The following is a 44,084-nucleotide window of genomic DNA, read 5'->3' as shown; positions in this document are numbered from 1 at the left end:
TTTCTGTCCTTTTTTAGCCATACAAATATCCCCTTCAAGTTCACTCAATCCTCATGATACCATGCGGACTTTTTTGAGTGTCTACTTGAAGGGGATAATACCAATAATAAGTAACGGGTTAACCTTTTTCATTTTAAGTATAAGCCTCCAATTAAATTATATATATAGATTTGTAGATATGTTATGTAAAAAAAAACCTCCTTTCTGTTCATAGTTCCTTTTGGATGTACTCGGCAAATTTCTGGATTGTTTTTTCATTCCGACGATAGTACGTCCACTTCCCAATACGCTCAGACTCTAACAAACCGGATTTTTGCATCGTTAATAAATAACTTGAAATCACAGACTGAGCAAGTCCCGCTTTAGCCTGAATATCTCCCACACATACGCCAATTTGAAAATTAAGCCCTTGTTTTAGATAAGCCTGTTCATCAAAAAACTCTTCTGGTTTTTTCAACCACAGCATAATTAGACGACGAGTTTCGTTTGACAATGCTTTATAAATCAATGACGGTTCCATAAGCCACATTATATCTACTTTATTAGATTTGTAAATATAAAATTCAGATGATTACATAGAAAATAAATAATAAAGGCTGCTTCCCCACGGAAAATCCGCTTGGAAACAGCCTGTTCATGTACATCTTCCATTACACTGACTTACTCTTATTGGAGCGATACATCAAGTACAGGAAATAAGGCGCACCGATCAGAGCGATCAGCAATCCGGAAGGAATTTCGGTCGGCGCAAGCACTGTCCGCCCAATCGTATCAGCCAGCACCAGCATTACCGCTCCCAAGATGCTCGACAGAACAATGGAACGGCGTACATGGTGCCCGATCAATGTACGCACGATATGCGGAGCAATCAGCCCGATGAAGCCAATTGTACCCACACAGGCTACCGCTCCGCCCGCCAACAGTACGCCTACTGCCATTGCCAGCAGCCGGGTGCGGCGCACCGGAAGTCCCAGTCCCATGGCGCTGCTATCGTCAAATACCAAAAGATCGAAGCGGCGAGCCAGCCACCAGGCTATTGGCAACAACACAAGCAGAAAGGCCAGAATCGTCGTCACCTGCCCCCAGTTTCGAGCGTAGGTACTACCCGTCAGCCAAATATAGCCTGTACTGCCCCAAAGCGAACCTTGGATAATCAGTACCTGAATGCCAGCTGATCCAATCGCTGATACGGCAATGCCAAGTAATATCACAACAGACGGGTTCAGTTGCTTGTTCCAGGACAGAAAGAAAATCACCGCCGCCGAGACTGCCGCTCCGGCGATTGCCGCGATTGGCAGCATATAAATGGGCAAACCGGGCCAAACGATAATCACTGCAAGTGCGCCGAATCCGGCTCCTGAAGAAACTCCAATGATCGAGGCATCGGCTAAGGGATTACGGACAGCCAGTTGAATCAAGACGCCACTAACCGCAATCGCGATGCCAGCCCCAGCCGCCACCAGTGTGCGTGGAATCCGGAACTGTAGCAAGGCCGAATTGGCATTCTCCCCGCCAAACAGGCCGGACAGCAGATCACTTACCGGAATACGCATTCCTCCAAACATCAGGCTGAATACGGTCAGCAGCACAGCTCCGCACGCGAACAGCGTGACCAGCCTGCCAAACGGTAATTTCCGTGAACGAACACCTATGTTCATTGAAGACTGTCCACTGATACCAGAAGGCAGCTTCATCTTCCACAGGATCAACCAAATTAACCAAGGGGCCCCGATTAAGGCCATCATTGCTCCAGTCGGCAGATCCATGCTTGATTGGTGGACCATTTTCGCCAGCACATCAGCGCCCGTCAACAGTAATGCCCCCCACAGGAAGGAACCAGGCAGCACCCAACGATGCATTTTCAGACCGCTTAGGCGCACCAAATGCGGAGCCACTAAACCAACAAACCCGATGGGCCCAATGACACTCACTGTAATGGTCGACAGCAGGACAGCCAACACAATTCCCACCGCCCGGGTCATGCTAACCTTTTGTCCGAGGGACGTGGATGTGGACTCATCCAGATCCAGCACATCAAACTGCCTTGACAGCATAACGGCAATGACTGAGAGTCCTACGACCCAGGGCCAAGCGTAAGTCGTCCCGCTCCAGTCGTTTTGCACCAGCGAGCCGGAACCCCAGAGAAATAGTCCCTGCGTTTCAAATGAATAAAAGATATGCAAGGCTCCGGTAAACGAACCGAGAACCATGGATACAATTAAGCCGGCAAGCGCCAACCGAATCGGACTTCCAGCTCGTCCCCCGCCCATGAAGTAAGCTAGTGCCGCTGCCAGCAGGCCACCGACAGCGGCAAATAGAAACGGCGCCTGGTGCAGCAATCCGGGAAACATCACTGCGCCAAGGACGACCACAAAGTAGGCACCAGCGTTAATCCCTAGGGTATCAGAAGCCGCCAGCGGATTTTTTGTGATGGCCTGGAGCAGAGCACCGGCGATGGCCAGCGCACCACCCGCCAGGATTCCGATGACCGTACGCGGCATCCGGAGATCCCAGACCATGTTATGTTCAAGCGTATTCTGACGCTGGGTCAACGCCTCGATTACTGTATGTAGCGGGATCGAAGCCTCTCCATAACACAAGCTTACAAAAAAAAGCACGATGAGGACGACCAATCCGCCCCCAAAGATGCCTCCTACTCGCCAAGTCTTCGATAAACCCGTTGTGCCTGTTCGGGTCATTTCGTTAGAACTCCGACTACCTGATCAACCAGTACTTTGGATGAGATTGGGCCGCCGAACGTCCATGTTGTACCGTCCAGTGGGTAGGTCCGTTTTTCTTTGACAAAATCCAGTCCGTTCCATACCGAGTTGTTCTTCATAGCGGCTCCAAATACATCGTCCGTTTTTTGCGTAATATAGATAAAATTGCTGTCCTGTACAGCTGGAAGAGCTTCAATGCCAACGGTGCTAAAGCCGTATTTCTCGGTCTTGTCCGACTTCCAGTCGTTCACCATGCCGATTTTCGCAAGCGTCCCCGCTACAACCGAATTATCCTTGAACATTCGCAGACTGGCAGCATTTTGAGCCGTAAAGGCCTGTGTCAGCGCATAGTGGAAATCTGCTTTGCCCGCTTTCTCCAATGTAGCTTTTGCATCTGCATAGTGCTTGTCAAGTTCGCTTAGGACCTTATCAGCCTGTTCCGTTTTACCGGTAGCCACGGCGACCTGCTTGAAGATTTCGACCATACGGTCGTAATCATAGCCGTTCCCCTTGTAAGGATCGAATTCTATCGTTGGTGCAATTCCCTTGAGCTGCGCATAGATCGCTGCATTGTTATCGGCGTTAGAGATAATAAGATCCGGCTTGAGCGCCGCAATCGCTTCCAGATTCGGTTCGCCCCGTGTGCCGATATCAGTTACGGTATCAGCCAGCTTCGCCTCTGGCGTCACCCACAGCTTGTAGTTTGCATTATCCGCATTCCCGACCGGCTGTACGCCAAGTGCAATCAGGTCTTCGGTAAACGTCCATTCGAGTACAACGACACGCTCCGCTGGCTTGTCCAGCTTGACTTCCCCGTGATCGTCTTTAACCGTAACCGGACCAGCCGTTTTGGAAGTCTGCTCAGACCCTGCAGTACCTCCCGTCTTCGAGCTTTCCCCAGCTGCACCGCAGCCCGCTAATACAATAGTAAAAACTACAAATAATAATAGGCCATTCAACATCTTCTTCATTTCTCTCAATCACCCCTGTATGTATATTGCATTAGAAAATGATAATCATTATCACTAAAAGAGTATAGGGCTTAGTGATTTTTGTCAATACGGATAAATCTAAAATTGAATCGCAAACAGGTTCCGTATTATGATAGCTTTATCATTGTTTTTTAAGGGAGGCTGCATTGACGTGGCAGTATTAATCAACGAGCAAATTAAGGCTGACGAGGTGGTGCTCACTGGGCTTGGAGGGGAGCAGCTCGGTATAGTCTCCAAGGCAGAAGCCTTGTCTATGGCCCGATCCAAAGGGGCGGACCTGGTCTGTACCTCACTGATGAGCAGTCCGCCGCCCTGCAGCCTGGTTCCGAAGGGCAAAGGGAAAGCACTCGTGCAAAAAGAGTCCGCAGCACGTAAAACGAATGTTGGGCGAGCTGGTGGAAAGAGCGGTAAAGAAAAGGTCAAGGAGCTACGCTTCACTGCTCATATTGAGGAGCATGATTATGATACGAAGCTGCGTCAGGCGGACAAATATCTGCGTTCCGGCAAGCCGGTGCAGTTGGTTGTCAAATCATCGGGCGCGAAGGAAGCTCCTGTCGCCAAAGCGGTGCTGGAGCGCCTGCTGGTCGACCTAAAGGAAGCCGGAGTGAAGGAAACTGGAATCCAGACGGGCGGCAAGGGCTCACAGGTGAAATTAAACCCACGCTGAATGGCGAATCAGTAAATTAGACAAGTCACTTAGACCGTATGAAAAAGAGGACCCATTCGGCCCTCTTTTATAAATTCCTTGGTTACAGGGTATGATTTAGGCTCTTGAATTCATATGACACCACACACAAAAACTTGGAAGCAAATTCTTCAATCATCTAATAATGAACGGTCATCCGCCTCGACAAAAAAGCCGTTTGCGATTTAAGGAACTGTAATCTTCTCTTGCAACTTAATTCCACTTCAAAAGCAGCCTTTTTATAAAAATCTACTGGCGTGTATTCGAAATAATTGATGTGAAATTCGTTTAAATTATCTATCTGCTCCTATAGCGAAAATTGTCCTGCTCCGAGCTTCCTCTCTGGATTGTCTCTTCTTATCGCAGCAAGCGTAGACAGGTCAATTGCATTACTTTGCTTTTCTTTAGTTAAGTGGCAGCCTATGAAAGTATCTTCCGAAAGCAGAGTGAGCTGATTTAATGTGGTTACTTGATTTACCTTGATCAAGCGCTTTACTTCATTCTGTTCTTGTCATAGCTACTTTGCACCAAGGGAGCATACCAAAAACGCTTCTCATCAATCAACCTCGATACATACCCGCTTGCTTATTTCAGGATGACGCCGTTCGTTCCCGTTTGCGGTATGACAAACGACCAATCGGCATCCTTGTACAAATGGTTGACGACCTTTCGTTTTAGCGTGAGCTGTTTCGGCATTTGATTTAGCCCATCGACGAAATATCCGGCATCCTCCTGCAGCTCGATTACACCTGAACGATCTGTGGTGTAGCCTCCGCCAAAAAACATCGAATACTCCTTACCATTCTCGTCAACTGCAACCCAGATGTCTTGCGTGAAGTTAGGACTACTGAACATACCGCCAACCGGAATGGTTGCATACATTTTGCCCGAATTAGAACTGTTGGGACGAAGTTTGAGCCCCTTGAACAGATAAGCATCACCCGAGTCTTCGAATTTAACGGGATGCACAGCTGAAGTTTGAGCCGGGTCGAGCACGACCGACGCCTCGCTTCTCTCTCGAATTATATAACCGTCCAATACGAATCGAATTTGCTGCTTATCATAGGCAAAATCATTAAACTGGTAGAACCAGTGTGTCTTGCCACTCCAACGGTCCAATCCAGATCGACGTCCGAATTCAGGGTCTCTGTTATCCCCAAGCCATTTCCCGTGTGCATCTTCCAGATGATACTTAAGCTCGTGGAATCCGCTTTGTCCGTTCAGCGCTCGGCCTGCGGCTTCTGGGGTCAACTCTGTAGTATATTCCAATGATCCGCCGCTCGGCGTCCGGGTAGCTCCCTGCATGTGAATTCGTAAGCCGCTTGGCGTCTCATACGTTTTATCAATCGGAGTCAGCAACGTTTGCGCTTTGGCTTTGGTCAGATCTGCCTCCACATTAAGTCTCCAATCTCCTTTTACCGTTTTAATAGGAGCTTCCACATTAAGTTTGTCCGCATACAGCCTCAGTTCACGGATATGCGCACTAAGCTGCAGCTTGTCGGTCAGTACCGGCCGCATAAAGTCGAACTCAATCCTGCTAATATTCTCGTTGCCCCCTGTGCTTACTCCAAAAGGAACAGCGCCAACATCACCTCTCTGGTTATCAAAGAGGCTGAAATCGACATCTTGAAGACCAAAATCCCCGGCTACAGCGTTTCCTTTAGCATCGAAAACTTCGATCCCGATAATCATTCTAGTCGAATCGGCGATAAGTTCGTTGACTTTCAGGGTGTAACCCTGATCTTTAGCACTGGCACCCGAAATCTGTACCAGCCCTGCTTCACGGACCTTCTTCATACCACTATCCACATAGCTGTCTTTCGCGAACAGCGATCTCACCATATCTGCGAGGGTCGGCTGCGTATACAGCAGTGTGCTAACCACAAATACAACGACGGCGACCACCAAACTCCATACTTTAAGCTGTGAAGTGCGTCTCGCAGCGCGGTAATGTTTCACCTGAGCGACGATGGACGTGTCATCGTACGCGGCTGCGTTCTGTCGCCGATTCCTGTGTTCGGTCGATCCCGTCAAGATCTGTGCCTTCGTTTCCGCTGGTTGTTCGCTCGGAGAGTATCTGGATACATCATGATCGCTCGCGTCGGCTCTGTCAGCTGGTTCGATCTCGATTCCTTCCAGCGCCAGCATCACCTGGTCGGTAAACTCATTGGGTAGCCTTTCGTGAAACAACAAATTTTCCCAGTTTCTGTCTTCTATCGTCGATTTACCGTCCTCTGTTTCAAGATTGGCTTTTTTCGTTGTTGTACGATCCCAGACTCTCATAACGTTGCCCCTCCTTGGCTTCTACGGTTTTGCGCAGGCTGATTTTAGCACGGTGGACGGCGTTGTTAACCTGCCGAACCGACATGCCAGTAATACCAGCGATCTCCTTGTGACTCAGTTGGTTGGTGTAACGCAGAATCAACACAAGTCGATAATGCTCGGGCAGCGTCTCTAACAAGCGATCCAATTCGAGACGCAGTTCCTTTTGCAGCAACTTCGATTCAGGTGTTTCACGTTCATATGTATCTTCCTGTGCCGGAGACTTTGGATCTTTTCGGCGTCCACGGTCCTTCTGTAAATTGACAGCAATTGTATACATCCAACCGGCAAAACTCTGCGTCGGGTTATGTGCTCCCAGTTTACGATAGGCTTTAAGTAGTGTCTCCTGAGTCAGATCCTGAGCATCCGCTTCGGAAGACCCCATCTTGCGGAACAATCCGTAAAGCTTATTCTGATAGCGCCGGACAATGTCCGCGTACGCTTGTTTCTTGCCTTTTAGTACAGCTTCAATAATGGAATGATCGTCTGTCAGCTCCACGCGTCCCCCTCCTTTTAGGTCTGGCTTTTGTTTGTCTCGCTTCTAAGACTCCTAATCTGCATTTTTTCTCTCACTCGATCCATATAAAAAAGACCTTGAGTTTTTGTTGCCCTCGAGGTCCTAAACATATGACTCATTCCTCTATGCCTAGTTCAGCTATGAGAAGATCAGCCTGTTCCATTTTTCATCTATTTCTTTCTTGGCTGTAGTCCCATCCAAGTGCTATAGCATAGGGCACAAGTATTGGGTTTATGAAGATTGCTTCGCCAATTCCCCCCATGAGAAGTACACTTCAAAAAATGAAGTTTTTGAAGTGTATATTCTAAGACTTACAAAACCCTGCTAAGTATTTCATTGATCACACAATAGAAAAGAAAATTATTGACCATAATTTTTTTAGTTCCCTTAAAAAACAACTTCATCAGATCATCGCTTTACTCATAAAATATATGCATTAAACTTGCCGCTATTTCCCACCGCTCTCCAGCAACAATCTTCAGCCATGGATTCACCCTATAACCGCCCTATCATGGCCGTAAGCAAGATGGAAAAGGCAACATGCTTTCTAAAATAAACCCGTTCGGGTACAATTCCCATAACAAAATCGCCTGGGAGGGATTCGAATGAATCGAAAAAATGTCCCCCGTTAAGCCCGAGTCCCTCCATCCATGTGTTAGTTTCAACTCACCCTAATAAAACAGAGGGGGATCACTAATGAACATGAATGGACCTGTCAACAGTTCTCGAAGTGAGAGACTTCAGACTTGCCACGAAATAGCTGCGAGGTTAGATGAAGTATACAGAGACAAAATCTTGGCTATAGGGGTCTATGGATCTGTTCCCAAAGGTACTGATCGCCCTTTCTCGGACATTGAAATGTTTTGTGTACTAAGCGAATCAAACGCCCCCGTAGAATTTAGCCATGAATGGTTGGCGGGACCCTGGAAAGCTGAAGTGAACGTCTGTAGTTCAGACATTCTTCTTAAAATCGTCTCTACTGTTGAGGGCAAATGGCCCCCTTACCTACTTGCCGTACTTGGCAATGCAGTTTGCCCAATATGGGGCTATGTTAGTTGGGTTGCACAATCAGAAGCTTTTCTCAACGAGCTCAATGGTTCTACCGGAGGCACTGGAACTGCCGAGTCGTCCAGAAGGATTTGATCAGGTAGTTAAGTTGGTTATGTCCGGAGATTTAGCAGAACCAGCGAAGATCATTTCGGCCTGTGAAAATTTCTGGAGTGGTCTTGTGAGTTTGGCAGTCGAACATGACTATCTTATTCGATCACAACGAATCCCATTTTGATCGCAAATAAAATCCGCTTTAATTGAGCTTACTATAATATATCATGTTTCGATATGCCCAATCCCCCTTTCGTTAAGGGGGATTTTACTTTTCTTCTGGACGGATGTGATTCGATGCAGACTTAATCGCCTCGCCCAGCAATCAGTGCTTCGTTATATTTTTATACTGTAAAATATTTAAAATTTAAACTTCTTGATTTCACCCTCCGCCTCATTTATTCTCAATATATGTATACAATGGACTTGGTTGATTTATATCTGGTTGCTTACACATACAGAAGCCTATAATTCGGGGGCATACTCAAGAAATTTTTATGCATAGGGCTTTAAATGATGTATGGAGCTTTATATAGAGTGAATTTTTGTTAATATCCAATAACAGGGCCTAAGGTACTATGACAGATTGCATTTTAATGATATATTGATAGATACTACAAAAGACTATATACCCAGGGCTTGGGCTGGAGGATGTATGAAAAAGGAATCAAATCAAGACGAAACCAGTTATTTATTTAATGTTGATGTATTAGTTAAAGGTCGTTCGAACGTAGAGGCCCTTCAGTTCTTGCTTAACCTCTTAAGCCAACATGATCAAATTGCCGATAGCCGGATTCAATCTGGCATCGAACTTGGTAATTTAATTGAAGCTGCTTTGTATCTAAAAAAACAGTCTGCTCATGAGTCATCGGATCCCGCCGCTAAGCTTGCTGAGAAGTTTTCCAAAAAGAAGTCTGCCGCGGCTATGACTAAGTCAACTACCGTTCAAGAGATCAAACAAACCCATGCACAGCCGAAGCCTGCAACACAACAAGAACTTAGCACTTATGAATGGATCAAACGCTATATACAAGATAATACGCTTGTACGTTTAATTGTGAATCGTTATGGCGGACAGCGTAGCATCCCCTGCCGCATACTCAACCTGGATCATGATAATAGCTTGCTGAGTGTGTATCATGTGGATGAGAAGCAGGTGTACTCCTTTAAAATGAATGAAATTGATGAAATCACAACGTGATTGTACATCCCTTGCAGTAAAAAGTAAGTATAAAAAAAAGAGAACCGGTGGAAAATGTTACGTCTTTCCTACCGATTCTCTTTTTTCGTTTCGTATTCCCGAATCGAGTCGCTAGCCCTCTTTCTTCAGCCCCATCGCAGCCCATGCCAGGAATACCCAGCCTGCAATAAAACAAACACCCCCCAATGGGGTGATAGCGCCTAAAACACGGATTCCTGTCAAACTTAGCATATACAAGCTGCCGGAAAACAAAATAATACCCGTCAACAGCAGACACGCTGCCCATCTTAAACGGGTCGAAGCCCCCCATTGTCCGGCAGCCAATGCAATGATCAGCAAGCCTACAGCATGAATCATATGATATTTTACACCTGTTTCATACACAGCCAAAGCGTCCGCGTCGATTCGCGCTTTCACAATATGTGCTCCAAACGCTCCAATGGCTACTGCCAACAGCATCATTATAGATCCCACAATGATCCATCTACGTTGCATGTTTATGTACTCCTTTTCTTCTCATTCTTTAACCCGAACGTTCTTCTTATTTTATCGAATTGGGTTGAAGTTTACCAGCCAGCCCGTATGGTTAGATTCCCTACAGAATTTGATGTTTAAACCTTGTCTTTTGGAGGGTAATGTGTAATGCGGCTTGCTTTTTTGTTTATTTTGTGGAAAATTAGTACCTGTTCGGACTATGTTCAAGGAGTTGAAAAAATGAATTATCAAGATCCTAATTTGCAAAAGCCTGCTGCGTCTGAGGAGCACCCTGTTTTTTCAGAAGCTCCTGTGTTCCAGCCTCCGGTCAAGCTTAAGCATTCCGGTCCCGGGATTGCTTCTTTTATTATGTCGCTCGTCAGTCTGATCGGATACATTATTATGGGTATTATGGTCATTAATCTGCTTGCTCATTTCAGCCAGTATCAAACGATGAATCCGGAAGTTGTTCTGCAGCAAACCGGAACAGCGCTGCTTCCTTTTATTTTTTTAGGCAGCCTGTTGCTGAATTGTAGCGGACTTGTGGTCGGTATCATTGGAATCGCGTTGAAAAACCGTAAGAAGGCCTTTGCTATTACAGGATTGATCATTAATGCACTCATTATCGTGGGCTTTATTGCACTTCTTGCCATCGGTCTTTCCATTCCGAATAGCACTGCGGATATTTATCCTTCCTCCGTGCAATCTTTATAATTTTTCCGCATCACGCAGAGAGGATTCTATGTATGAACAAAATTAAAATTTTTGCGGACAGTACCAGTGATATTCCTGCCGACTGGCGCGAGCAATACGAGATTAGCATTATACCATTGTATACCGTGTTTGGTGATGAAGCATTACAGGACGGGGTAAACATTCACCCAGAACAATTATTTCAGCGTGTAAGCCGCGAGGGACAATTGCCGCGCACCGCCGCACCTTCTCCAGCGGATTTTATTCAAGCCTTTGCTCCCTACATAGAACAAGGGGACGACATTCTATATATCAGTCTGTCTTCTGAGCTGTCCTCGACGTACCAAAATGCACTGCTCGCTGCCTCCGAATTCCCGGAAGGTCGCATCACAGTCTTTGATTCTCTGAATTTATCATGCGGCTTTGGCCTGCTTGTGATGAAAGCTGCCCGTGCGGCTGCAAATGGCAGTACGATAGAGCAAATTGTAGAGATGCTGACGAAAACACGACCATTAATAGATACGGAATTTGTCATTGATACACTCGAATATCTGTACAAAGGCGGCAGATGCTCAGGCATGCAAAACCTGATCGGCAGTCTGCTCAAAATTCGCCCGGTCATCAAAGTCATTGATGGAAAAATGACGCCTGCTTACAAGGTCCGGGGCAAACGTGAAAAAGCACTGGATCAGATGCTGCAAAATGCCCTGAACCAGCGCGATCAGATGGATAACGACATCATCATTGTCGTACATGCCTTGGCTGAGCAGGATGCGCTCATGCTGCAAGCTCGTTTGAAGGAAGAAACGAAGGCACAAGAGGTGCTGTTGACTACAGCCGGGTGCGTCATATCGAGTCATTGTGGACCTCAGACCATCGGTATTATGTATGCCAAAAAAGCATAGTTTCAAATCTAGCCCCCGCTTACCCTACTGGTAGCGGGTTTTTTGGTGTGTTTCCAGCAATTTAGCAATGAATAACTTTACTATTTTTGATAGTATTATTCGTCGAGTAACGACAAATGCATCTACAATCTATCATAAAAAAGAAGGTTATTTGGTATGAGTTCCAAGCGATCCCGTTGGTTAACCCGGTTCACCCTGGCAGCAACGACAGCCATAACGATATTTACTACATCCACTTCATATTTGGCTGCGCCGGCAGCAGCATCCGGCGCAGCGTTTCAGGATATTTCACACAGCTACGCCTATCAGTCTATCATTTCCCTGCACGCTAAAGGGATTTTGACAGGTACACAACCCGGCTACTTCTCCCCCAAAAAGGCAGTTACGAGAGCCGAGTGGGTTACCGCACTGGATCGTATGCTCGGTCTGGAGCCTGTAAAGGCAGCTGTCGCTTCCTATCGGGATGTATCCAGACAGGCGTGGTATTACGGCTGGATCGAAGCTGCTTCCCAGCTTGATATCGTTCAGGGAGGAACGTCCGCCACATTCCAGCCCAATAGTCCCGTAACCCGGCAGGAAGCGGCCTTGATGATCGCACGTCTTATCCGCTCTTCGGGAGGATCAGGAGAAGCCACTTCCTCTTTCACAGATGCTGATGAGATTGCAGATTGGGCGCTTGAAGCTGTAGCCACCGTGAATCGTTACGGATTTATGAAAGGTGAAAATAACCATTTTCGTCCTGCATCTTCCCTCACCCGGGAAGAAACAGCAGCAATGCTGGAACGTATGCTGACATATTCAACGCAGCATGCTCGCCAAACTACTTCTGCGACCCCGTCCATCCGGCTAGGCTGGCAATATGATCAAACCGTTCAGCAGTTTGAAAGCACCGTACTGCAATCCAACATTAACACCCTGTCACCACGTTGGTTTTTTCTGAACGAAACCGGTAAGATCAGTGACTATACCAATTCGTCGCTGATCACTTGGTCCAAACAGCATCATAAAAAAATATGGGCTATGGTAGGGAACCGTTCTAATTCAACGATGACACACCAAATTCTGTCGAGTGCTGCTTTACGAAGTCAAACCATCACTCAGCTTGCCAATGCTGTATCTATACATGACTTGGACGGACTTGTCATTGATTTTGAAAATGTGGATGGTCAGGATCGCTCCAATCTCACATTATTCATCCAGCAATTAAAGGCCAAGTTAAAAAGTCTGAATGCTGTACTGGCAATTTGCGTATCTCCTGATTACGGCACGGACTGGACGGCCGCCTTTGATTATAAGCAGCTAGGTGCTGCGGCAGACTATATGATCCTTATGGGATATGACGAGCATTGGGGAGGCAGCTCGATCCCCGGCTCCGTGTCCTCATTACCGTGGCTCCGTGAAAGCGTGAGACGCTTTGAGCAAACAACCGATCCCAGTAAGGCCATATTGGCGTTGCCTTTATTTACAAGGAATTGGACGCTCAATGCCAGCGGCCAAACCATTGCTTCCTCTGATATTTCCCTAAATGAGCAAAATCAGTTAGTTTCCCGTTCAACGTCCAAACCGATTTGGAATGAGGATGTTCAGCAGTATACTATATTTTACAAAGCCACGCAGCTGCATAAGGTATGGCTGGAGGAGGGACGATCCTTGACCCTTAAGTATCGTTTGGGGCTGGAGGAAGGATTCGCAGGATTCGCCTACTGGTATCCGGGCGGAGCCAGCTCCGATCTGTGGTCCAGTATGAAAAATGCAGACCGATTCCTGCAGCGCGGCTTGTAATAGCGAAAAACCTTCAACCTCACGTAAAAAGTGAAGTTGAAGGTTTTTGACCTACATTCATATTCTAAGCCTACGACTGATATGCGATTTTCCCGTTCACGACCGTCATTCGTACCTTAACGTCAAGTAAAGCTTGCGGACTCTCCGATACATCACGGTCAATGACCGTAAAGTCAGCGGCTTTGTCTGCAGCAATCAATCCTCTCTCAGCAGCCTCCCCGGCTGCTACTGCGCTTCCCGTGGTAAACAGATGAATGGCTTCATGAATATCCAGCTTTTCAGCGGGAAGATAACCCTCATGCATTTCTTCCGGCTTGGTACGAGTTACAGCCGCATGCATCCCGAGAAAAGGGCTCAGCGGTTCAATCGGCGCGTCACTGCCGCCAGCACACGGAATACCTGCACTCAGCAGCTTTTTCCAGGCATATAAATATTCGGTCCGTTCTTTCCCGACCCGATCCAGTACCCATGGAAAATCACTTGCGACAAAACGCGGCTGAATGTCCGCAATCAGCGGCAGCTTTGCCATTCTCTTGATCAAATCAGCCGTGAGCACCTGTCCGTGGATCAGGCGATCCGGCAAACCGCTTTTCTCTGTGAGCGCATGGGTCTCCATCGCTGTCAAAATCATGTGTGCCGCCCCATCGCCGATGGCATGTACAGCCACCGGAAAGCCTGCGGCTCTGGCTGCCGCCACCATCTGATTCAGCTCTGGCTGCGGTTGAATCGCCATTCCGCAGGTATGTGGAGCGTCACTGTATGGCTCGGACAATAACGCAGTTCTTCCGCCAATGGCGCCATCGGCAAACATTTTTATGGCACCAATCTTGTACCACTCATTACCGGACCCTGCACGTAGCCCTTGCGCTTGAGCTTCCTTCATAAATGGATGATAGATGAGCTGGTGTGTACGAAAAGCAAGGCCTTCCTCCCTCAGCTCTTTGTAAATCCGCTGCATCGTCTCAACGCTGCCCAAAAAACGTAAATCCTCCGTATGCGCAGCAGTCAGACCGAGACGTAGCGCATCCAGGCATGCCCGTCGAATCGTATCCTTTTTTACCGCATAATCCGGCTCTGGCTGCACACTTGTAAAGGCGAAAGATGCTTCCTCATAAATCAATCCGTTCAACCGTCCCTCAGCGTCTCGTCCATAGGCTCCGGAGGCCGGGTCGGGGGTATTATCATGAATACCCGCACGTCGAAATGCCTCTGAATTAGCCAAGAACGTATGAAAGCATGTACGGGTCAAATAGACCGGGTGCTGATCTGAAATGGCATCCAGCTCGTCTATACCCGGAATTTCAACAGGAATAAACGCATTTTCGTTCCAGTTGAGTCCTAAAATCCACTCTCCCGGCGGTGTTACAGCGACCCGCTTGCGCAGCATGTCCAGCATCTCCTGCTTGGAGGTAGCTGATGTCAGATCCAGCATCGCCAGCTTCATGCCGTGCATGGACAAATGCATATGTGAATCGGTTAAGCCGGGCAGCACATAAGCATCCTCCCAATCCACGGTTTTATATTCCTTACCGGACAGCTGCAATTCAAGCTCCCGCGCATATCCGATGGCCTGTATACGGCCATGCTGTACCACGATTGAATCTCCTTTCGAAGCCCAATCCCCATACAATCGGCCGTGCTTGAACAAAACGAACGTCAACGCTATTCATCTCCTTTTTTCAGCTGTAACGCTATCCCCTTCATGTTACGCCTGAGTCGCTACTTCCAATTGTAGTGTAGTTATATCTACCTGCTGTATCTGCTGGGCAAAGTGATCATGGGCTGCACAGACAGCCAGTTTATAATCTTGATCCAGCTCATACTGTCTAAAATGGCAATACTCGGTGGTAAAACCTTCTGTCGTGAAGCCTATGAACGAATGTGCCCTCAACTCAAATGAGAAAGACTTCAGCGGTAGTGTTAATCCCTGCCCCTCGGCCTTCACAAAGCTTTCCTTAAGCGTCCATAGATCATAAAAATAGGATAAGCGACTCTCTGTGTCCTGACGCATTAACGCATCATACTCTGTGTCCGAAAAGCATACCTTGCCTACCTCAAAATCAATAGGACGGAGCTGTTCGATGTCGATTCCGAGCGGTTGCTCATCAAGGGCACATACCACCCATTTTCCCGAATGAGAAACATTAAAATGGAAGCCGGGCGCATTCAACAAGGAAGGCTTACCAAAAGCATTGTATGTAAACTGAAGGCTGACATTAGGTACCTTCAATTGCCGACAAGCCAACCACCTTAGCAGCACATCGGCGTATAATCCCCTCAAGGCGTCCTCCCGATGTAAAAAACGAGCCAGCTTCTGCCGTTTTTCCAGTGAAACCCGATTTAACAGTAAGTCATAGTGAGTCTCAGCCTCCGGCTTGCTTGTATCAATCGCGTATATTTCCATGGTCGCCTCCTGTATGCCGTAATGGATATCAGCCAGTTCGCAACACTCACCGTTCGATGGGAGTCTGTCAGATATGGATGGCGTGTGCCGTGTACATGGTCAATATACTACTCTAGCACTTTCAATTCAATATGGATACAATTGGGATAAGCAACTCTATTAAAGCTTTGTATAGAACTAAATTATGAAAGCGCTTTAAAAATACGCATAGAGGAGGACGAAACAATGAAATATGATTTTGCCCGCTTGCTGTGTATAATGCTTTCTATTTTACTGACGTTGAGCATATTCCAGATGTTTTCACCTAAAATAGCTTCTGCGGCTTCAGCGAATGTTTTGAATGGCATTCAATTTAAAGACACTGCTGGAAACGTGGTCCATGCCCATGGGGGCGGTATGATTAAAGTGGAAGGTTATTATTATTGGTTTGGTGAAAATCGCAATCTGGGCGGCACGTTTAAGGCGGTATCCGCCTATCGTTCCTTAGATTTAAAAAACTGGGAATTTCGCAAAAACGTCCTAACCAGCAGCTCGGCAGCAGAGCTGAATATGTCGAATATCGAACGACCAAAGGTGATTTACAATGAAAAAACACGCAAATACGTATTGTGGATGCACAAGGAAAACGGGGTGAACTACAACGAGGCCCGAGTTGCAGTTGCTACCTCCGATGCTGTGGATGGCGATTATACGTATCAAGGCAGCTTCCGTCCTTTGGATCACGATTCACGGGATATGACGGTATACAATGACAACGGAACAGCTTACCTGATTTCGGCGACCCGCGTGAATGCCGATTTGAACATTTATCGGCTGACACCAGATTTTCTGCAGGTTGAATCGCTGGTGACCACACTGTGGCCGGGACAATATCGTGAAGCTCCGGCGATGTTCAAAAAAGGAGATGTCTACTTCCTGATTACATCCGGGGCAACCGGCTGGAATCCCAATCAGGCCAAGTATGCTACGGCATCCAGCATTGAAGGAACCTGGAGCAATACGATGAACTTCGGGGACAGTACAACCTATGGTTCACAGTCGGCCTACGTCATTCCTGTTGAAGGTACGCAGACGACTTCGTATCTGTATTTGGGTGACCGTTGGGCGGGGGCGTGGAGTGGTCCTGTGCAGGATTCTCAATATGTGTGGCTGCCGCTGCGTTTTCCAACTGCGACTTCATTAGCCATGGATTGGTTCGACAGCATTAATATCGACTCCGCCAGTGGTGTCGTAGAGGGTGTAACCACACCAATGGTCATTGACCCGGATGCCTATTACCAACTGGTAAGCCGCAAGAGCAACAAGCCGCTGGGCATCATTGGCCATGCGACGACGGACGGCGCCGACCTGGAGCAGCGCGCAGATTCCAGAGCAGCAAGCCAGCAATGGCAGCTCAAGGATGCAGGCGGTGGATATTATAAAATTGTGAACCGCAACAGCGGCAAGCTGATTGGTGTTGAGAGCGGTGCCACAACGGATGGCGCAGTTATCGAGCAGTGGAGCGACGGAGGCTGGTCCAGCCAGCATTGGCAGCTCGTATCCGTAACCGGAGGTTATTACAAGCTGAAAAATCGGGCGACCGGCAAGCTGATCGACATATCCGAAGGCACCACCGCCGATGGAGCCAAAGCCATTCAATGGGGCGATAATGGCGGGACGAATCAGCATTTCCGTGTAGTTAAAACCGAATAGCACTGTTATTTCAACAGTTCATTCAAAAGGAGCCGTATTCCGAGCAGATCATAGCTGATTGCAACGGAAAAACGGCTCCTTTTTACGTCAAAATGATGAAGAATGATGAAATTGGTGATCTCTGATATGTTACTGTTCCCACGGGTAATCTGTCGTCAGGAAACTCGCAAGCTGCTTGCTTTCTTCCCTGCGCTGGCGCCGTATGGCTGCGCGCGATGGAGCGGTCTGGTGCAATTGCATTTGCTCTTCTGTTTCCGGAATCACCTGTGGCACGGTTACTTTACGGTTGTTCTCGTCCAGTGCCACAAAGGTCAGAAAGGCAGTAGCGGCAATTTTGCGGTCGCCAGTCACTAGCCCTTCGCGAATCACCTTTACGAACACCTCCATCGAGCTGCGGCCTGTCCAGGTTACAAATGCCTCCAGCGTGACGGAATCGCTCGGATGAATAGACAGTAAAAAATCCACCGAATCCGTCGAAGCCGTAACCGTGTTCACTCGACATAGCTTGGCAGCGGCGATCGATGCGATATCATCGATATACGACATCAGCTTGCCTCCGAAAAGTGTGTTGTGATTGTTAACATCGTTGGGAAATACACGGGACGTCTTGAAGCAGTAGGTTTCTCGAATGTACTTGCTTTCCATGGGTTGTCTTTCCTCACTTTTCCTTGTTGCTATCTTTTTATATGTGGAAGCCTGTTTGAGGCTATGCTCATCATCCCACTAATCCGCATAATAAATCAATACATAAAAATCTGCATCCTCATCCGAATCATTGCGGTAGGTATGTATGTCAGACACTTGAAATTGTATGGCATCCCCTGCACTCAGCCTAAGCTGCTGCCCCTGCATTTCAAAGCACATTTCCCCACGGATCATAAGAATCGATTCTTCTCCCAGATGCTTCTCTGCCTGGTGTGTAAAGCCCGGCTTCAGACTTACCGTGAACACCTCGAACTTCTTTTCCGAATGATACGGGAATACAGGGTAAACAAAATAATTACCGTCCTCATCAATAACCGGATACAGGTCTTTTCTACTAATTCTCGTGATTTGCGGCGGGTCCTCTTTGAGAAAGGAGGAAAAGGATACGTGCAAGCCGTTCGCAATTTTCCAAAGTGTTGTCACTGTAGGATTGGACTTCCCCTTCTCAATCTGAGCCAGCATGCCTTTACTGACCCCTGTCAATTCAGCCACCTTATCCAGACTAAGTCCTCTAGTCTTCCTAATTTGAGCTAAATTAGAGCCGATAATATACTGCATTGAATCCACAGACTGTGCCTCCTCGTATCGAAAAGTCTATATAAGAAGAATACACAAAAGACGGCTTGTTCGCCACAGGAAAAATCCACTATAACATACAAACGTATAATATATTGATTATTTTAAAGCTTCCGTTATATACTATTATAAAATTATTACATTGGGGGTAAGGTTGAAATGACCATAGCATCAGAGTTGAGCAGAACGGAGCCCGATTCACTCAGCTTTTTACAAGGGATTAAAGATTGTATTCCTACACTGCTCGGGTATGTATGCATTGGGTTCGCAGCAGGCATTGTGGGGGCCTCATCCGGGGTTAGCACGATGGAAATTGCTCTGATGTCAGCACTTGTATACGCAGGAGCGTCTCAGTTTATTATGTGTTCAATGCTGGCTACAGCCAGTCCTCCATCCGTCATTATTTTAACGACCTTCATTGTGAATGCCCGCCACCTGCTATTAAGCGCGTCGCTGGCTCCTTACTTTACTAAATATTCACTGTGGAAAAACATAGGCATCGGCGTTCTTTTGACAGACGAATCCTTTGGGGTAGCATCAGATAAGTTGGCTAAAGGCGGACAGGTAAGCGATCGCTGGATGAACGGGCTTAATATAACGGCATATCTTGTCTGGATTGCTTCCTGTGTGGCGGGAGGGATTCTCGGGAACTGGATTTCCAGGCCGGAGGTCTTTGGTCTGGACTTTGCCTTGCCAGCAATGTTTCTTGCCCTGCTTATTTCCCAGCTGCAAAGTGTACAGACCTCCAAGCTCAAGCACCGTCTGCTGCTCGTGGTGTGTATGGCTGTTCTGATGTACCTTTTGTCTTGGTGGGTGCCATCACATATCGCGGTCATTGTAGCTACGATGATCACCGCAACGATTGGAGTGTTAACCGACAAATGAACATTCATCCAAGTGTCCTGTATATTATTATCGGCGGCATGATCGTCACGGCGATCCCAAGAATCATTCCCTTCGTCGTGCTGCAAAAGCTGGCGCTGCCTAAGCCAGTGCTACAATGGCTTTCCTATATCCCCATTTGCATTTTCACAGCACTTGTGATGGAAAATCTGCTCGTCCGAACCGAACATTCGGTTACTCTTAATGGGCAAGTGCTCATAGCTGTCCTTCCTACGCTGGTGACCGCCTTGTGGAGCAAAAATCTGCTGGCTACCGTCGTTGTCGGTATTGTGAGTATGGCTGTAGTTCGACTATTGTGGTTGTAATCCTAGCTACAACCAGTCCCTATTCACAAACATTTTTCTTCCACCATACAGATAGGCTAAAAACGTAAAAAGTACAATCAACCCAAGACTGTAAGGCTCAACTCTCGGTGCATAAGTCGCTGTTTGAGGCATCATAATATAATAAGGAATCGTAAAGGGAAACCACGCACCTATGGAAGAATGAAAACCTGTTATGACAATATTGGGAACTACACAGCAAATGGACATTCCCAGAGAAGCTCCGAAATTTCGGATTTTTATCGAGATCATAAGCTGAAGTGCCGCCAGTGGGAAAATCCCGAGCCATCCTCCCAAACCGGTAGAAAGGACGACAGGCCAGGGGATCTCCCCTGGAGCGCCTGCTATATTTCCACTTACAAAATAGCCTACTATGAATATAAGCTGATCAAGACCCAGTATGAGAATGAGCAATATATATTTTGCATAATAGATATGCTGACGAGGATACGGGCTGCTTAATAAAATCTTCCATCCTCCATCCCGATGCTCGTATGCACACAAAAGAGAAGCGATAATTCCACAATAGAGCGGATAAAAAAACATAGAGTGAAATTGCGCTGAATAGGTGTATAAAGTTAACCAGCTGGGCGAAAAGAACTGCTTCAAATCGTTCAGTTCCAGGACTCCCATTAAAGAATTGATGACTGCATCCAATATAATGAGAATCCATACCATGATCCATTGAAGCTTTATCGTTTCCACGCGTAAAATGGAGTCCATGTATCTTCTTATCTTCTCCTCTCTATTTGAATTCATGCTTGGTAAACTGAAGAGTGCCAAGTCCCGTTAAGATAACCCCTGCGCATAAAGCAATGATCACCCAGATCACGTGTTCCTTAATCAGAGGACTTGACAGTGAAGGATACGACCAAGGCAATATTTTAATCCATAGAATACTGGTTCGTGCCAAAAACAAGCTTGCAATGGAACCAAATATGCCAAACGCTAATGGAAATGCTTGATTAGTAAAAAGTGTGGACAGCCAAAGTTGAATAGCGAGTACAGGTAGGGTAGCCAAGCTTGCATTAATTGGCTGCAACAGCATAATCCGCCATGGAATCGGCTCGTTTGTATACAGCATCCAGATCAGGCTCATCCCTGCAATAGTGATCAGGGCGGTACTAAACTGCAGAATCACGATCCATACTATTTTGGATAAATAGATGTAGCTTCTGGGAACAGGCATCGCCATAAGCTGCTTCCATGTTTGAGTATCATGCTCTGTACCCGCCATAATGCTTGCCAAAAGTGTACCGCCAAGCAGCATCACAAACGAGAGGAACATGAACATAACGGCAAAACCAGCATAGACACCTCCTGGTCCTTGCCGAAAGTAAAGATACCATTCCACGGCAGTCATACCTGTAAGTACACAGCCCTGAATAAGAGGAAGCCACCAGCATATTTTCTTCAGTTTGAACCCCTCTGCCTTTATAACTTGGAGTATCATAAGCTTCGCTCCTTGCCAGTCAGTTCCAGGAATATCTCCTCCAATGTTTTTTTCTTCTCTGTTACCCGATAAATGGGGTGATTGTGCTCCACAAGCACTTTGATCATCTCCGATGATTGTTGCCGATCTACTATTGGAGTTACAACTTCTTTGGGTTCTATGGTTTCAGCTCCGGCCGCCCACCCATGCTGAATCAGTGCTCCAGCAGCCAGAACAGGATCTTGGGTTTCAATGAACAATTGAGGCTTACTTTTGGCTGTGAGTTCCTTCATCGTTCCCTGGAAAATCATTTCACCCTGATTAATAATCCCTACATAGGTTGCAATCTGCTCGATTTCACTTAATAAATGGCTCGAAACCAGTACCGTCATTCCGTAAGCCCCAGGCAGGCTCATAATTAACTCCCGGATTTCCTGGATACCAGATGGGTCCAAACCATTCGTCGGTTCATCAAGAATCAACAATTTGGGATTGGCAATAAGCGCCATGGCAATCCCCAGTCTTTGTCGCATCCCCAAGGAATATCCCTTTACCGGACGATACGCATCCTTGCTTAGTCTCACCAAATCCAGCACTTCATGAATTTTTCGGGTCGGCAGTCCACGCATCGTTGTAACGATTTCCAAATTTCTATATGCGGATAAATGAGCATAATAGGCTGGTGATTCAACTAGGGAACCAACATCCTTCAAAATTTCCATGCGCTGATTTTTTAGCTTTTTCCCAAAAATCTCAATTTCTCCGGATGTGGACTTAATCAGCCCGAGCAGCATACGAATCGTGGTTGTTTTACCTGCCCCATTAGGTCCTAAAAACCCATAAATTTGCTGTCCAGGTACCTGGAGATTTAATCGTTTTACAAATTCCCGTTTTCCAAAACGCCTGGTTAGCTGCTGTGTATGTATTACATATTCAGACATTCCCTGATCTCCTCTCGACTTTTAATGCTGAAGTTTTGGTTATATACAGTTTACTGAAGTAAAGTTAACATCAAGTAAACAGTTCCTAAACAACAGGCAAAAAAAAACGAGCACAATCCAAAAAGTGAAGTCAGATGTTAAGCGGCAGTAAAATTTCTATCCTTATACCCGCTTTACTCCCTGGAAGGATATGAAGCGTTCCGTTATGCGCTTCGATAAAGCTTTTGGCAATAGGTATCCCATGCCCTTTGGAATGAGACACCTGCATGAACCCATTTGGATTCATTCCTATTCCGTCATCTTCGATAGAAATATGAAGCTTTTCGTTTTCTTTGTTCACTTTCATTGAAACGTGTGTACCTGGAGGATTATGAATGATTGCGTTAATTAGAAAATTCTGTAGCGCTCTACCTAATAATTTGCTATCGAAGGGCATAATATATGCTGCCTCCATTGACGTAAAAGAAAATTCGTATTGCTCGGCCGAAGGATGGTTAGCAATATCTATGACTGCACTACGGAGAAACTCCACAATGTCCTCTTTCTTTAATTGGATCGGCAGAGGGCTCTCTTTGAGCTGCATAGAAGCATTCAAATCCTGAATCAGCTGCTTCATTTCCGTCACTTTCTCACTGATACACATACTAAAGCTTCTTCGTTCTTCATCGGACCAGTCATACTCTTGGGCAGTCAGCATGGCTGCATATCCTTCAATATAAGATAATGGTGTTTTCAGATCATGGCTTACGCCCGCTACCCACTGCTGTTTTCGCTTTTCTATTTCCGCTCTCTCTTCCTCATTGCGGCGTAATTGAGCAGATAAGATGTTCATTTGTTCAAAAAGCTCTTTATACAATTGATACGGGAGCTTATAACTATTTTTCCGACTTTTTTTACGCTCTGGCAGTTCCAGCTCACTTAACGGCGCTTGGAATTCTCCCGTTGATATATTTCCAATCCATTTAATCATGTAAATTAGAGGCTTGCCAATATACCATCCATAGGCAGCTATAAATACAACACTCTGCACGATACCAAGTCCTGTCCAGAATAGATCCATATTTATATTTTGAGATGCACCAAATATACTTTTTATAAAAATATATACGATAGTGCTGATAACAAAACAAAGACCATAGGCCAGTACAAAGCAAAGAGTTACTTTCATAAAACGAAAAGACATCTTAACCAGAGAGTTCATTCCTGCTCCTCCAACTTGACTGACACCATTTTATAACCAAGCCCTCTTACATTGATTAAAAATTGCGGGTGCTTGGGATCAGGTTCTATTTTTTTTCGCAAACGTGAGATATGAATCACTACGGTTTTCTCATCACCCAAGAAGGCCTCGCTCCAGATTGCTTCATATAGCTGCCGTACACTAAAAATACGGTTAGGGTGCTTGCACAAAAATACCAGCAGTAGCCATTCACGTGCCGGACAATCGACCTGCTTGTCCTCCACATACAATACACCGGACTCCAGTTCCAGACGAAAATATCCAAAATCTAAAGTACGTATGGACGGCTTCATGGCCACAGTCGGAACTTTCCGATATTTCATTCGAGCTTTCATACGCGCAACGACTTCCAGCGGGTTAAACGGTTTGGTAATATAATCGTCCCCCCCGATACCAAAACCCATTAATTTGTCCAGGTCTGTATCTCTTGCCGTCAAAAAAAGAATAGGAGCTTCCGTGTACAGACGCATCTGACGACACACCTCAAACCCATCGCTATCAGGGAGCATAACATCAAGCACAACCACATCAATATGATATTCCATCACGACTTGCAGCGCTTCCTGCCCCGTTGCTGCATGCTTAACATGAAGAAAACCTTCTTTTTTTAACACCGTTGTCAGCATATCCCGCAGTCCCTGTTCATCGTCTACTATAAGTACTGCAATTTCTTCCATAACCCAAGGTTCTCCATTCTTTTTTTACATTTTTTACTTTCATTATAAAAGTAAACGGGCAGAATTTAAATCGAGTTCCATCACATATCGTACATCCCCGTGAATATACTTAATAACCAACAAGGCCAAACTGTGCCGTGTATCCACTTGGGGGGTGCCTAATAATGCCGGAACCACGCCAGCCATATTCATTCGTCGTATCCCGCGAAGATTGGTCGCTGCATCGCAAAGGGTACCAGGACCAGCAACGTCATCAGCAGAAGGTCAAAGATGTCATTAAGCAAAATTTACCCGATCTGATCACGGAAGAAAATATTATTATGTCGGACGGTAAACAGATTATTAAAGTGCCGATTCGCAGTCTGGATGAGTATCGCTTTATTTATAACTATCAAAAGCAAAAGCATGTGGGCCAAGGGGATGGCGACAGTCAGGTGGGAGATGTCATCGGACGTGATCCTGCTTCCCAGAAGCCAGGCAAAGGCGAGAAAGCTGGCGATCAGCCAGGACACGATATTGTGGAAACGGAAGTTAGTATAGAAGAACTGGAAGATATGCTGTTTGAGGAAATGGAATTGCCGCATCTACAGCAAAAAGATAAGGATCAAATTGAGGTTAAATCTATCGTGTTCAATGATATACGTAAAAAAGGCATGCAAGCGAACATTGACAAGAAGCGAACCATTCTCGAAAATTTGCGTCGCAACGCCCGCGAGGGCAGTCCAGGCATACATCATATCAGTCCGGACGATCTCCGCTATAAAACATGGGAAGAGAAGACCATCCCCCAATCCAACGCGGTGATTATAGCCATGATGGATACATCAGGCTCGATGGGATCTTTTGAAAAATATTGCGCCCGCAGCTTCTTTTTCTGGATGACCCGCTTTTTGCGTCGTCAGTATGAAAAGGTGGAAATTGTCTTTCTCGCGCATCATACCGAGGCTAAGGAAGTTACGGAGGAAGAATTTTTTACCCGCGGAGAAAGTGGCGGCACGATCTGCTCTTCTGCCTATTTGAAGGCACTGGAGATTATTGACAAGCGATATCCTCCTTCCAGTTATAATATTTATCCCTTCCATTTCTCGGATGGTGATAACCTAACCTCGGACAACGAACGTTGTGTGAAGCTAATCGAGGAACTTATAAAGCGGTGCAATATGTTTGGTTATGGAGAAGTGAATCAATATAATCGCAGCAGCACGCTGATGTCAGCCTACAAGAACATTAAAAAAGATCAGTTTATGTACTATGTCATTAAGGAAAAAGGTGAGGTATACCAAGCCTTACGTACCTTTTTTCGCAAACGGGAAGGGGGAACGGTGGGATGAGCACCGACCAGAAGGAGCTGGAATATGCGATATCAGAAATTATGGAGATTGCAAATGGATTCGGGCTCGACTACTATCCGATGCGGTATGAGATTTGTCCAGCGGATATTGTATACACGTTCGGAGCCTATGGGATGCCCACGCGCTTCAGCCACTGGAGTTTTGGAAAAACATTTCACAAGATGAAGATGCAGTACGATTTTGGATTGAGCAAAATCTATGAGTTGGTCATCAACTCCAATCCCTGCTACGCCTTCCTGCTGGAGGGAAATTCTTTAGTTCAAAATAAACTGATTGTCGCCCATGTGCTGGCGCACTGTGATTTTTTCAAGCACAACGCCCGCTTCTCTGCTTCGAACCGCAATATGGTGGAAAGTATGTCTGCCACCGCAGATCGAATCAGCAGCTATGAAATGGAATATGGCTCAAAGGCCGTGGAATCCTTCATTGACTCCGTGCTGGCGATCCAAGAGCATGTTGATCCACAGCTCATCAAGCCAAGGCATCTGGACAAACAACGCTACATGGAGCTCAAAATCCGCGAGCAGAAAGAACCTGGAAAACACCAGCGTCCCCCTGGGCCTTACGATGATCTGTGGTCACTGGATACGGTGAAGCCACAGCCGGATTCGACGGAAAGCGAAGGCATCCAGATTCGACAGTTCCCACCGGAACCGGAGAAGGATATCGTCTGGTTTATTCAGGAATTCTCAGAGGTGCTGGAGGACTGGCAGCGGGATATTATGACGATGCTGCGGGACGAAATGCTGTATTTCTGGCCGCAGATGGAGACAAAAATCATGAATGAAGGCTGGGCCTCCTATTGGCATCAGCGAATTGTCAGGGAACTGGATTTGACCGGGGATGAAACCGTTGAATTTGCGATGCTGAATGCTTCTGTCGTACAGCCTTCCAAGCAAAGCCTGAATCCGTACTATTTGGGGCTTAAAATATTTGAAGATATTGAAAAACGATGGGATCACCCAACCCGTGAGGAGCAGGAGCGACAAGGACGCAAACCGGGCGAAGGACGCGCTAAAATGTTCGAGGTACGGGAGTTTGACTCAGACACCTCTTTTATACGCAATTACATGACCAAAAAACTGACAGAGGATTTGGATCTATACGTGTTTGAGAAACGCGGGCCGGATTGGAAAATCACCGATAAATCCTGGGAAAACATACGGGATCAGCTAGTATTTTCGCGTGTGAACGGGGGTTCCCCTTATATCGTCGTCGAGGACGGCGATTATCTGCATACAGGCGAGCTGAAGCTGAAGCACCAGTATGAAGGCATTGACCTGGATTTAAAATATATGGAGCGTACGCTCCCGTATGTGTATCAGCTGTGGGGTCGCGCCGTTCATTTGGAAACGATGATTGAGGGCAAGCTTGCCCTATTTTCATACGATGGCAAAAAGCATCATCGCAAGTTTGTGTAGCCAGTTTGGTATTATCATCATAAAGTTAAGGTGCAGTCCGGGAAAGTGGATGTGCACCTTTGTTCTTACTTCTCCTTGAATTGAACGATGTAGCTTTGATTCAGCTGTTTTCCACCTTCCGAAATATTCTGGTACATGGATAAGAACCGAGCCGACGGACTCCATACCGTAGGGCTGTCATAGGACTGGATGTCAGTCGTGACCGGAGTTGTTTTACCCGTGGACTGATCAAACACATACAACCCTCTCATCCCCTGCTGATCCTCATCATAAATGGAAAAAGCCAGCTTGGAACCGTCACTGGACCAGCTTCCACGGCTCATTAAAGTCCCCTGACCGACGGTTCCCTTCTCTTTGCCATGTTCATCCAATACAATCATGCGAACAGGTTCGGAGGTGTTCCATTTTCTTTTTTCAATTGCAATCCATTTACCGTCAGGCGACACGGCAAAGGAGCTGGCACCATTCGCAATCGTTACAGCTTGCGGGTGGTCCATAGTAAACCGATTCAGCACCAGATACCCTTGCTTATCATGGCCTGTATAAAATATGGCGTTCCCTACTTTTTCGACATGAGCAATCAGTTCAGAGCGATTCGGGTCTTGAAAATTCAATTCTTTGGCCTTGCCGTCCAGGCCAATCAGATAAATCTTGCCGTCCGGTGCACCTGAAATCAGATGACCTTTATCCCCCCAGCTCACTTCGTTGGACATATCCAGCTTGCCAATCGATGTAACCTTACCGCTGTCTAGGTCAAGAATATAGCCCCGAATATCATATTTACTGCTGGTGCTGCCCTCGGTAAAAAAGACATGGCGCTGATCCGGTGATACCACAGCGAGCAATTGCGGAGCCTTGCGGTCCGGTAGCAAAGCCCGTTCCTTGCCTGTCTTTACATTATGAATCAACAGCCGGGTCTGTCTCTCCACAATCAGCTCTTCGTCGCTTAGCCAAGACCTCGCGTAGACATCCCCCAGCTTGTCGATGGACGATACCACCAGCTCGTCCGTTACCTGCTGCCGGGCTGCATCGGTGTCAATCACCGTAAGCTGTTGTCCCGGCTTCGTACCAGACGATGGTTTGGCTTCCCCTGCATCGTTCATTCCGCAAGCACTGAGCAGTACAAGAGCTATTGCGCTCGTTGTGAGCAGTCCCGTGATTCTGTGTCTGAAAAGCCATGCACGGGGATGATCGCCACAGGGGACACCGTTCTTTTGAACGTGGTTCATTCTGTTTTTCTTTATCATGTCATACGACCTCCTTGTTCACGATACCCCCAGTTTAATGCCCTAACGTCTCATGAATACATCGAATTGTTTCCAAGTTGTAAACAAGATACATTTCTAGCACTGTAGCTAACGATCCATCCGTTTATAGAGAGTCATCGGGAACCAACAAAGGCAGCTTAAGCGAAAATTCATTCCCTTTCCCATTGTCATCTCGTTTATCATTTTCATAGGCATTCTCCATGCCACCATCGCCTGAGGCCGTAAGATGTAGCTCCCCTCCCATGCGCTCCGCCAGTCTGCGCGCCAGAGGAAGTCCAAGCCCCGTACCGCTATCCTGACGGGAACGATCACGGCTCAAGGTAGCAAACGGCTCGAAAATCATCTTCCATTTTTCCCTGGGAATCAACGGACCTGAATTGCGTACATACACGACCACGGTATCCCGTTCCACCCGACTCGATAACGTCATCCAGCCTCCGTCCCGATTGTACTTCACCGCATTATCCAGCAAATTCAGCACAATATGCATCATATGCTTAGGATCGCCCCATACCTTGGCCGGAACAGCATCTATCGAAAAACGAAGTCCACGCTTCGCCGCTTTTCCCCGGGTTCGGCTCCCTGCATCTTCGAGCAGCAAGTGCAGCTCCACTTCCTCCGTATGCAATTCAAAATCATATTTATCCAGCACAGATAGTCGCAGCGAGTCCTCTACAAGCTCGTACAGGCGTTTCGTTTCCTTATGGATACTTTCTCTGGCTTCACGCACCAGCTCAGGGTCATCCCCATACATATCCAGCAAATCAGCGTAAGCCTGGATAGAGGTTAACGGGGTTTTCAGTTCATGGCTAATATTGCCGATAAAAGATTTTTGTTGCTGCTCCAGCTCCCTCAAACGCTGAACCGCTTCTTCCAGCCGGAGCTTTTCGTTCTCCAGCGCGGTAATGCTCTCCCGGATCACATGACTCATCTGGAGCATTCCTTCATCCAGTCTCCCCAGCTCGTCCTGCCTTCGAAGTAATCTCGCCTCAGGATAATGCCCTTCCGATATCTGCTCAGAAGCGCGAGTCAATCGACCGATGTCCCTTGTCTGTCGGCTGACATAACCCAAGCCCAAAATAAAGCTCAATACCAGCACCGCCCCCCCGTCCATAGAAACAAGCGGGCAATGGCCCGATAGAACTGCTGCTGTGCTTCGATTGAGGTATGAAGCTGCACCACCCCCAACAAGCCGTCCGGACCTTGGAGCGGGGCCAAATAGATGATGGTGCTGCCTTCCGTAATATAAGCGATCTTGCCTTGGAGCGCGTAAGAAAGCGCCTGACTGACATCCGTTCGAAAAGCCAGCGGTAGAGAATTGCCAACCTCATGTCCCTTGCGATCATATAAAATAACGCGCATATTGCTGGATGCGCCCAGCTCCACCGCAAGTTGGGGGGCCTGCTTCTTCATAAAGGCTTCAGGCGATTTGCTTACTCCCAACAGATAGGACTGCTTTACGCGCATTTCCACAATTTCAGCCTGACGTTTAAACCCACGCTCCATTTGATCTGTCTGGCTGGTGCGAATCCCGGTGAGCACAAGCCAGCTCAGCACACCAACCGTAAACAGCAGCAAAGCTGCCAGCACCAGTGGAAATTTCCAACGCAGACTCAAGCCTGTATGCTTGCGATTGCGCTTCTGCTGGTCAGTGGAAGGGAAGCTCCCTCGCTGATTCGATATATGTTCATTCACGTTATTTTCTCTGCCTTATAGCCGATACCATACACGGTCTGCAATATCGCCTGATGAGGCTCAAGCTTCTTGCGCAGACGCTGGATATGGATATCCACCGTCCGTGTTCCGCCCGCATAATCGAAGCCCCACACCTGCTCCAGCAGCTCGTCCCGGGTGTACACCCTTCCGGCATGAGACACCAACAGCGCCAGCACATCAAATTCCTTGGGAGTGAGATCCAGCGCCGTTGCCCCGATTTCAGCCGTTCGGCTGGACGGACGTACCCGTAACGGGCCAAGTACCGTTTCCGCTCCCTCCGGTGCAGGCGCTCCTTCTCGCTCCAGCCTCCGTACCAGCGCCTTGATGCGTGCGAGCAGCTCTCTCAAATCAAACGGCTTGCTCATAAAATCGTCTGCACCCAGCTCCAGCCCCAATACTTTGTCCACGATGTCGTTTTTGGCAGTCAGTAATAAAATACCGATACCCTTCCGACTTTCCAAACGGCGGCACACCTCGTATCCGCCCAATTTGGGCATCATCACGTCCAATACCAGCACATCCGGGTGGAACAAACGCACTTTTTCCAATGCGTCCTCCCCATCAATGGCGGTTTCCACCAAAAAGCCTTCCCTTTTTAACGCATAGGCCAGTGCATTCCGAATGCTGGACTCATCGTCCGCTACCAGTATTTTTTTATCCATGCTCTTCCCTCCCCGCCCCAAGGCAAAGCGTCCATCTACTTTTGTTCCCGCAAATAATAATGAATCAGACAGGTATGGCATATAAACTGCTCGCGTGGATCGTTAAGATCAAAATCCGTCATGTCGCGAATCCGCTCTAGTCTGTATTTTACTGAATTACGATGTATAAAAAGATAATTCGCCGTATCTATCAGACTGCCCCTGTTTTCCAAATAATAAAATAACGTTTTGAGTAGATCGCTGCCATGTGACCGATCATATTGCTGAAGCTTCCCCAGCTTACGTTCGAATACATTGGAAAATTCCTCTTTATCCATCGCTTCTCCAAGCATATAATGCATCTCTATATCGCCGTATGTGGATACACGTTGATCGGGATACAGCCGCTGCGATACCGTAATCGCACGTCGTGCCTCATTGTAGCTTTGAAGCAGCTCCCACAGCTTTTTGGCACTTCCGATGCCTATATAATAATCACCCGTGCCCAAAGCTTTTTCACTTACCCATTGCTTCAGCGTTTCAGCCCAGGATCGTTCCTGATCAGCGCCAGCCCCGTCATAATAATCACTTGAATTCAGCGTAGGCAAAAATAATACGGCCCGATTGGAACGAAACTCAATATGAGATACCACCCGCCGTCGGGTCGATTCCAGGTTCAGCAAACCGGAAAGGATCTCTTCAGGCGGGGCCGTAGCACTTTCCAGGACAGCCACCTCCCAATCATAAGCCGGGTTAAATCCCAATTGACGCCCTCTCCGCTCAACTTCATGGCGCAGCGGTACCGGAGGTGTCATGAGCTCATCTATGAAATTTCCCCGAAGCCGACTCTCCGTATCTTCTACCGCCTTTTCACGCATTAATTCCAACGCCATCACCAGACGTGCCTGCTCAATCCCAACCTGCTCCATATCATCTAGCTCATTGCGTGCAATGACCAGCTTGGCGACCGTGCGTTTATCCACATTAATGGGAAAATAACGAGAATCTTGTGCCTTCATCCAATCCCATCCTTGTGGTGAAGTGACAATAGCTTGACCTCCATTATCAATCAAAGCAACCGGAGCTTTAAGCAATTCTGCTATATTGTCACTAACAGCCTGTATGCCACTGTTCTCCAGAACCATTGTGGTTAGGGTTCGATAGATTCCTTCCGAGCGTCGCAGCAGCTCTGCTTGTCGGTTCAGCACCATATCCATGACACGCTGTGTAATATCTGTATATGGAATATCAGCTGGTATCTCAATCACAGGAAGACCGCAGGCATTGCTTTCCTCCAGCGCACTGCGGGGGATTTCCGTGAGAAAGCGGGTCGGCTTGATCGCAAGCGCCGCCGCTCCTCCCTGATACAGTAATTGAATGATTTGACACAATACCTCAGGCTCATGACGGATGGAATAAGCGGTTGTCATCAACAATACACCTTCCCGAATCCAGCCTTTCAGATCGGGAACCTCCATAATGTCAATAAAACGGACAACACGGTTAAGCCCTTGTTCTCCGCTTAATACCTTTGCCTCCTTCAACTCGGGGATTGCCATGGGTTCCTGAACTGTTACACCCGGTATTTTCATGATGACAGACCACCCTGCTATTTATTTTGCAAAATCTTTGCTTCATCTAATTTTCAGGATAGTGTACCAAAAAAGCTTACAAAACAAAACCTTTTACCGCTTGCTCATGTCTCTCCCAACCAGACCATTCCTATTTATAGGAACTCAATGGAACACAAATAAACCGCCCTTTTCTGGAAAAGACGGTTTATTCCGATATTAAACTATTTATGATCAAGCTAAGTGTCTATCCTACCTGTGCTTCATCATGATGCGGCTGCCAGCGTACCGAAGCAGCCGCACCCAGCGCCACAATCGGATCAATGGCTCGAATACCCAGCGTACGCTCCAGCTCTGGTGCAAAGTTCATCGTTACAAAACCGGTGCACGCAAGCACAATGACCTCTGCTCCCTTCTCCTGAAGCCGCAGCGCCGCTGCCATGGCAGCCTCTTTGCCTTGTGGAGTGTTCAAGTCCAGCGTTGTCCGCACACCCTTAGGGCGCTCCGTGCCGATATAAGACTCGCCCAATATATGGCGAATGAATGGAGGAGCCTCGTCCAAAATGGTCAACACACCGACACGGCTGGCCGATGTCAGTGCCAGATGTGCCGCACAGGACCCGGCCCCATAGACAGGGACCGCTACTGCCTGGCGAGTCTCCTCTAGCGCCGGATCAGCCGCGCAGCTAATACCGATAGACGTACAGCCCTGTTGAACGAGCTGTTGCGCCGCGAGCACTATTTTGGGCACGGCCTCCCTGTCTGTGATATCATCGTAGATTCCCTTCGGCTGATCGGGGATACATACACTGGTAACAGGCAGCCCGTAGCGCTGCTCGATGACTCGGCCGTGGAGGCCGATAGCTGCTTCGTCCTGCATGGTGAGCACTCTAATCATTCCAAGCATGATGATTCCCTCCTTTATCTCGCCAGCAATTGACCAGCCTTCATAATCAGACGATCATCCAAATATACATCCGGTTTTTGAACGACCCCGTCAATATGCACACCCGCAGCAACAGTTCCGCCAAAGGTATTATTGCTGCCAAAAGCGACATGGATCGTGCCGTATACTTTCTCGTCCTCTAATACAACGCCCGTAATGCGGGCTTTATCATTCGTTCCAATACCGAACTCGGCCAGCATTCTGCCATTACCCTCGCCCAGCATATCCAGCAGAGGCTGCCCGGCTTCTCCTTCTGCGGCGATTAATCTGCCATTTTGCACCGTCAGCAGGAGTGGCTCCTTTAATGCACCGATTCCCGCCACAGAACCATCCACTATGATCTGCCCTTGTGCCGTGCCTTCCAGTGGAGCAATATACGCTTCACCGGAAGGCAGGTTACCGGATTCTCCAGGGTTCAAATACATACCTGTGCTGGGTACGCCGTTGCGACCCTCAATGGTAAAGTTCAAGCTGTACCCGTCCTTTTCAATCCGTACCTGCTTGGCAGCCGTCAGCAATGCGGTCACCTCTTCGGTCAGCGCCTTGACCTTGGGATAATCAGCAGCAATTGCCCCGTTCATGAACATGTCATCCGTCATACCTGGCATGGTCGCCAGGCGAGCTCCAGCAGCTGCAGCCTGCTTGCGGGCACTTGTATGTGTCAGCGAATATCGGGTGACACATACAACAACGTTGGATCGGAGCATAGCTTCGGCAACAGGGGCCGGAGGCTCCTCGCCTGATTTGGAGTGCACTTTCATCGTCATCATCGCCGCTTCGGCTCCCAGTGCCTTACCAGCTTCATATATGGACTCGCCCAACTCCTTTTTATCATCGTCGGTTACAACGAGAAGTGTCTCTTCGGCGGTGAGTCCCAAACATTTTTGCAATACATTTTTACTGATTTCAACACGTTGCTGACTCATACTTCTTACCTCCTATTTTTAGGCTATATCAGCTTTCTCGAAATATTTATATGGGAAACGGATCAGGCGGAATGGTGCTGGACAAGCGATAGCGGTCGCCTGAAAGCTTTCCATAGGAAAGCTCGCATCGTAAGCCTAAACTGCTCCCGAATTTCTTCCGTAGGGAACTTATTCAGAAAATCCGGGGGCAAGCGATGGGAAGTACCATCCGCTTGTGTAGTGACCAACATGTAAATTTTCAGTCAGCTTATACACTTACACCATTTCCGATACGAGCTTACCGATCAAGGCATTGGATAATATGGCTGGAACCCCTGCATAACGTGCCGCCAGCTCTCTATGCACATCTGTATACCCCATACAATCCAGCACAATAAGATCAGCTTGATCTTTGAATTGTCCGGCAGCCTGTCGAAATTCCTCCGCACTGCCACTGTAAGGCGAGGCCGCTGCAAACTTGGGATTCAATCCGTAAGGACTGAATTTCAACTTGAGGTTATCCTTCTGCTCTTCAAGCGGTCCAATCAGTCCAAGTCTTCTTCCGCTGGACATAGCTTTAAGTACAGGCGGAAGCACATGATCCGGCTCGATTAAAAAAGCAGTTCGGGTGTGCAGTCCAGAAAATACGCCGGTACAAAGCAGCAAAATCGTACGTATCCCCTGCTCCTCCATACGTGTGATTTTGTCCTGAAGCAGTGGCTGGATTTTCTCACGTGAAATGACCACCGACTCCCCGGTTGTCAGACGCGAGGTCAATACATATTCTCCCGGCGACGGCGATAGGTGCTGTTGTATATAGTCTAATGAAAGCCCGTCCAGCACGCCTGCCTGCACCAGCTCTGCCCGTCCTTCCAGGGCCCTTTCTACAATAGGGGCCACATCCGACCGGGGAGCTTGTCCAATCATAATCATCCCAAGCTTATGCATCCTGAATCCCTGCCTTCGCTTCATTTTATTTTACGCTCCTGACGCCAAAGGGCAAGCCTGCGGCCTGCCCTGTTATGCATCAGCTATGTCTTTGGGCACTGCCTGCTGTCTGCAATATTTTCATAGAGCCGTACAATTCGGTGATTCTGGCAAATTCCTCGGATCATAAAATGTACACGTTCCGTTCGTAAATTCCTTGGCGGTTTCAATCGAAAATCTTACGGCAGTGGCAATATCAATCTCGTGACTTGCCCCGGTACCACATCCCGGTACAGCCGCCTGTGGTGTAATCGCAACACCGACTACAGGTGCATCCGTCGCTACAGCAGGCTGTAAAATCGAGTTAATATGATAGAGGTCATTACCATACGGCGTGATATCCTGCGTCGTAACCGGAAAAGTAACAGGCAATTGTGCCGTAGTTTATTCCATCAGGCGTAATAAATCCTCACTGACCCGCAAAATATAGCCTTCCTTCACCGTAGGTGAAATGGCGATTCATTTCCACAATATCCACAGGTGAATCCATAAAATCAACCGGCTCATGCGGACGCGTAGGGGCATCCGGGCAAATGTGCGTGGTGACAACCACATCCCCCTTCAGTCTATCGCCTTTAAGCTGCATGTCTGCCAGCTTTAGTGCAGCCGCTACCGCCGCGATCGCTCCATCAGCATCAGATACGAGGCCAATTCGGGATGGACGTGCGCCGATCCCGCCCAGGCGACCAACAATACCGAATGTTGGTGCCGTACCTCCCGAGCTTTTACCTTCTGTACCGGGAATAAGCACATGGATAAAATCTGTACTTCCCTTCACTCCGGTCACCTGTTTTACGGTTACCGAAATATCCTCATATCCAGCAAAAAGCTGCTTCACTCGCTCTCCATTCACATAGGCGCTGTCCAGCGCTTCGAATACAGTTAATGTTTGTTGAAGTGCCATCGTTGCGTTCCTCCTGTATATTTTATAAGTAGGACAGTATCGGCTTATGGATTATTTGCTCAATCGATTGCAGCAATTTGCTGTTAAACATGGTCGTGCTCAGCAGGAGTCGTTCCTTCGGTACTGCAATGATAGCCAGTCTCTGTCCCTTGGCTACGGCAGCTGTGATTACAGGTCTGCCTGTATCGATATCCAATGTCATGATCAGGTCTGGAAACGTGGCTAACCGTTCCCCGTCAAGCTCCAGTGACATGTACTCATTCCAGAAGGTCATTTCGTAGGTCAGTCCGCTGTCCGTTATGCAAACCACCCCGGCGTCAAAACCTCCTGATGTTTCGAGTCGACACTCCGTTACTTCACCTGTAGCGATAGCCTTACCGCCCAGCTCGGCGGTCACGGCAGCAATCGCAGCCTCGCCCTGGTGAGCCAGCATCGCTTCTCCGACGGCGATTGCCCGGGAAATGGCTCCCGGGGCGCCATTGGCTTTCGCATAAGCAGCTGTCACCGGATTCCTTGCAACTGCTACCAATCCTCCAGCTTCCACCGAGGCTTTACGAACCAGCGAAGCGGCATGATCCAGGGAACCTGTAATGCCCAATTCTATATAGTGCTCCCCGCGTCCGCCTACGGCAGCCTGATGGCTAACGTAATTCGGCAGCTCGGTTAAATTCATCGAGCCCATCGTTCCTGTCGGGTGAGCCCGCCCATTACAAGCAAAATCCACAACCGGGATACCGGTTAAGGCCGACTGAAACCAGCCATTAATTGTTGTTTCACCGCCATTTTCATTTGTGTGCAAAGCCCGGACGCCCTTTCCTGTCATAGAGGACACCATATTCAGGGCTTTTACATAATGAACGGGCTTTACATATTTGTCCGGCGCAGCCGGGGCACCAACGACAGCTACAGTGACGAAAAGATCGTCGTCTGCAAAACTGTCTATGGGTACTAGCAGCGGTTGTCCTGCTTCAAGAGCCAGCTTTCCGATCCGCAGCCCTTCCTCGACCCAGCCTCCGCCGCCACCGCCTAAGACAGCACCGCCATAAACGGCATATTCAACAATCCTTTCATCCAGCTTTAAAGCTTCCATCTGCATCATCTCACTTTTTTAGTTTAAATACAGAGTTAAAGAAGTTATAGAGTGCATCCCCCGCGATAAAACCGGCAGCCAGAATCGTCATAGAAGCGACAGTCTCCTTTTTCCCAAAGCGAGTTACGAGAAAGCGGATCGCTATGCCGACCAGCACGGCCCAGCATGCGTTTGCTGTCGCAATCAACAGCCCTGTTGCAAACATGACGCCCAATTGGCGTTTGGAACCACCGATGAGCTGGAGAATCGCCCCTGGAATCGCCCACAGCAAAAGCTGGCTTGCAATTCCCGGCGTAGCCCCGGCCTGAATTGTCGACACATATACCTTATCAATCGGCGGCACCAGATTTTGTGCAAAATAGCTCGGGTAAGCCAAAGCGACCGTCACCAGTGCAACCGCAAAAGCGATCAGAGCCGTTATATACTGTTGCTTCCTGCCTTCCCGTTCCAGCTCTTTATCCTTGCCATTACCATGCAGGATATAGCCTGTTTTTAAATCAAAGCCCATGTCAGCAAAAGCAGGACCTGTAGCTGCGCTAAACCCGGCTAGCAACGCCAGCGCCACGGGTGGGAACCCGATCATCATTCCGCCAAGCAAAGTGATAAAAGCAACTGCAAAGGCAGGAAACCAACCAGAATGCATAGCCGCAATACCGACGATAATTTCATGCACAAACGCGGCAAAGGCTGCAAATACGATAAAGCCGATCAACATACCTACCGACATGTGTGTAACCAGTCCACCGATAATGGCAATCAGTAGCGAAATAACCAGATAAGCGATAAAACCGAGTCCAAGCGTACGACGGGCCTCTGCAATCGGACGGGTGCATTCCGCATCCGAGGCTTTATCCGCAACTATGGCGGTGTTGCCCTTTTTCTTCCCGGAAAAGCCAAACACGAGTATAGCAGCCTGAATTAACGCCACAATCCCTGCCCCGATCATCACACATGGGCGATGTAGAGCGCATTAACATCGATCTGAAATAGCGGCATGGAATACTGGCGAATCAATAGACCGACCCCAAACATGCCCAACGCCCAAATATTTCCGATAAATGCGACCCCAAAAGCAGACATCGGGATGCTCAAATAGGAGCCGACTACCCCGATCAGTGCCCCAATGCCTAGCAAACCGGCACGTTTACCGCCTTTATCTCCGGCTTTGATGGACTCCGCCGTTGCAACGCCCGGAGCCCAGGTGCCCGAGGCTGGAAACAGCTTGGAATCAAAAATTTTATAAAGTATCGTCGCATCTGCGAACATGGCTAACGCCGCTCCCAGCAGCATCGGTACAACCAAATCAGGCGTTCCCATAAGATAGGGGATTCCAATAGGAATCAGCAGGCTATTGGCCGCCCCGAAAGTTGCTGAGGAAATGGCGGTTTGTACCAGGTTTTGACGATGAACGGACTTATATCGTAAAAACCAGTTGATCGGAATACGTGCAATCAACATCGCAACTAATGCTCCGATAATGGCCGTATTCGGAGTCACGCCCAGGCTGGTTACAATCTGCATCCCGATAATCGCCCCCAGAATGCTTGTAGCTACAATCAGAATAAATGCAAAAGGCTCAAACGTTTTCGGGTGACGCTTTTCTTGTTCGTTTTCCATATGATCCTCCTGCGGCTTAGACATGTTGTATTTCGTCCCTGATAAATAGGTTAAACCTATGTTACTGCAACTTTCCTTCCATAAACAATGTTCATCCTGACCAAAACAATGACTTGTTTATTGTGCACCAAAGATAAACAAGCAGATAGATAGCGTTTTCATTACATTTTATTCCTTTTATATGTCATGAAACATAACACCCCCCCCCCCCTCTCTTTGCTTTAAAGTGTCTTAGCTGTCCGTATATGCTAAAATACTTCCGTATCGGCTATTCGCCTACAGGAGGGCATGAACATGAACCAATCCATTCTGATCGTGGAAGACGAAGAGAAAATTGCTCGGCTTCTAGAGATCGAGCTTGAGTTTGAAGGATATCAGGTGGTTAAAGAAAAAAACGGAATTGACGGGCTGGAGACGTATTGCAAAGGCAAATGGGATCTGGTTTTGCTCGATATTATGATTCCCGGTCTCAGCGGCACCCAGCTGCTGCAACGGATTCGCAAAAATGATGCGAACGTTCCTGTCATTTTACTAACAGCTAAAAGTTCCATTGCAGATAAAGTGGAGGGGCTTGATTTGGGAGCCAACGACTATATTACAAAGCCGTTTGTGATCGAAGAGCTCCTTGCACGTGTACGGGCCGCACTCAGAGTAGGCGCAGCGAAAGACACAGCTCCCCAGACGGCAGATGCATGGCTTAGTGCGGGGGATTTACGCCTCCATGAAGGTACCCGTGAGATTCTTCGAGGAGAGCACAGCGTTGAGCTTACGCCGCGAGAGTTTGACTTGCTCGTTCATTTACTCCGACATCAGCGACAGGTGCTTAGCCGTGAGCAATTACTGGTGAATGTATGGGGCATGGACTATGTTGGCGATACCAACGTGGTAGATGTGTATATTCGGTATGTGCGCAATAAAATCGACCCTACGCGCCAGCTTCCCGAGCTGATTCATACTGTACGGGGAATTGGTTATGTTCTGAAGGAATCATTATGAAGCTGCAAAACAAAATCCATACGTACACTTCGTTACTGCTTGCGATCTTACTTGTGGCCATTCATTTTTCGGTTTATTTTCTGTTCAGCCAGCTTTCTATCGACAATCGAAAGGATCAGGTAGAAGCCACAGCGGAGAACATCATTCGCGGTATTCAGCGAGCTCCGCTATCCGTAGCGGCAGAGGATCTTCTTCGAGCCTATGTGCCGCTGCATGGCATGCTTCGGCTAATGAATCCGCAGGGTGATTTTCTACCCCCCATCACCTCTTCTTCGGAGCAATCTCTCAGCTTGATGCAGGGGGCTTATGATGAGACACGACAAGTTCGCATGATTACCCATGAAAACAACCGCTACATTCTTGTATCCGTCCCCATGATTTGGACCAATGGCGAGGTTGTCAATCTTCAGGTGACCGAAAGTCTGCAGCCGACGATGGAGACACTACAGGTCCTCAGAATTGTACTTGTAGCTGTCACCGGAATTGCACTCATTCCTGTCGTGATATCAGGAAGACTGCTTGGGCGACTGATTACGCGTCCCATTACCTCTATGATTCGCACGATGAGAGAGATTCAACATAGCGGAAAATTCAAACGTCTTCCGCTCGACTCCACATCACGCGACGAACTGGTTGAAATGGGAAAAACGTTTAATGACATGATTGAATTGCTGGAGCGTAACTTTGTCCAGCAAGAACAATTTGTCTCTAATGCGTCCCATGAATTGAAAACACCTCTCACCATTATTGAAAGTTATGCCAGCCTGTTACAAAGGCGGGGTCTACAGCATCCCAACATCTTCACCGAGTCCGTTGAAGCTATCCATTCCGAGGCCATACGAATGAAGGACATGGTAGAGCAGCTTCTTCTTTTGGCCAAAAATGAGGAGCAATGGAATGTCGGGTTAGAGCCTGTACGCTTGACCAAAGTGGCAGCCGAATTGAAAGCGACATTTGAAAATGCTTTTGCCCGGCAAATCCACCTGGATGTACAGGCAGACTGCAATGGCTATACCGATGAAAATAAGCTAAAGCAGCTGCTATTTATCTTTTTGGATAATGCACGCAAATACAGTGACGAACCAGTACGTCTAACCATCGATACCGTGGGCGATACGCCTCAACCCTGTATTAGAATCACAGATCGGGGAATTGGAATTCCAGAAGATAAACTATCTAAAGTATTCGACCGCTTCTATCGTGTGGATGAAGCCAGAAGCCGTGAGGAAGGGGGCGCTGGTCTAGGCTTAGCACTGGCTACAGGAATTGCTCAAGCTATTCACGCACAAATTAGACTGGAAAGTATACAGGGAAGCGGAACAACGGCAACGATCATCCTCCCTTCCGTTCCTAAATAATAAGCCCAAGGAGGGACTAGTAATGAAAGCCATTTATGTGTGGGTAATGGGGGGGACGGTGGCGGCTATTTTGATCACCATTTGCCTTTTACAGTGGCCATGGGCACGATCGTTAGCTGCTTCACCATTGGAAGAAAAAACGGTCATCCAATCCATATTGCATCAGTATCCCGGCGAGGTGCTGGAATCCAAACGCCTGGATCATTACTATCTGGTCAAGCTAGAACGAGCCAAAGGAAAATACGAAATAAAGGTCAACGCCTATGACGGTATCATTGAATCGATTACGCAAACGCAAGCTTATCAGGATACCCAACGGGAACCCCAGGATCACGATCCCGGTTCCCCACCAAGTAAGAACATATCGGGTCCAGACAGCAATTCTGACCCGGTGTCTTTCGTGATCACAGAGAAAGAAGCTGCCCAGCTTGCTGCCAAAGCAGTAAACGGAACATCCGATGATATTGAGCTTCACCGTAACGAAAAAGGTTTTTATTATCTCGTAGAGATTGAGGTAAAGGATGGGCGTGAAGCAGTCGTGCAGGTCAGCGCAGTATCGGGCTCTATTGACTCTGTCACTTGGGAAAAAGAAAAACAAGGCCGCGACGACGAATAAGCTGACCTGATGAGCATCCCCATGTTTTTCTCATTGTTTTCTCATGATTCTATTATGCTCCTTTCATGTTCAAGAGATAAGCTGTATTCAAGCTTACAGTACAGGGAGGATTCATAGATGAAAAAAAACTATACATTAGGAATTATAGCAGCCACGGTGCTGCTGGGAGCTACGGTTACAGGTGTATCAGCGAATGCCGTTTGGGCCGCCAAACCTACGAATCTTATTGGAGCAACAACTGCTGCCAATATTGCAAAGAAGGCTGTGGGTAATCATGCGCAAGTTAAAGATGTCGAACTAGAACGCGAAAACAACGGTAAGGTCTACTATGAAGTGGAGCTCCGGCATGGCGATAAAGATTGGGATATCGATGTAGATGCTTACACTGGAAAAACCATTCGTTCCCATTCTGAGCTTAACGATGACTCAAATGACAAGTCCTCCTTCAACAAGCCCAACCACGTTACCATAACCGAGAAGCAGGCTGGGCAAATCGCGCTCAAAAACGTGCCTGGTACCCTTCTATCTACTAAATTGGATAAGGAAGACGGGCGGTTCATTTACGATGTAAAGGTGCTTACCGATGAAGGCACCGTTGAACTCGAAATCCATGCGGTATCTGGAGCAATCGTGGATATGGACAAGGATTTTGATGATGACCGCTATGATGACGACCATAATGAATCACTCAGGCCATAACCTGGCTTGCGCAATACAAAGTTAACTCAAACGGGGCAGCGAACTTTCGCTTTCCCGTTTTTTTGGCTTACACAACACAGTAAAAGAACGAGTATAGCCCCTAAAACCGCACCTATTACCTCATTATGAATAGACTGATAACTAACAGAGGATTACCTTTTTTATTAATCTCAAGTCAAGTGAGGTTCTTATGGCAAAATCCTATACCAAAGCACAGATTCGCAATATTACCCGTCGTTTTGGCCTGATTCCGTTAAAATCTAGCTTAGTCCCGTCACTGTACCGCAAAAATGCTGTAATCCAAGTGAAAACGAAAAAGGGAACTTATGCATTAAAACCATTTAGTCGTACTAAGATGGTTCGCTCAAATACGATTCAACAGATGAAGCAGGCTGCAAGCATGATCAATCTGTTGAAAAAGAGAAAGTATCGCTACATGCCCACGTGGCTTCCGGCACATTCCGGGAAGCTATGGACTTTACATCAAGGAACGCCATTTTATGTTAGTCAGTGGATCAAAGGGCGGGGATTGGAGACTGCTGAAGATTTTGAAAAGCTTGGGTGGGCACTTGCCACGCTTCATGCCACATCCATCGGCTTGCATCGGATTGGAAGGGGGAAATTCCCTACATTTCAGCAGTTGCGGGTATGGAAAAACCAGGATCGTCTTTTTCAAAGAAAAATAAAACAAATCAGCCGTCATGACACAAAATACCGGAACTGGTACAATGCTTTCGGCAAAGACTGCAAACGTTTATCCAGGCGGGCATGGAAGGATTTGCAAGACACCTCCGTTATTAAGCTGCTTCAGAAGGAAAACCGTTCCCCCTCTTTGATACACAGTGACATCACAATCCCTAATGTCATTATTTCTGATGGTGGTCAACTCAAAATCATCGATTGGGATCGGGTTAAGGTCGGCTCAGTCTATGCGGATCTGGCAAAAGCACTTATGAATACAACCCAGTTCAATCCTGAATTTGTGAAATCCTTGCTGAAGGGATACCAAAAACGCAAGCCACTAAGCCGAACCGAACGAAAAATGGTAACCGCCCTGTATAAACTGCCACGAGAAGCGTGGCATGCCTCCCAGCACCCCAATCGCTCAAGAGACCGCGAAATCCTGGATCACTGGCATCAATCGTGGCCCCTTCGTTTACAAATCATTCATATTTTGCAGGAATGGGTCCATGCATAAAAGAAAGTGAGGATCAAAATGTCGATTTTATCGAACGTTGAGCAGATGTACGGAATCAAAATTCAACGTAGTCGTCAAAAGAAGGATATACACAAGATTGAGACCGCCAATATGACCTATTGTTTAAAACCCTACAATTTCCCAGAAGATGAAATTCGTTTTATTACACGTGTGTTGTCCTTCCTGGATGAACGCGGATTTACCCGTAGCCAAAAGGTTTATCCGACAGTGCAGCAAACCGCTTATATGACCTATGAAGGCATTTTGTATACGTTAACCAATTGGGTTGATGGACAAAGACCAAAATTTACAAAAAAAATAGATTTCAAAAAGGGAATTTCCACCTTAGCCAAATTTCACACCAGTGCCATAGACTTTCCAGTTACTGAAGCTCCGGCAGCCAGAATACGTTACGAAGGCTTGGGTGATGAAATTGCTGGATACAAAAAACGCCTCAGTCCCTGCAAAGGCACAGCACATCTCGTGGCTCTCTGTGAAGAAGTGACGAATTATT

At 47.5% G+C, this 44,084-nt stretch carries 38 protein-coding genes and 4 pseudogenes (1 of these 42 running past the window's edge); 17 read left to right on the top strand and 25 right to left on the bottom strand.

What is annotated here, in order from left to right:
- Positions 1-208: 208 nt before the first annotated feature.
- The 3 genes from LCF57_RS14185 to LCF57_RS14175 all read right to left on the bottom strand — a co-directional run bounded on the left by LCF57_RS14185 (position 209) and on the right by LCF57_RS14175 (position 3,691).
- Positions 209-520 carry an ArsR/SmtB family transcription factor gene (locus LCF57_RS14185; protein ID WP_226001266.1) on the bottom strand — a complete coding sequence of 104 codons (312 nt, stop codon included), beginning with the start codon at positions 518-520 and terminating at the stop codon, positions 209-211.
- Between the two features lie 130 nt (positions 521-650).
- Positions 651-2,699, bottom strand: coding sequence for an iron ABC transporter permease (locus tag LCF57_RS14180; RefSeq protein ID WP_226001265.1), 2,049 nt, complete (start codon positions 2,697-2,699; stop codon positions 651-653).
- Complete coding sequence (locus LCF57_RS14175; protein ID WP_226001264.1) at positions 2,696-3,691, bottom strand: ABC transporter substrate-binding protein; 996 nt, start codon at positions 3,689-3,691, stop codon at positions 2,696-2,698. The genes LCF57_RS14180 and LCF57_RS14175 overlap by 4 nt, the downstream gene beginning before the upstream one ends.
- Before the next feature lie 172 nt (positions 3,692-3,863).
- On the opposite strand from LCF57_RS14175, the gene infC reads away from it, so the two are divergent.
- Positions 3,864-4,379 (top strand): translation initiation factor IF-3, encoded by a 516-nt coding sequence (gene infC / locus LCF57_RS14170; protein WP_226001263.1) that lies wholly within the window; start codon positions 3,864-3,866, stop codon positions 4,377-4,379.
- Positions 4,380-4,982: 603 nt separating this feature from the next.
- On the opposite strand, the gene LCF57_RS14165 is transcribed toward infC, so the two are convergent.
- The gene (locus LCF57_RS14165) at positions 4,983-6,680 is read right to left on the bottom strand and encodes a DUF4179 domain-containing protein (RefSeq protein WP_226001262.1); all 1,698 of its coding nucleotides are present in this window, start codon (positions 6,678-6,680) and stop codon (positions 4,983-4,985) included.
- Entirely contained in the window at positions 6,637-7,218 is a 582-nt protein-coding gene (locus LCF57_RS14160; RefSeq protein ID WP_226001261.1) for an RNA polymerase sigma factor, read from the bottom strand. The genes LCF57_RS14165 and LCF57_RS14160 overlap by 44 nt, the downstream gene beginning before the upstream one ends.
- A gap of 714 nt (positions 7,219-7,932) precedes the next feature.
- On the opposite strand from LCF57_RS14160, the pseudogene LCF57_RS14155 reads away from it, so the two are divergent.
- Both LCF57_RS14155 and LCF57_RS14150 read left to right on the top strand, forming a co-directional pair.
- Positions 7,933-8,521 (top strand): annotated as a pseudogene (locus tag LCF57_RS14155) (kanamycin nucleotidyltransferase C-terminal domain-containing protein).
- A 471-nt stretch (positions 8,522-8,992) separates the two neighbouring features.
- Entirely contained in the window at positions 8,993-9,538 is a 546-nt protein-coding gene (locus tag LCF57_RS14150; protein WP_226001260.1) for a hypothetical protein, read from the top strand.
- A gap of 111 nt (positions 9,539-9,649) precedes the next feature.
- Here LCF57_RS14150 and LCF57_RS14145 read toward each other — a convergent pair whose 3' ends face one another.
- Complete coding sequence (locus LCF57_RS14145; RefSeq protein ID WP_226001259.1) at positions 9,650-10,033, bottom strand: DUF423 domain-containing protein; 384 nt, start codon at positions 10,031-10,033, stop codon at positions 9,650-9,652.
- Positions 10,034-10,252: 219 nt separating this feature from the next.
- Between LCF57_RS14145 and LCF57_RS14140 the strand changes: the two genes are divergently transcribed.
- The 3 genes from LCF57_RS14140 (at position 10,253) to LCF57_RS14130 (ending at position 13,392) form a co-directional block, all read left to right on the top strand.
- Positions 10,253-10,726, top strand: a complete 474-nt coding sequence (locus tag LCF57_RS14140) for a hypothetical protein (protein ID WP_226001258.1) — start codon at positions 10,253-10,255, stop codon at positions 10,724-10,726.
- Between the two features lie 32 nt (positions 10,727-10,758).
- Positions 10,759-11,610: a DegV family protein gene (locus LCF57_RS14135; RefSeq protein ID WP_226001257.1), complete on the top strand. Its 852-nt coding sequence runs from the start codon at positions 10,759-10,761 to the stop codon at positions 11,608-11,610.
- A 156-nt stretch (positions 11,611-11,766) separates the two neighbouring features.
- Positions 11,767-13,392, top strand: coding sequence for an S-layer homology domain-containing protein (locus LCF57_RS14130; protein ID WP_226001256.1), 1,626 nt, complete (start codon positions 11,767-11,769; stop codon positions 13,390-13,392).
- A gap of 70 nt (positions 13,393-13,462) precedes the next feature.
- On the opposite strand, the gene LCF57_RS14125 is transcribed toward LCF57_RS14130, so the two are convergent.
- Positions 13,463-15,052, bottom strand: coding sequence for an amidohydrolase (locus tag LCF57_RS14125; protein WP_226001255.1), 1,590 nt, complete (start codon positions 15,050-15,052; stop codon positions 13,463-13,465).
- Between the two features lie 45 nt (positions 15,053-15,097).
- Positions 15,098-15,796 carry a 4'-phosphopantetheinyl transferase family protein gene (locus LCF57_RS14120; protein WP_226001254.1) on the bottom strand — a complete coding sequence of 233 codons (699 nt, stop codon included), beginning with the start codon at positions 15,794-15,796 and terminating at the stop codon, positions 15,098-15,100.
- A 225-nt stretch (positions 15,797-16,021) separates the two neighbouring features.
- On the opposite strand from LCF57_RS14120, the gene LCF57_RS14115 reads away from it, so the two are divergent.
- Complete coding sequence (locus tag LCF57_RS14115) at positions 16,022-17,488, top strand: RICIN domain-containing protein (protein ID WP_226001253.1); 1,467 nt, start codon at positions 16,022-16,024, stop codon at positions 17,486-17,488.
- Positions 17,489-17,617: 129 nt separating this feature from the next.
- Here the strand turns inward: LCF57_RS14115 and LCF57_RS14110 are convergent, their stop codons facing one another.
- Together LCF57_RS14110 and LCF57_RS14105 are read right to left on the bottom strand one after the other, a co-directional pair.
- Positions 17,618-18,133 carry an acyl-CoA thioesterase gene (locus tag LCF57_RS14110; RefSeq protein ID WP_226001252.1) on the bottom strand — a complete coding sequence of 172 codons (516 nt, stop codon included), beginning with the start codon at positions 18,131-18,133 and terminating at the stop codon, positions 17,618-17,620.
- A gap of 78 nt (positions 18,134-18,211) precedes the next feature.
- Positions 18,212-18,760, bottom strand: coding sequence for a helix-turn-helix domain-containing protein (locus tag LCF57_RS14105; protein ID WP_226001251.1), 549 nt, complete (start codon positions 18,758-18,760; stop codon positions 18,212-18,214).
- Between the two features lie 168 nt (positions 18,761-18,928).
- On the opposite strand from LCF57_RS14105, the gene LCF57_RS14100 reads away from it, so the two are divergent.
- The gene (locus LCF57_RS14100; protein WP_226001250.1) at positions 18,929-19,654 is read left to right on the top strand and encodes an AzlC family ABC transporter permease; all 726 of its coding nucleotides are present in this window, start codon (positions 18,929-18,931) and stop codon (positions 19,652-19,654) included.
- Entirely contained in the window at positions 19,651-19,977 is a 327-nt protein-coding gene (locus LCF57_RS14095) for an AzlD domain-containing protein (protein ID WP_226001249.1), read from the top strand. The genes LCF57_RS14100 and LCF57_RS14095 overlap by 4 nt, the downstream gene beginning before the upstream one ends.
- A 6-nt stretch (positions 19,978-19,983) precedes the next feature.
- Here the strand turns inward: LCF57_RS14095 and LCF57_RS14090 are convergent, their stop codons facing one another.
- The 5 genes from LCF57_RS14090 to LCF57_RS14070 form a co-directional block, all read right to left on the bottom strand.
- Positions 19,984-20,718, bottom strand: a complete 735-nt coding sequence (locus LCF57_RS14090; protein ID WP_226001248.1) for an ABC transporter permease — start codon at positions 20,716-20,718, stop codon at positions 19,984-19,986.
- Between the two features lie 22 nt (positions 20,719-20,740).
- A complete protein-coding gene (locus LCF57_RS14085; RefSeq protein WP_226001247.1) occupies positions 20,741-21,448 on the bottom strand; it encodes an ABC transporter permease in 708 nt (235 codons plus the stop codon).
- Positions 21,445-22,368 (bottom strand): ABC transporter ATP-binding protein, encoded by a 924-nt coding sequence (locus LCF57_RS14080; RefSeq protein WP_226001246.1) that lies wholly within the window; start codon positions 22,366-22,368, stop codon positions 21,445-21,447. Before LCF57_RS14080 ends, LCF57_RS14085 begins: the two co-directional genes overlap by 4 nt.
- A 130-nt stretch (positions 22,369-22,498) precedes the next feature.
- On the bottom strand, positions 22,499-23,569 hold the full coding sequence (locus tag LCF57_RS14075; RefSeq protein WP_226001245.1) for a sensor histidine kinase: 1,071 nt from the start codon (positions 23,567-23,569) through the stop codon (positions 22,499-22,501).
- Complete coding sequence (locus LCF57_RS14070) at positions 23,566-24,285, bottom strand: response regulator transcription factor (RefSeq protein ID WP_226001244.1); 720 nt, start codon at positions 24,283-24,285, stop codon at positions 23,566-23,568. The genes LCF57_RS14075 and LCF57_RS14070 overlap by 4 nt, the downstream gene beginning before the upstream one ends.
- A 164-nt stretch (positions 24,286-24,449) precedes the next feature.
- Here LCF57_RS14070 and yhbH point away from each other — a divergent pair, with 164 nt between their 5' ends.
- Together yhbH and LCF57_RS14060 are read left to right on the top strand one after the other, a co-directional pair.
- Positions 24,450-25,616: a sporulation protein YhbH gene (gene yhbH / locus LCF57_RS14065; protein WP_226001243.1), complete on the top strand. Its 1,167-nt coding sequence runs from the start codon at positions 24,450-24,452 to the stop codon at positions 25,614-25,616.
- Positions 25,613-27,058: a SpoVR family protein gene (locus LCF57_RS14060; RefSeq protein WP_226001242.1), complete on the top strand. Its 1,446-nt coding sequence runs from the start codon at positions 25,613-25,615 to the stop codon at positions 27,056-27,058. The genes yhbH and LCF57_RS14060 overlap by 4 nt, the downstream gene beginning before the upstream one ends.
- Before the next feature lie 65 nt (positions 27,059-27,123).
- Here LCF57_RS14060 and LCF57_RS14055 read toward each other — a convergent pair whose 3' ends face one another.
- From LCF57_RS14055 to LCF57_RS14005, 10 genes and pseudogenes are all read right to left on the bottom strand, one after another.
- Positions 27,124-28,305 (bottom strand): WD40 repeat domain-containing protein, encoded by a 1,182-nt coding sequence (locus LCF57_RS14055; RefSeq protein WP_226001241.1) that lies wholly within the window; start codon positions 28,303-28,305, stop codon positions 27,124-27,126.
- Positions 28,306-28,429: 124 nt separating this feature from the next.
- A pseudogene (locus LCF57_RS27905) lies at positions 28,430-30,021 on the bottom strand (sensor histidine kinase).
- Entirely contained in the window at positions 30,018-30,704 is a 687-nt protein-coding gene (locus LCF57_RS14040) for a response regulator transcription factor (protein ID WP_226001238.1), read from the bottom strand. Before LCF57_RS14040 ends, LCF57_RS27905 begins: the two are co-directional and overlap by 4 nt.
- 35 nt (positions 30,705-30,739) lie before the next feature.
- Entirely contained in the window at positions 30,740-32,275 is a 1,536-nt protein-coding gene (locus LCF57_RS14035; RefSeq protein ID WP_226001237.1) for a PucR family transcriptional regulator, read from the bottom strand.
- Between the two features lie 226 nt (positions 32,276-32,501).
- A complete protein-coding gene (locus LCF57_RS14030) occupies positions 32,502-33,161 on the bottom strand; it encodes an aspartate/glutamate racemase family protein (protein WP_226001236.1) in 660 nt (219 codons plus the stop codon).
- A 14-nt stretch (positions 33,162-33,175) separates the two neighbouring features.
- Positions 33,176-34,126, bottom strand: coding sequence for an aminopeptidase (locus LCF57_RS14025; protein WP_226001235.1), 951 nt, complete (start codon positions 34,124-34,126; stop codon positions 33,176-33,178).
- Positions 34,127-34,381: 255 nt separating this feature from the next.
- A complete protein-coding gene (locus tag LCF57_RS14020; protein WP_226001234.1) occupies positions 34,382-35,077 on the bottom strand; it encodes an AroM family protein in 696 nt (231 codons plus the stop codon).
- Positions 35,078-35,132: 55 nt separating this feature from the next.
- A pseudogene (locus tag LCF57_RS14015) lies at positions 35,133-35,996 on the bottom strand (DUF1177 domain-containing protein).
- Positions 35,997-36,018: 22 nt separating this feature from the next.
- Entirely contained in the window at positions 36,019-37,086 is a 1,068-nt protein-coding gene (locus LCF57_RS14010; RefSeq protein ID WP_226001276.1) for a DUF917 domain-containing protein, read from the bottom strand.
- Positions 37,087-37,096: 10 nt separating this feature from the next.
- A pseudogene (locus LCF57_RS14005) lies at positions 37,097-38,703 on the bottom strand (OPT/YSL family transporter).
- Between the two features lie 294 nt (positions 38,704-38,997).
- On the opposite strand from LCF57_RS14005, the gene LCF57_RS14000 reads away from it, so the two are divergent.
- The 6 genes from LCF57_RS14000 to LCF57_RS13975 all read left to right on the top strand — a co-directional run.
- Positions 38,998-39,699: a response regulator transcription factor gene (locus tag LCF57_RS14000; RefSeq protein WP_226001233.1), complete on the top strand. Its 702-nt coding sequence runs from the start codon at positions 38,998-39,000 to the stop codon at positions 39,697-39,699.
- Positions 39,696-41,057, top strand: coding sequence for an ATP-binding protein (locus tag LCF57_RS13995; RefSeq protein WP_226001232.1), 1,362 nt, complete (start codon positions 39,696-39,698; stop codon positions 41,055-41,057). The genes LCF57_RS14000 and LCF57_RS13995 overlap by 4 nt, the downstream gene beginning before the upstream one ends.
- Before the next feature lie 22 nt (positions 41,058-41,079).
- Positions 41,080-41,673: a PepSY domain-containing protein gene (locus LCF57_RS13990; protein ID WP_226001231.1), complete on the top strand. Its 594-nt coding sequence runs from the start codon at positions 41,080-41,082 to the stop codon at positions 41,671-41,673.
- A gap of 117 nt (positions 41,674-41,790) precedes the next feature.
- Positions 41,791-42,372, top strand: coding sequence for a PepSY domain-containing protein (locus LCF57_RS13985; RefSeq protein ID WP_226001230.1), 582 nt, complete (start codon positions 41,791-41,793; stop codon positions 42,370-42,372).
- 190 nt (positions 42,373-42,562) lie between these two features.
- Positions 42,563-43,570 (top strand): aminoglycoside phosphotransferase family protein, encoded by a 1,008-nt coding sequence (locus LCF57_RS13980; RefSeq protein WP_226001229.1) that lies wholly within the window; start codon positions 42,563-42,565, stop codon positions 43,568-43,570.
- 18 nt (positions 43,571-43,588) lie between these two features.
- On the top strand, positions 43,589-44,084 hold the 5' portion of the coding sequence (locus LCF57_RS13975; protein ID WP_226001228.1) for a phosphotransferase. The gene runs 401 nt beyond the window's last position; the window shows 496 of its 897 coding nt (coding positions 1-496); its start codon is at positions 43,589-43,591; its stop codon lies off the right edge, out of view.

The sequence above is a fragment of the Paenibacillus sp. BJ-4 genome (genome assembly GCF_020404765.1).
GTDB lineage: Bacteria > Bacillota > Bacilli > Paenibacillales > Paenibacillaceae > Paenibacillus.
Note: the sequence above shows the minus strand (reverse complement) of the source record. Positions and strands in the feature narration are given on the sequence as shown.

What these genes read in the sequence shown, in the direction of transcription:
- LCF57_RS14110 (WP_226001252.1), bottom strand. Translation starts at nt 18,133, where the DNA reads ATGGAAAGCAAGTACATTCGAGAAACCTACTGCTTCAAGACGTCCCGT.
- LCF57_RS14095 (WP_226001249.1), top strand. Translation starts at nt 19,651, where the DNA reads ATGAACATTCATCCAAGTGTCCTGTATATTATTATCGGCGGCATGATC.
- LCF57_RS13990 (WP_226001231.1), top strand. Translation starts at nt 41,080, where the DNA reads ATGAAAGCCATTTATGTGTGGGTAATGGGGGGGACGGTGGCGGCTATT.
- LCF57_RS14100 (WP_226001250.1), top strand. Translation starts at nt 18,929, where the DNA reads ATGACCATAGCATCAGAGTTGAGCAGAACGGAGCCCGATTCACTCAGC.
- LCF57_RS14080 (WP_226001246.1), bottom strand. Translation starts at nt 22,368, where the DNA reads ATGTCTGAATATGTAATACATACACAGCAGCTAACCAGGCGTTTTGGA.
- LCF57_RS14120 (WP_226001254.1), bottom strand. Translation starts at nt 15,796, where the DNA reads ATGGAAATATACGCGATTGATACAAGCAAGCCGGAGGCTGAGACTCAC.
- LCF57_RS14115 (WP_226001253.1), top strand. Translation starts at nt 16,022, where the DNA reads ATGAAATATGATTTTGCCCGCTTGCTGTGTATAATGCTTTCTATTTTA.
- LCF57_RS14025 (WP_226001235.1), bottom strand. Translation starts at nt 34,126, where the DNA reads ATGAGTCAGCAACGTGTTGAAATCAGTAAAAATGTATTGCAAAAATGT.
- LCF57_RS14180 (WP_226001265.1), bottom strand. Translation starts at nt 2,699, where the DNA reads ATGACCCGAACAGGCACAACGGGTTTATCGAAGACTTGGCGAGTAGGA.
- LCF57_RS14020 (WP_226001234.1), bottom strand. Translation starts at nt 35,077, where the DNA reads ATGAAGCGAAGGCAGGGATTCAGGATGCATAAGCTTGGGATGATTATG.
- LCF57_RS14135 (WP_226001257.1), top strand. Translation starts at nt 10,759, where the DNA reads ATGAACAAAATTAAAATTTTTGCGGACAGTACCAGTGATATTCCTGCC.
- LCF57_RS14150 (WP_226001260.1), top strand. Translation starts at nt 8,993, where the DNA reads ATGAAAAAGGAATCAAATCAAGACGAAACCAGTTATTTATTTAATGTT.
- LCF57_RS14130 (WP_226001256.1), top strand. Translation starts at nt 11,767, where the DNA reads ATGAGTTCCAAGCGATCCCGTTGGTTAACCCGGTTCACCCTGGCAGCA.
- LCF57_RS14090 (WP_226001248.1), bottom strand. Translation starts at nt 20,718, where the DNA reads ATGGACTCCATTTTACGCGTGGAAACGATAAAGCTTCAATGGATCATG.
- LCF57_RS13985 (WP_226001230.1), top strand. Translation starts at nt 41,791, where the DNA reads ATGAAAAAAAACTATACATTAGGAATTATAGCAGCCACGGTGCTGCTG.
- LCF57_RS14070 (WP_226001244.1), bottom strand. Translation starts at nt 24,285, where the DNA reads ATGGAAGAAATTGCAGTACTTATAGTAGACGATGAACAGGGACTGCGG.
- LCF57_RS14040 (WP_226001238.1), bottom strand. Translation starts at nt 30,704, where the DNA reads ATGGATAAAAAAATACTGGTAGCGGACGATGAGTCCAGCATTCGGAAT.
- LCF57_RS14145 (WP_226001259.1), bottom strand. Translation starts at nt 10,033, where the DNA reads ATGCAACGTAGATGGATCATTGTGGGATCTATAATGATGCTGTTGGCA.
- LCF57_RS14175 (WP_226001264.1), bottom strand. Translation starts at nt 3,691, where the DNA reads ATGAAGAAGATGTTGAATGGCCTATTATTATTTGTAGTTTTTACTATT.
- LCF57_RS14035 (WP_226001237.1), bottom strand. Translation starts at nt 32,275, where the DNA reads ATGAAAATACCGGGTGTAACAGTTCAGGAACCCATGGCAATCCCCGAG.
- LCF57_RS14000 (WP_226001233.1), top strand. Translation starts at nt 38,998, where the DNA reads ATGAACCAATCCATTCTGATCGTGGAAGACGAAGAGAAAATTGCTCGG.
- LCF57_RS14140 (WP_226001258.1), top strand. Translation starts at nt 10,253, where the DNA reads ATGAATTATCAAGATCCTAATTTGCAAAAGCCTGCTGCGTCTGAGGAG.
- yhbH (WP_226001243.1), top strand. Translation starts at nt 24,450, where the DNA reads ATGCCGGAACCACGCCAGCCATATTCATTCGTCGTATCCCGCGAAGAT.
- LCF57_RS14185 (WP_226001266.1), bottom strand. Translation starts at nt 520, where the DNA reads ATGGAACCGTCATTGATTTATAAAGCATTGTCAAACGAAACTCGTCGT.
- LCF57_RS14085 (WP_226001247.1), bottom strand. Translation starts at nt 21,448, where the DNA reads ATGATACTCCAAGTTATAAAGGCAGAGGGGTTCAAACTGAAGAAAATA.
- LCF57_RS14060 (WP_226001242.1), top strand. Translation starts at nt 25,613, where the DNA reads ATGAGCACCGACCAGAAGGAGCTGGAATATGCGATATCAGAAATTATG.
- LCF57_RS13980 (WP_226001229.1), top strand. Translation starts at nt 42,563, where the DNA reads ATGGCAAAATCCTATACCAAAGCACAGATTCGCAATATTACCCGTCGT.
- LCF57_RS14055 (WP_226001241.1), bottom strand. Translation starts at nt 28,305, where the DNA reads ATGATAAAGAAAAACAGAATGAACCACGTTCAAAAGAACGGTGTCCCC.
- LCF57_RS14030 (WP_226001236.1), bottom strand. Translation starts at nt 33,161, where the DNA reads ATGCTTGGAATGATTAGAGTGCTCACCATGCAGGACGAAGCAGCTATC.
- LCF57_RS14165 (WP_226001262.1), bottom strand. Translation starts at nt 6,680, where the DNA reads ATGAGAGTCTGGGATCGTACAACAACGAAAAAAGCCAATCTTGAAACA.
- LCF57_RS14075 (WP_226001245.1), bottom strand. Translation starts at nt 23,569, where the DNA reads ATGAACTCTCTGGTTAAGATGTCTTTTCGTTTTATGAAAGTAACTCTT.
- LCF57_RS13995 (WP_226001232.1), top strand. Translation starts at nt 39,696, where the DNA reads ATGAAGCTGCAAAACAAAATCCATACGTACACTTCGTTACTGCTTGCG.
- LCF57_RS14010 (WP_226001276.1), bottom strand. Translation starts at nt 37,086, where the DNA reads ATGGAAGCTTTAAAGCTGGATGAAAGGATTGTTGAATATGCCGTTTAT.